The organism is Streptomyces sp. NPDC020731 (assembly GCF_044334705.1).
GTDB lineage: Bacteria > Actinomycetota > Actinomycetes > Streptomycetales > Streptomycetaceae > Streptomyces.
Genome location: NZ_JBIRTN010000011.1, coordinates 1 through 57,671 on the forward strand (window position 1 = coordinate 1; position 57,671 = coordinate 57,671).

General features: G+C 71.2%; 43 protein-coding genes and 5 pseudogenes (1 of these 48 running past the window's edge). 26 read left to right on the forward strand and 22 right to left on the reverse strand.

Features of this window, described 5'->3' with window-relative positions; translation table 11 throughout:
- Positions 1 to 187: 187 nt before the first annotated feature.
- Positions 188 to 1,024, reverse strand: coding sequence for a serine hydrolase domain-containing protein (locus ACH4VX_RS18370; protein WP_398368438.1), 837 nt, complete (start codon positions 1,022 to 1,024; stop codon positions 188 to 190).
- Between the two features lie 83 nt (positions 1,025 to 1,107).
- Positions 1,108 to 1,398 (reverse strand): annotated as a pseudogene (locus ACH4VX_RS18375) (hypothetical protein); the annotation flags it as partial.
- A 436-nt stretch (positions 1,399 to 1,834) separates the two neighbouring features.
- On the opposite strand from ACH4VX_RS18375, the gene ACH4VX_RS18380 reads away from it, so the two are divergent.
- The 8 genes from ACH4VX_RS18380 to ACH4VX_RS18415 all read left to right on the forward strand — a co-directional run bounded on the left by ACH4VX_RS18380 (position 1,835) and on the right by ACH4VX_RS18415 (position 7,570).
- On the forward strand, positions 1,835 to 1,978 hold the full coding sequence (locus tag ACH4VX_RS18380; protein ID WP_398368439.1) for a hypothetical protein: 144 nt from the start codon (positions 1,835 to 1,837) through the stop codon (positions 1,976 to 1,978).
- A 68-nt stretch (positions 1,979 to 2,046) separates the two neighbouring features.
- The gene (locus tag ACH4VX_RS18385; protein WP_398368440.1) at positions 2,047 to 2,280 is read left to right on the forward strand and encodes an antitoxin MazE7; all 234 of its coding nucleotides are present in this window, start codon (positions 2,047 to 2,049) and stop codon (positions 2,278 to 2,280) included.
- 3 nt (positions 2,281 to 2,283) lie between these two features.
- Positions 2,284 to 2,667 (forward strand): toxin Doc, encoded by a 384-nt coding sequence (locus ACH4VX_RS18390; RefSeq protein WP_398368441.1) that lies wholly within the window; start codon positions 2,284 to 2,286, stop codon positions 2,665 to 2,667.
- Positions 2,668 to 3,070: 403 nt separating this feature from the next.
- Positions 3,071 to 3,811, forward strand: coding sequence for a DUF6193 family natural product biosynthesis protein (locus tag ACH4VX_RS18395; RefSeq protein ID WP_398368442.1), 741 nt, complete (start codon positions 3,071 to 3,073; stop codon positions 3,809 to 3,811).
- 263 nt (positions 3,812 to 4,074) lie between these two features.
- A complete protein-coding gene (locus ACH4VX_RS18400; protein ID WP_398368443.1) occupies positions 4,075 to 5,271 on the forward strand; it encodes a helix-turn-helix domain-containing protein in 1,197 nt (398 codons plus the stop codon).
- 240 nt (positions 5,272 to 5,511) lie between these two features.
- Positions 5,512 to 5,988 carry an ATP-binding protein gene (locus ACH4VX_RS18405; protein ID WP_398368444.1) on the forward strand — a complete coding sequence of 159 codons (477 nt, stop codon included), beginning with the start codon at positions 5,512 to 5,514 and terminating at the stop codon, positions 5,986 to 5,988.
- Complete coding sequence (locus ACH4VX_RS18410; protein ID WP_398368445.1) at positions 5,985 to 6,719, forward strand: hypothetical protein; 735 nt, start codon at positions 5,985 to 5,987, stop codon at positions 6,717 to 6,719. Before ACH4VX_RS18405 ends, ACH4VX_RS18410 begins: the two co-directional genes overlap by 4 nt.
- Before the next feature lie 359 nt (positions 6,720 to 7,078).
- Positions 7,079 to 7,570, forward strand: a complete 492-nt coding sequence (locus ACH4VX_RS18415) for a hypothetical protein (protein ID WP_398368446.1) — start codon at positions 7,079 to 7,081, stop codon at positions 7,568 to 7,570.
- A 209-nt stretch (positions 7,571 to 7,779) separates the two neighbouring features.
- Here ACH4VX_RS18415 and ACH4VX_RS18420 read toward each other — a convergent pair whose 3' ends face one another.
- A complete protein-coding gene (locus tag ACH4VX_RS18420; RefSeq protein WP_398368447.1) occupies positions 7,780 to 9,255 on the reverse strand; it encodes a hypothetical protein in 1,476 nt (491 codons plus the stop codon).
- Between ACH4VX_RS18420 and ACH4VX_RS18425 the strand changes: the two genes are divergently transcribed.
- Positions 9,254 to 10,726: an asparagine synthase-related protein gene (locus ACH4VX_RS18425; RefSeq protein WP_398368448.1), complete on the forward strand. Its 1,473-nt coding sequence runs from the start codon at positions 9,254 to 9,256 to the stop codon at positions 10,724 to 10,726. The two genes, ACH4VX_RS18420 and ACH4VX_RS18425, sit on opposite strands and share 2 nt — an antisense overlap.
- Before the next feature lie 26 nt (positions 10,727 to 10,752).
- Entirely contained in the window at positions 10,753 to 11,469 is a 717-nt protein-coding gene (locus ACH4VX_RS18430; RefSeq protein ID WP_398368449.1) for a class I SAM-dependent methyltransferase, read from the forward strand.
- Positions 11,470 to 11,587: 118 nt separating this feature from the next.
- On the opposite strand, the pseudogene ACH4VX_RS18435 reads toward ACH4VX_RS18430, so the two are convergent.
- The 5 genes and pseudogenes from ACH4VX_RS18435 to ACH4VX_RS18455 all read right to left on the reverse strand — a co-directional run bounded on the left by ACH4VX_RS18435 (position 11,588) and on the right by ACH4VX_RS18455 (position 14,502).
- A pseudogene (locus tag ACH4VX_RS18435) lies at positions 11,588 to 12,117 on the reverse strand (transposase).
- A complete protein-coding gene (locus tag ACH4VX_RS18440; RefSeq protein ID WP_398368450.1) occupies positions 12,114 to 12,653 on the reverse strand; it encodes a winged helix-turn-helix domain-containing protein in 540 nt (179 codons plus the stop codon). The pseudogene ACH4VX_RS18435 and the gene ACH4VX_RS18440 overlap by 4 nt, the downstream one beginning before the upstream one ends.
- Before the next feature lie 186 nt (positions 12,654 to 12,839).
- A pseudogene (locus ACH4VX_RS18445) lies at positions 12,840 to 13,070 on the reverse strand (tyrosine-type recombinase/integrase); the annotation flags it as partial.
- A gap of 251 nt (positions 13,071 to 13,321) precedes the next feature.
- The gene (locus ACH4VX_RS18450; protein WP_398368451.1) at positions 13,322 to 13,891 is read right to left on the reverse strand and encodes a hypothetical protein; all 570 of its coding nucleotides are present in this window, start codon (positions 13,889 to 13,891) and stop codon (positions 13,322 to 13,324) included.
- A gap of 254 nt (positions 13,892 to 14,145) precedes the next feature.
- Positions 14,146 to 14,502 carry a transposase gene (locus ACH4VX_RS18455; protein WP_398368452.1) on the reverse strand — a complete coding sequence of 119 codons (357 nt, stop codon included), beginning with the start codon at positions 14,500 to 14,502 and terminating at the stop codon, positions 14,146 to 14,148.
- 96 nt (positions 14,503 to 14,598) lie between these two features.
- On the opposite strand from ACH4VX_RS18455, the pseudogene ACH4VX_RS18460 reads away from it, so the two are divergent.
- A pseudogene (locus ACH4VX_RS18460) lies at positions 14,599 to 14,916 on the forward strand (hypothetical protein); the annotation flags it as partial.
- Between the two features lie 89 nt (positions 14,917 to 15,005).
- On the opposite strand, the gene ACH4VX_RS18465 reads toward ACH4VX_RS18460, so the two are convergent.
- Positions 15,006 to 15,392 carry a hypothetical protein gene (locus ACH4VX_RS18465; protein WP_398368453.1) on the reverse strand — a complete coding sequence of 129 codons (387 nt, stop codon included), beginning with the start codon at positions 15,390 to 15,392 and terminating at the stop codon, positions 15,006 to 15,008.
- A gap of 337 nt (positions 15,393 to 15,729) precedes the next feature.
- Between ACH4VX_RS18465 and ACH4VX_RS18470 the strand changes: the two genes are divergently transcribed.
- From ACH4VX_RS18470 to ACH4VX_RS18480, 3 genes are all read left to right on the forward strand, one after another.
- Positions 15,730 to 17,040, forward strand: coding sequence for a DUF692 domain-containing protein (locus ACH4VX_RS18470; RefSeq protein ID WP_398368454.1), 1,311 nt, complete (start codon positions 15,730 to 15,732; stop codon positions 17,038 to 17,040).
- Positions 17,041 to 17,147: 107 nt separating this feature from the next.
- Positions 17,148 to 17,927, forward strand: a complete 780-nt coding sequence (locus tag ACH4VX_RS18475) for a TIGR04222 domain-containing membrane protein (RefSeq protein WP_398368455.1) — start codon at positions 17,148 to 17,150, stop codon at positions 17,925 to 17,927.
- 89 nt (positions 17,928 to 18,016) lie between these two features.
- The gene (locus tag ACH4VX_RS18480; RefSeq protein ID WP_398368456.1) at positions 18,017 to 19,621 is read left to right on the forward strand and encodes an alpha/beta hydrolase; all 1,605 of its coding nucleotides are present in this window, start codon (positions 18,017 to 18,019) and stop codon (positions 19,619 to 19,621) included.
- On the opposite strand, the gene hemQ is transcribed toward ACH4VX_RS18480, so the two are convergent.
- Both hemQ and hemG read right to left on the reverse strand, forming a co-directional pair.
- Positions 19,622 to 20,353 (reverse strand): hydrogen peroxide-dependent heme synthase, encoded by a 732-nt coding sequence (hemQ, locus tag ACH4VX_RS18485; protein WP_398368457.1) that lies wholly within the window; start codon positions 20,351 to 20,353, stop codon positions 19,622 to 19,624. It lies immediately after the preceding gene.
- A 5-nt stretch (positions 20,354 to 20,358) separates the two neighbouring features.
- The gene (gene hemG / locus ACH4VX_RS18490) at positions 20,359 to 21,816 is read right to left on the reverse strand and encodes a protoporphyrinogen oxidase (protein WP_398368458.1); all 1,458 of its coding nucleotides are present in this window, start codon (positions 21,814 to 21,816) and stop codon (positions 20,359 to 20,361) included.
- 155 nt (positions 21,817 to 21,971) lie between these two features.
- Between hemG and ACH4VX_RS18495 the strand changes: the two genes are divergently transcribed.
- Positions 21,972 to 22,979 (forward strand): DUF4349 domain-containing protein, encoded by a 1,008-nt coding sequence (locus tag ACH4VX_RS18495; protein WP_398368459.1) that lies wholly within the window; start codon positions 21,972 to 21,974, stop codon positions 22,977 to 22,979.
- A gap of 48 nt (positions 22,980 to 23,027) precedes the next feature.
- Positions 23,028 to 24,425 (forward strand): FAD-dependent oxidoreductase, encoded by a 1,398-nt coding sequence (locus ACH4VX_RS18500; RefSeq protein WP_398368460.1) that lies wholly within the window; start codon positions 23,028 to 23,030, stop codon positions 24,423 to 24,425.
- Positions 24,426 to 24,560: 135 nt separating this feature from the next.
- On the opposite strand, the gene ACH4VX_RS18505 is transcribed toward ACH4VX_RS18500, so the two are convergent.
- Positions 24,561 to 24,890: a hypothetical protein gene (locus tag ACH4VX_RS18505; protein ID WP_398368461.1), complete on the reverse strand. Its 330-nt coding sequence runs from the start codon at positions 24,888 to 24,890 to the stop codon at positions 24,561 to 24,563.
- A gap of 312 nt (positions 24,891 to 25,202) precedes the next feature.
- Positions 25,203 to 26,297, reverse strand: coding sequence for a uroporphyrinogen decarboxylase (gene hemE, locus ACH4VX_RS18510; RefSeq protein ID WP_398368462.1), 1,095 nt, complete (start codon positions 26,295 to 26,297; stop codon positions 25,203 to 25,205).
- A gap of 129 nt (positions 26,298 to 26,426) precedes the next feature.
- On the opposite strand from hemE, the gene ACH4VX_RS18515 reads away from it, so the two are divergent.
- The 3 genes from ACH4VX_RS18515 to ACH4VX_RS18525 all read left to right on the forward strand — a co-directional run bounded on the left by ACH4VX_RS18515 (position 26,427) and on the right by ACH4VX_RS18525 (position 29,480).
- Entirely contained in the window at positions 26,427 to 27,110 is a 684-nt protein-coding gene (locus tag ACH4VX_RS18515; protein WP_398368463.1) for a DUF3000 domain-containing protein, read from the forward strand.
- Positions 27,111 to 27,379: 269 nt separating this feature from the next.
- Complete coding sequence (locus ACH4VX_RS18520; RefSeq protein WP_398368464.1) at positions 27,380 to 28,042, forward strand: LuxR C-terminal-related transcriptional regulator; 663 nt, start codon at positions 27,380 to 27,382, stop codon at positions 28,040 to 28,042.
- A gap of 148 nt (positions 28,043 to 28,190) precedes the next feature.
- Positions 28,191 to 29,480, forward strand: a complete 1,290-nt coding sequence (locus tag ACH4VX_RS18525; RefSeq protein ID WP_398368465.1) for a ribonuclease D — start codon at positions 28,191 to 28,193, stop codon at positions 29,478 to 29,480.
- A 151-nt stretch (positions 29,481 to 29,631) separates the two neighbouring features.
- Here the strand turns inward: ACH4VX_RS18525 and ACH4VX_RS18530 are convergent, their stop codons facing one another.
- From ACH4VX_RS18530 to ACH4VX_RS18540, 3 genes are read right to left on the reverse strand one after another with little or no spacing between them, the layout of a single operon-like run.
- The gene (locus ACH4VX_RS18530) at positions 29,632 to 30,462 is read right to left on the reverse strand and encodes a carbohydrate ABC transporter permease (RefSeq protein WP_398368466.1); all 831 of its coding nucleotides are present in this window, start codon (positions 30,460 to 30,462) and stop codon (positions 29,632 to 29,634) included.
- Positions 30,459 to 31,412, reverse strand: coding sequence for a carbohydrate ABC transporter permease (locus ACH4VX_RS18535; protein WP_398368467.1), 954 nt, complete (start codon positions 31,410 to 31,412; stop codon positions 30,459 to 30,461). The genes ACH4VX_RS18530 and ACH4VX_RS18535 overlap by 4 nt, the downstream gene beginning before the upstream one ends.
- Positions 31,412 to 32,728 (reverse strand): ABC transporter substrate-binding protein, encoded by a 1,317-nt coding sequence (locus tag ACH4VX_RS18540; protein WP_398368468.1) that lies wholly within the window; start codon positions 32,726 to 32,728, stop codon positions 31,412 to 31,414. The genes ACH4VX_RS18535 and ACH4VX_RS18540 overlap by 1 nt, the downstream gene beginning before the upstream one ends.
- Before the next feature lie 151 nt (positions 32,729 to 32,879).
- Between ACH4VX_RS18540 and ACH4VX_RS18545 the strand changes: the two genes are divergently transcribed.
- The 5 genes from ACH4VX_RS18545 (at position 32,880) to ACH4VX_RS18565 (ending at position 40,373) form a co-directional block, all read left to right on the forward strand.
- Complete coding sequence (locus tag ACH4VX_RS18545) at positions 32,880 to 35,285, forward strand: glycoside hydrolase family 2 protein (protein ID WP_398368469.1); 2,406 nt, start codon at positions 32,880 to 32,882, stop codon at positions 35,283 to 35,285.
- Positions 35,282 to 36,316 carry a LacI family DNA-binding transcriptional regulator gene (locus ACH4VX_RS18550; RefSeq protein ID WP_398368470.1) on the forward strand — a complete coding sequence of 345 codons (1,035 nt, stop codon included), beginning with the start codon at positions 35,282 to 35,284 and terminating at the stop codon, positions 36,314 to 36,316. The genes ACH4VX_RS18545 and ACH4VX_RS18550 overlap by 4 nt, the downstream gene beginning before the upstream one ends.
- A 227-nt stretch (positions 36,317 to 36,543) precedes the next feature.
- Positions 36,544 to 37,761 carry a thiolase family protein gene (locus ACH4VX_RS18555; protein ID WP_398368471.1) on the forward strand — a complete coding sequence of 406 codons (1,218 nt, stop codon included), beginning with the start codon at positions 36,544 to 36,546 and terminating at the stop codon, positions 37,759 to 37,761.
- Positions 37,758 to 39,887, forward strand: coding sequence for a 3-hydroxyacyl-CoA dehydrogenase NAD-binding domain-containing protein (locus ACH4VX_RS18560; RefSeq protein ID WP_398368472.1), 2,130 nt, complete (start codon positions 37,758 to 37,760; stop codon positions 39,885 to 39,887). Before ACH4VX_RS18555 ends, ACH4VX_RS18560 begins: the two co-directional genes overlap by 4 nt.
- A gap of 138 nt (positions 39,888 to 40,025) precedes the next feature.
- Entirely contained in the window at positions 40,026 to 40,373 is a 348-nt protein-coding gene (locus tag ACH4VX_RS18565) for an NTP pyrophosphohydrolase (protein WP_398368473.1), read from the forward strand.
- 115 nt (positions 40,374 to 40,488) lie between these two features.
- On the opposite strand, the gene ACH4VX_RS18570 is transcribed toward ACH4VX_RS18565, so the two are convergent.
- From ACH4VX_RS18570 to ACH4VX_RS18590, 5 genes are all read right to left on the reverse strand, one after another.
- The gene (locus tag ACH4VX_RS18570) at positions 40,489 to 43,230 is read right to left on the reverse strand and encodes a CDP-glycerol glycerophosphotransferase family protein (protein ID WP_398368474.1); all 2,742 of its coding nucleotides are present in this window, start codon (positions 43,228 to 43,230) and stop codon (positions 40,489 to 40,491) included.
- A 50-nt stretch (positions 43,231 to 43,280) separates the two neighbouring features.
- On the reverse strand, positions 43,281 to 44,756 hold the full coding sequence (locus ACH4VX_RS18575; RefSeq protein ID WP_398368475.1) for a glycosyltransferase family 2 protein: 1,476 nt from the start codon (positions 44,754 to 44,756) through the stop codon (positions 43,281 to 43,283).
- A 21-nt stretch (positions 44,757 to 44,777) separates the two neighbouring features.
- On the reverse strand, positions 44,778 to 47,531 hold the full coding sequence (locus ACH4VX_RS18580; protein ID WP_398368476.1) for a glycosyltransferase: 2,754 nt from the start codon (positions 47,529 to 47,531) through the stop codon (positions 44,778 to 44,780).
- Positions 47,528 to 49,336 carry a stealth family protein gene (locus ACH4VX_RS18585; protein ID WP_398368477.1) on the reverse strand — a complete coding sequence of 603 codons (1,809 nt, stop codon included), beginning with the start codon at positions 49,334 to 49,336 and terminating at the stop codon, positions 47,528 to 47,530. Before ACH4VX_RS18585 ends, ACH4VX_RS18580 begins: the two co-directional genes overlap by 4 nt.
- A 317-nt stretch (positions 49,337 to 49,653) precedes the next feature.
- The gene (locus ACH4VX_RS18590) at positions 49,654 to 50,784 is read right to left on the reverse strand and encodes a hypothetical protein (protein ID WP_398368478.1); all 1,131 of its coding nucleotides are present in this window, start codon (positions 50,782 to 50,784) and stop codon (positions 49,654 to 49,656) included.
- 342 nt (positions 50,785 to 51,126) lie between these two features.
- On the opposite strand from ACH4VX_RS18590, the gene ACH4VX_RS18595 reads away from it, so the two are divergent.
- A complete protein-coding gene (locus ACH4VX_RS18595; RefSeq protein ID WP_398368479.1) occupies positions 51,127 to 52,233 on the forward strand; it encodes an LCP family protein in 1,107 nt (368 codons plus the stop codon).
- Between the two features lie 71 nt (positions 52,234 to 52,304).
- A pseudogene (locus ACH4VX_RS18600) lies at positions 52,305 to 52,673 on the forward strand (hypothetical protein); the annotation flags it as partial.
- A 135-nt stretch (positions 52,674 to 52,808) separates the two neighbouring features.
- Here ACH4VX_RS18600 and ACH4VX_RS18605 read toward each other — a convergent pair.
- On the reverse strand, positions 52,809 to 57,671 hold the 3' portion of the coding sequence (locus ACH4VX_RS18605; protein WP_398368480.1) for an SDR family NAD(P)-dependent oxidoreductase. It continues 2,511 nt past the right edge of the window; the window shows 4,863 of its 7,374 coding nt (coding positions 2,512–7,374); its start codon lies off the right edge, out of view; the stop codon is at positions 52,809 to 52,811.

The following is a 57,671-nucleotide window of genomic DNA, read 5'->3' on the forward strand; positions in this document are numbered from 1 at the left end:
GAGCGTCATTCGCTGCCTATGGGATGAAGGCCCTCAAAGCGGGTCAGGGGCGAGAGCCGCATATAGGTCTTGACCTGCATAAACGCCCTCTCAGATGGGACGCCCTCGTGATCCAGCAGCATGCGCTCACCAATTACGTTCGAGGCTCGTTCGACGGTGGACTGCAAACGGCAATCTGAGTGCATATTCACGTGGTGCGGCACAGGGCGTGGTCCATGAGGTTGCGCAGTGCGTCTTCTTGGCGGTTCGCGGTCTGTGGGTCCGCCGGGCGGCTGTGCGCAGAGGCAGTGACGGTGCGTCGGCCGTCCGTAGTGGTCGCCGCTTGGACGAGGTATCCGAAGCCGCTTCCTCCGTGTCCCAGGTAACCGCCGCCGCAGGACAGGGGTGTGAGGAACAGGTCCAGGCCGTCTTGGGTGCCTGCGGGGTGGCCGCTGCCCTGCGGCACCGGGACCGTGGTCCGCAGGGCGGCGAGCTCGGCGGGCTTCAGCAGCTGTCCGTTGACCAGGGCGGTGAGGAAGCGGTTGAGGTCACGGGCCGTTCCGGTCATCGAGCCGTCGGCCCCGCTGTCGAAGGGGCGGTAGGGGAGGGTGGTGCCGACCATCGGTCCGTCCACGGTGAACTGCTGGTGGTTGGCCATGTGCGGATGCGGCAGGAAGGGCCGGGTGCCGGGGGTGTCGGTGTGCTCCAGGCCGAGCGGGCGCAGGATGCGGTGGCGGACTTGCTGTTCCCAGGTGCGGCCCGTGATCCTTTCGATGATCATTCCGGCGAGTATGTAGTTCGTGTTGGAGTACGCCCAGTGGGTGCCTGCTGGGAAGGCGGGCTCGTGGCACATGGCCAGGGCGACCAGCTCTTCGGGTTGGTAGGCGCGCCACCGGTTGGCGAAGTAGGTCTGGGCACTGGGATCGGGGAAGACGTCGTGGATGTAGTCGGACAGGCCGCTGGTGTGCTGCAGCAGGTCGCGGACGGTGATGGTCCGTCCGTCGTTTCCGGCTCCTGACGCGACCCCGGGCAGCAGTTGTTCCACCGTCTGGTCGAGGGAGAGCCGCTTTCACCCACCAGTTGCAGTACGACGGTGGCGACGAACATCTTGGTGGTACTGCCCAGTCGCAGGTAGCCGTCCTTCGGAACCGGGCGGCGAGTGACCAGGTCCCCCACTCCGGAGCGTGCGATGACTGTCCCGTGCGCAGTCTCCAGGCGGACCGCTGCTCCGGTGACGCCGGCATCCCGCAGCGCGTCGACGTCACGCTGCACGGACCAACCCGTGCCCGGAGGCTGCGGCGTGGCCAACGCCGCAGGGGATGACAGAGACGACACGGCCAGCGTCAGCGCTACGACTGACAACTGTGAGCGGCGAAAGATCATGACCCGAGGCCAGGAACCGCAAGGGCTACCAGCCATCCGACTGGCACCCCTTTTCGGACGGGTGCCAGTCGGATGGACGATCGGGCTGTCCTCCCGGACGGAAGCCGCAGGCCTCACGCAGCCGTATCCGGGTTGCCGCCTGCCCCCTCGGGCGCACGGCGCAGCATTCGCCGACCGGACCGCCGTACACCCTCCGGCGCCCGCTGCTCACTCGCGGGAGCCTCCCCGGCTCCTTGAGGATTGAACAACCGCTCCACGGGCAGCAGCCTCTCCCTTGTCGCCTCTGCGGCCGACTCGCTCGCGGTCGGTCCCATGCCCAGCGCTCTACGTGTCACGGGACGATCTTGCCTCTCCCCCTGCAGCGGCGGACCGGCGGCCCACCCCTACATGCGAGGGCCGGGTGCGCCACGCCGGGACGGCAGCGGCCCGGAGCTGCAGAGGACATTCCCGTATCCCTCCCGTGCGGCCTCGCATGGCCGGCGTTCCGAGGTGTCCGCTCCCCCTGCCCGACACCGACTACGACCGGCCCGACGACACCGTCGACGTCATGGAGAAGGACCCGATGGACGCCGTTCCGCTCTTCGACCGGTTCAAGGAACAGAGGAAAGTGCCATAAAACCGCAGGTCGGTGCCACTTTTCGAAGGGGGTGGCCCGGGCGGAGGCCGGCGCGGCATACTCGTCCCATGGCCGACATCGAGATCGACGACAACACCAGGGCCGCCCTCCAGGCCCTGGCGGACGACGCCGGACTGTCCCTGGAGGCCTACCTGGCCCGGGTGGCCGAGGAGAAGCAGCGCGAGCGCGCGCTGACGGCCGGCGCCGAGGCTTTCCGCCGGGTGACCGGTGATCCGGCGACCGTCGCCGCGTTCGACGCCGCGTTCGGCGGTCCGGTCCGGCACGCTCCGCGGGCGGCCTGACCTGTGCCCGGTGAGTACTACGTCGACTACCGGTGGTTCCTGGAGCGACAGGAAGAGCTCCTGCCGGAAGACCTGACCGTCAACGACTTCTCCGTGCTCGTCGGCATGGCCGCCCGCCACAAGGTCGATCCGCCCCGCCACGACCAGCACCAACCCGACCCCTTCTGGCGCGCGGCCGTCTTCCTGGAGGAGTGCGTGGTGCTGCGCCCGCTCCCGGCCCGCAACGAGCTGTTCGGCTACGGCCTGGCCGTCGCGTACCTGGAGATGCACGGGGAGCGGGTGGACACCAAGTTCGAGGTCTGGCGCGAGCTGATCACCGAGGTCCGCGCCCTGGAGCTCGACTCGTACGGCATCGCCGAGCGGCTTCGGTCCCTGCGGCTTCCCTGACGGCTCCGGCTCAGACAGCCGTGAGCGGCTACAGCGGCTCGGCAGAAGGGCGGAATGGCGGGCTCCTCGTCAGCGATGACGGGTCGTCTGCTGCGTCAAGGTGAAGGGCCGCACGGTCGAGGTGGTCGACCGCGCCGGTGAGTGGCTGTCCTGGACGCGCTGTTCCGCAAGGAGACGCACGGGGAGCGGTGAGGCAGTCCGGCACGCGCCCTCCAAGGAACTCGGCACGGAGCCGGAGGGTGCCCTGAACTCCGCGGACGTCCTCGGCTTCCTCCCGAGCGCGTCCGCACGCAACGACCCGCACCGCGTCCGGGGCAGCCTGGGTTCGCTCCGTGACGTCGTACGCGGCGGTGGCGCCCGTCGTCGGCCCCAGGTAATGGCGGTTCGGGCACAATCGGGAACCGTGCCCACAGCTCCCGATCCCGCCGTCCTGTATCCCGACGTCGCCGCCCACGGCAGTCTCGCCGTCGCGCTCCGGTCCGAAGGAGCAGGCTGCCTCGAGACCGTCTCCGTCACGTCCTCGGACTCCACTCCGCTGCTCCACGCGACCGTCGGGAGTACGGTGCCGCACCGTGGGCAGCTGGAGATCAGCGCCTGGCGGCACGAACGACGGTGGTCGGTCTGGGGCACGGAGTCGTTCCAGGACATGCCCCTCGTCGACGACCGTACGGACGACTTGGCGGAGGTCGCCAGGGCCGCCCGCGCGTGGCACGACGGGGCCGCGCTGGAGGACATCCGCCGGACGGCACCCTTCGTACACCTGACCGGCCGGTTCGAGGTGCCCGACCACGATCCCGTACGCCTGACGGAGTCGGAGTGGCAGGGCATGCGTCAGGAAGCAAGCGAACTGGAGTATCCCTGGCAGAAGACGTATCAGGCCCTGATCGAGTCGGCTTACGCCCAGCCGGCGCTGCGCGCCCTCTACCCGTTCACGAGCCACCGGGTGCTGCGCTTCTCGACCACGACCCGTCCGCGCCTCACCGTCGTCGGCCCCTGTCTGAGCGCGAACGGTGAGGGTACGTACGGCGTGGGCAGGGGCATCATCGACGCGGACCTCGGCCGGTTCGCCACGGCGCACGAGGCCGTGGCGCTGGCCGTGCGGCACCTGCCGGCCGGCCTCGACCCGATCGCCCTCGGCGGATGACCCCGGGCACCGGGGCCGCGTGAGGGACGATCGTGGGGTGGACGGCTCGGCTCGGGGACCGAGCGCCTCGGTCGGCGGTGGGTTCTCGGCTTCGCCCGTGAACTGTACGACCGGTTCGACGAGCGCCCGTCCAAGTGGCGGATCGGAAAGCCGCGTTGTCCAGCGGAGACCAAGTCCTACCACCCGGTGAGCGGGGGCTTTTCATACACCCGGAGAGCGGGCCACGGGTACCGTTCTGGTGTCGAAGCAGAACAGGAGCCCGTATGCATGCTCTGCCCGAAGACCACACCGGCGTGCGGATCGCGCGCCTGCGCCGGGAACGGCACCTCACTCAAAGAGCCCTCTCGGACCTTGCGGGGGTCCCCTACAGCACGCTGACGAAGACGGAGCAGGGAGTCCTCCCCGCAACCCCGCACGTCATCGCGGCGTGTGCGCGGGCCATGCGTGTGGAGGTCGCCACGGTCGTGGGCCAGCCGTACGCGAGTGAGCTGCGTGCCGACGAACTCGACGTCCTCATAAGGCCCATCCGGGAGGCCCTGGACGTCTACGACCTCGGACCCGACCCCGACATCCGTTCCCGCCGTCCCGAGGAGCTGCGGGACGAGGCGGAGGCTCTGTGCGCGGCCGTCCGCGCCGGCGAGATCAAGCAGGCCGCCGGCGAGGTGGCCGGCCTCATCGAGGAGGCGACGACCTCGGCCCATGTGAACGGGACGAGCGCGGGATGGCTGACGCTCGCCTCCCTCTACCGCACGGCGTACGACGTCACCACGAAGCTCGGTTTCGCCGACCTGGCCCAGCTGGCCCTGGCCCGCGTGGACTGGGCCGCACAGCGCGGGTCCGATGCCGTCCTCGGCGGCATGTACCAGTACTTGCGGGCCCTCACGTACCTCCGTGAGGGCAAGTACCGTACCGGTCAGCGGCTCGTCGCCCTGGGGCTGTCGACGCTCGCCCAGGCCGACGCCTCCCGGGAGCAGAGGGTCGTCACGGGACAGCTGCACCTCGGCGCGGCGGTCATGGCCGGCCGCGCGCACGACGGGACCCAGGCACGCGAGCACCTGGGCGAGGCGGAGCGGATCGCCGAGGCGACAGGCGAGTCGGTCAAGGTGCACTGGCTCGCCTTCGGTCCCACGAACGTGAAGGTGCACCGCGTGTCCGTCCTGGCCGAGCTGGACCAGTACGGCGAGGCCGTCGAAGCGACGGACGGACTGGCGATCCCGCAGGACTGGCCCAAGTCGCGGACCAGCCACTACTTCGCCGAAGTCGCCCGGGCGCAGATGTGGACGGGAAAGCTCGAGGCGTCGTTCCAGAGCCTGCTCAAGGCCAGGAAAGCGGCCCCGCAGCAGGCCAAGTACCACCCGATGGTGCGAGAGACCTACGCCGGACTGGAAGCCGCCCACCGCCGGCTCCCGGAGAACTTCCTGTCGTACGGCTCCTGGCTCGGCTCTGCCGCGTCGCACTGAGCAACAGCTACACGCACAGTCAGTCCATGGCCCCAACTATCCTCAACTTGTGATAGTTGGGGCCTAATTGCGCCAGCACCATGTCGTCACCGGCCACTTCGACACGGAGCCGACCATGACGACGACGTACTCCGCCGCCCGGCGGCACACCTGCCAGCACGCCCCTGACACCGCGTCCGCGCCCTTACGGCCCGGCCCGGACGCTGTCCGGTCGGCCCCACGCTCCCCCAAGAGGGCGCGATGACGACGACAGTCTCAACACCCCACACGGTCCTCCCCCGTCGCGGGGGCATGATGACCGTGTCCTTCGCGGTCACCCCCCGCCCCCGCGGCGCCCGTCCGCCCGCCGGGGACGCGGCCCGGGTCGGAGCCATGCGCCGCATCATCGCCGCACGGCTCAGGTACTGGGGGCTCGAGGCGATGAACAGCGACGTGACGCTGATCGTCTCCGAGCTGCTCACCAACGCCCTGCTGCACAGCGGCACCACGGAGATCAGCCTGACCGTCACCATGGAGGACGGGTTCCTCCTCATCGCGGTCCGCGACGGCATGCCGGGCAGCGCCGCGCCGAAGACGCCGGACGACAAGGACGAGTGCGGACGCGGCCTGCAGCTCGTCCAGGCCCTGGTGGAGGAGAGCGGCGGGGCCTGGGGCACCGGCGACAACGGCGCCGAGACCTGGTGCAGTCTCGCCGTCCCGGCGGGAGCAGTGCCGTGACCGCTCTCCCCCCGCCGCCCCGTTCGTCGGGAGAGAAGAACGTACACATCCCGTCCGAGCCGGCCCTCGTTCCCTTCATCACACAGCGGAAGGGTGAGGACGCCGCGCCGGACAACCTCTTCATCCACCGGCACTCCTCCGGGCCCCGGCTGTACTACGCCGACGAGGATTCCAGAGACCGGCCGATGCGGGGCGTCCTGTGGGCGCGGTGCGGGTTCAACCCGGCGGACAGCCGCAACATGCCGACGGGCGAGCCGCAGTGGAGGCTCATGCACCCGTACCGGCAGATGGCGACGATGCTGAAACTGCACTGCCAGGTGTGCGCGGGTCCTGCGCGGACCTCCTTGGGCTTCGTCTTCCTCGCCGGACCGAAGGATCACGACCCGATGGCGCCCACGATCCTCACCAACCAGCCTCCGGTGTGCGTGAAGCACGCTCGCGCCGCCGCCGCGCTCTGCCCTCATCTCGAGAAGAAGCCCCTGGTCTTCCTTGCCCGGAGCGCCCCTCTGCACGGAGTGCACGGCACGATCTACGGCCTCGACGCGTGGGGCGGAGTGCACGTCGTCGCGCGGCCTGACCACCCGCTGCCTTTCGGTCACCCGAACATCCCCACGCTCTTGGCGTCGCAGCTTGTCCGCCGGCTCAGCTCGTTCCGCGTCGTCGGCGTGAACGAGCTGTTGCGGGCCCTGGCCGCGCCCGTCGCACAGGCCCCTGCCCGGTGGTCCGGATGACGTGCGATCGCGGCCGTCGGGAGACAATGCCTCGGCGCGGGACGACTTCCCGACGCGTGTCCCCTCATGGGGAGGGCCATCTGTCCGTCCACGATGTCCGCATCACTGTCGATGCCAACGGCACGACCCTCCTGAGCCGCGGGGCGCAGCGGGGCCTCCACCGGTTCCGGAACGCTTCAGGCGGCGCTTTCGGCGGTGTCGTACAAGTCTCCGGGGATGAGGGGCCGGCGTCAGCAAGAACCTCACGGCTGGGTCACGACCGGCATATGTGTAGATTCCATGGATGCCTTGCGGTTAATCTGTGCCGCCGACTCTCCGTGCGCGATCAGGCTGCCGGTCGGGATTTTGAGGAGCCAGCGGTGGAGAACACGTCGCCCCTTCCCCCGAACGTCCCCCAGCGTCCGTCCAGCGCTCCCACAGTGCACACAACGGCCACCCCGACGAACGCGTCGGCCGGTTGGCGGGATGAGTTCGAGGACCACCCGGAGTACCAGCGCATCCTGACAGCGGTGGAGAAGCCGTGGTGGAAGCAACCGGCAGCCCTGTGGGGCGGCGTCGTCGCCGTCGCCGTGGGTTCCTTCTTCCTGGGCGGTGCGGTCCTGGGCTCTGATGGCAGTTCAGCCCCTTCTTCCCCCAGTCCCTGGGTGCAGGATCAGATGGATGACCAGTCGCAGAACAACCAGCAGCAGAACAACCAGCCTGCCGGGGTGTCCGCTGCGCAGAAGAGTCAGATCCTGAGCAAGTACTGCAATCAACAGGCCGGCGGTCCGTACAACGTGTCCGAGGCCGCGTATCTGGATTGCTTGCAGAGCTACGAGGTGACGGACCAGGGCATGGTCATGCCGAGGTAACCGGCTCCAAGGCCAAGCAGTGGGAACCGGCACGCGCTTGACCTTGGCCCGCGTCGCCTTCAGTCAGGTCAGGGCGGCACGGTGGACACCGTCCTGGAGGCACGCTCGGCGGCGTACCAGTGCGTGTCGTGTGGCCGGGCGGCACGGCAGAGCTGAGCCCGGGGACGCGAGAACCGTCGCCCTCAGGAATGGAGCGTACGGACTTCGGCTCATACGCGGGCGCCTTTCCCGAGCGTGGCCGGCGGGGGCATGGCGGGCCCCCGCCTGGTGTGGCCCGGGGCTGGAACCGGGGCCCAGGTCCGGTCGGTGATGTGCCGGTGGGCCGCCGCGTCGAGGGCGGCACGGCTGGTGTCCATGCCGATTGCGAGAGCGGTGGCCAGCAGGCTCTGCGCTGCGGCCTGCTGAGCGGCGCCGACCTGCTGAAAAGGGGTGCGGAGGCGCTCGAGCTGATGGTCGTGGAGCTGGTAGAAGCGGTACGGGTGGCCGGCCGGGCAGTGTTCGGGGACGTCGGTGAGCAGGCGGTGCTCGATGGCGGTCACGGCGCGGGGCGCGGCCACCGCGATCCGCCAGTCGGCGACGGTGAGGCGGTACGCGGTCTGGGCCAGTTCGGCGACGCCTCCCGAGTCGGCCACGATGTCCGGTGCCGGCCTTGTCCAGGGCGGACCGCTCCCGGAGTCGGGGTCCCAGTCACCGCCGAACAGCAGCCGTCCCGCGCGAAGGGCTGATGCACGTGCGATTTCCACGGCCGGGTGCGGGACCGTCCCCCGCGGCATGCGGGAGATCTGGCCCCGGCTCACCATCTCGTGGCTCGGCCGAGGGAGCCGAGGACGGATCCGGGGATCGTCCACGTCGACGACGCGCTCCCAGCGTTCCTGGACGTCCCTCCACACGCGGGCGGCGCTTCGGAAACGGTCCGCGCAACTTCTGAGTGCGGTGCCCGCCTCGTCCGGCGCTTCGGTGGCGGCCTGTACCAGGAGCCGCCCGGCGAGCATGGTGCCCAGGGACCGCCACCGGATGATCAGCTGCAGGTCGGATCCGCTGAGCGGCTGGGCGGAACGACCGTGGAGGGTCTCGTAGGCAGCGCGGGAAAGCTGCTCGCAGTCGTCCCGGATCCGGTCGGCGGCCTGGGTGAGCGGATCAGTGGGGAGTGCGGGGACCGGGGTGAGCGGCAGGGCCTGCGGAAAAGCCGCCAGCGTCGTATCCGCGTCGGCACTGGTGTGCCGTGCCTGGACGGACGCGTAGTGCAGGGAGGCATGAGCGGTCTGGAGCCTGACCGAAGCGTTCCAGTTGCCGAGCGTCTGGCTCACGGCGTGCACGATCCGGCTTGCGGAGTGGAGAATCCCGGAGGCGTGGCGCAGGTGGTACGCCCGTGCGGAGCGGGTGGTGAAAGCGAGCGCGTACGGGGTGACCGGAGCGCCGGTGCCGTCGCGGTGACCGCGGATCAGGTCGATGACCGCCCCGCTGGCCTCCACCGCGGAGCCGAGAGGGCCGTCGTGCGCCGCGCTGTCCGGGGTGACCGGCGGCAGCCAGCGGGCGGCGCCGCCGAGCGCCCGCCGGGCGTGGTGGAGGTGGCGGGAGGTGTCGTCGGCAGCGGCGTCGATGCGCTCCCCCGGCCGGCTGACACCAGGCGGGGCGGGGCCGTTCGCGGCCCCGCCCCGCCGCACGACATCGGAGAGGGACGACATGCTGTCGATGCGATTGCGCCTGACCGATCTCCAGGAGCCCAAGTGGAGATCGCAGGGCGGCCGTTGGATCAACGGCGAGAGTTGGATCGAGTTCCCCAACGTATCCACGCTGGTCATGGAGGTCAACGACGACCAGGCACCGCTCGTACGGGTCCGAGTGAAGGAGTGTAAGCGGGGTGAGGCCGACTTCGTCGAACTCACCATGGAGCCCGGACAAGCCCGCCTGACGGCAGGCGTCTTCGGCACAGCTCCGCTCTACCTGACAGAGAAGGCCGGCGCACTGCACGCTTCATGGGACCTGACGATGCTGCGACCGCATCTACAGGCTGACCGCCTGGTGTCACGCGTCGTCGCCCGAACACTGACGAGGCAACACCGCTACACGTCCGAGACGCTGTTCGAAGGCGTCTACCGCCTCACCGAACGGGCATCGGCCACGTTCACCACCTCGGGACTCGGCATCCACTATCCGAATCCTGCCGAACACGTCCTTGAGCCGCGTACGCTGCGGCCCGGCGTTGATCCACTCGCGGCTCTGGACGAGTTGCTGACCGACGTGATCCGCCAGGCGCCGACAGCAACCGGGTGCGTGGGCGTCGAGCTGTCCGGCGGCGCGGACTCCGGAAATGTCGCCCTGGCTGTGAAGGCCGCCCGCTTCCCCGAGGTGCACAGCTTCGGCCTGCTGGTGGGAGGAAGCACCGGCAGGCAACAGAGCGAGCGCCATCGGGCCCTTGTGGAGCACTGCGGCTTCCGAGACACGGCCACCCCCGCCATGCAGCACCCACCCTTCTGCCCCGGAGGCGTACGCGCTCTGCGCAAGCCACACGACCTGGCGGGAGCCTTCTACCAGGAGGCCTTCGACGTCGTTCGCGAGCAGGCAGCCGCCCGGCGGTGCGAGATCATGTTCACGGGCAGCGGCGGGGACGAGATCAACGCCCACCACTCCAGGACGCGGGCCGAACTGCCGATGCCCGAACCCGTGCCGTGGCTCGGCAACAAGGCCGTCCGAGCACTCACCGAGGTGAACGAGCACCTGGCCCCTATTCCGGTGCTGCCCGTACCGACCCTGATGGCGTTCGGGATGCACAACCCCGGATTCCTCCGGACCGGAGTCTGGCCAGTGAGCCCGCTCGTGCACCCGCGGATCGTGCGGTTCATGGAGCAGCTACCGCACGAGCACAAGCGCGGCAAAGCGCTTTTCCGCGAGCGGATCCGGCGGGCCGGGCTGCCCGAGTGGGTGGCCGAGCCGGCCGAACCGGAAAACTTCCTGGCCGTCCTGGAGAAAGGGCTGCGGTCCTACGGTTTGCCCGTACTGGACGACATGCTGAAGGAGTCCATCCTGGTGGACCTCGGCTGCGTTGACGGGAAGGCGCTCGCCGAGGCACGGAGGGACGCCAACGCTGCCCCGGTCGTTCCCGATCTGTTGTGCGACGTGCTCGCCCTGGAGGTCGGACTGCGAAGCCTCATGTGACCAGCCCTGACACGGAAGCCGAGCACGTGGAAGCCACAAACCTCCTGTACCGCGATCCGGCGCTCTACGACCTGGTCCAGCCCGACAGCACGAGCGCCGGGATGTGCCAGACTTTGATCGAGCTGCACCGGCCGGACGCCCGGACCCTGGCAGACTTCGGATGCGGCACCGGCCGGGACCTGGAGATCCTGGCCAAGCGCTTCGACTGCATCGGCGTGGACCTCCAGCCCGGCATGGTCGACCACGCCCACCAGGCCCGGCCGGAGCTGGACATCCGCACCGGCGACATGCGCACCGTACGACTCGGCAAGCGCATGGACGTAGTGACCTGCATGGGCAACAGCCTCGCCTACGTGCACGACAACGAGGAGATCAGCCAGGTCTTCGCCACCTTTGCGGCCCACGCCCGGCCGGGCGCACTGCTCGTGCTGTGCTCCCCAATCGCCCCGATCACCCGGACCGATCCGACCACCGCCGCGGTGGACACACCAAGCGGACCCGCGGCCGTCACCATCCGACATGAGTGGGACCTGCGGACCCAGATCAACACCATGCACCGACATTGGGTGCTCCCCTCGGGCGACGAGGCCCAGGACGAGATCCGCAGGCGCGTCCTGTTCCCCCGCGAACTGGAGCGTTACGCGGCGGGTGCCGGCTTTGAGGTCCTGGACATTCTCGACGGCACAGGGGCACGGCTCACCGCCCCGACCGCGTACACGGTGGCCCGATACGCCCAGAGATGAAGGCGAGGCGGAAGACGGCGCCAATTCCCGCCGCCCCCGCCGCTGACGGCAGTAGCGACGGCAACACCCACGGATTTCCGCGCATACTGAGGTTGAACTCGTGATGTCGTGCCGTTGCTCAGGTGGGCGTGATGGTCAGGCCGGTCTCGGCGAGGCAGCCGTCTATGAGGTCGCTGCGGTACTGGATGTGCCGTAGGCCGCGTCGGATGCGCTGAACGAGGTGTTCGGGGGTGTGGAAGGCGACGTTGGAGAGCCAGCCGCGCCGCAGCAGTGACCAGATCCCTTCGACGGGGTTGAGATCGGGTGCGTAGGGCGGCAGGTAGTAGATGGTCAGCCAGTCCCGGGCTTCGGCGAACTTCCGCAGGTCGGCGGCCTTGTGGACGTTGAGGATGCCCAGACGAGCACGATCGGGCCGCCGAGTTGCTGGTGGGCGGCGATCAGCAGGTCCCGGTAGTCACGCCAGGAGAAACTCTTGCGGCCGTCGCGGTTGCCGTCGTCACGGCGGGGCCGGTAGATCAGCCGGGACCGGTGGCCGGGTTTGTAGCAGGTCAGCGCGGCGATCGACACCCGTCTGCGGGAACGGCCCCGCACCCGGACCACCGGGGTCCGGCCGCGCTGGGACCAGGTTCTGGCCTGCGGCGGCGTCATGGAGAATCCGGCCTCGTCCTCGAAGACGAGCCAGGCTCCACGGGCCGCCGCGAGTCTTCCGCGCAGGGCCACACCTCCTTGACCCACCCGGCCACCGCGTCGTCGTCCCGCTCGATCGCCCGTCGGGCCGGGACCTGGCAGGACCAGCCGTTGCGCACCAGCAGTTTCCGCACGCCCTGGATGGTGTAGGCCAGATGGAAGCGCCGGCCGATCACCGTCTTGATCCGCGCGAGCGTCCAGCGTTGGTCCTCCCAGCCGTGCGCGGCAGGCCCCTTGGCCAGCTCCGCCTCCAGCTGGGCGAACTGTTTCTGGCTCAGCCTCGGCAGTGACGCCGGCCCCTGTGACCGCAGAGCCCGCGGACCGCCCTCGTCCCATATCCGCCGCCATCGCTGCACGGAGCGGACGCTGACCCGCAGGTCCTTGGCGATCACCGAGCTCGCCTCGCCCTGGGTGAACCTCTCGGCCGCCCTGAGTCGTAACTCCTCGCGGAACTGCTGCCGTTCGGCGGTCAACCCGCCCCCTTGTGGATACCGCATGCCCCGGTGATACCGCACGGGCAACGAGCCGTCAGCCCCTACGACACCACGAGTTCAATCTCAGTAATCGAACTTGCCGACCTCGTCCGATCGGACTGATCGGATTTCTCGCCTTCCAGAAGAGCTGAAAACAGGAGCCCCACCGAGTTGCGCTCGGTGGGGCTCCTGTGCCGTTTGACGGCAACGTCAGCGGACAACCGCCGAGGCGGGCGGGTCGTCAGGGGCCTCGTTCGTCCAGTTGAGGGCGCCGTTCAGGGTGTCGATGGCTTGGCGTTGGAGGCGGAGTCGGACGTGGGCGTAGACGCCGGCGGTGACGCCGATGTGGGCGTGGCCGAGGAGCTCCTTGATGACGACGAGGTCGCCACCCTGTTCCAGGAGCAGGGTGGCGGTCGAGTGCCTGAGGTCGTACTCGCGCATCCACGTTATGCAGACCTGCCATCCGCGAGCTGTCCGGCATTGCGCCGGACCGGATGGCGGCCGGACCTCTGATCAGCGTCTCCGACGGCACCTCCCAAGCCCGGTGACACCACCCCCCAGGTCATCCGTTCGACAGGGGGACACAGTCATGCCGGGCCCGGAGGCCAACGGCCCTCTTGCAGGACCGCGAAAAACATAACGAGGGGAGCTGTACGCCGGCGGAGGTGGCGCGGCGATCGGCGCTCGTGGTTTCACACGACGACTGCGGCGGGCGTGCGGCGACGGCGGTAGTAGGCGATCGCAAGAGCGATGGTGATGGGTCCCCATGCGGCGATGGGAGTAACGCACACCGTCGCCAGTGTCTGCCAGAACGCGTTGGTGTATTCGACGGTGTCGATGATGCCGTACGGGGCGAGCCTACGGCCGTCGCCGATCGGGACAGCGGTGAACAACAGGGTGAGAACCAAGCCGCCGAGGACGGCGGGGACAACGGCCGCCATCGGCCGGACGCGCTTGCCGCCGATGATCGGGATCCAGGCGGGTGCTACCTCTCCCCAGCCCCGGACCAGCCCGATGGTGAGGATCGCGGTCAGTTCCGATAACACGCTGAGCCCGAGAACGTACGGGATGCTCACCCAGTAGGTCGGCATGCCGATCTCCCCGATCTGCCCCATCTCGAAGTGCAGGGCGAAGGGGAGCCGCCACAGGCACGACGGCAGCAGAAGCAGCGGAAGCGCGTAGGCCAGGCGCATCGCCCATCGGGGGACGGGGCGCTCCGTGTCACTGACGGTCGGGGGCCTGTGGGAGATCTTCAACGTCATGACTCCATCCTCGTGCGCCGGGAACGACGAGCAGTCATCCACGACGACCGACCTTCTACCCCGCGAGGTGGGGACCGCATTGAGCAGCCTCCACCTGGCGAGGTACAGGCCGCAACGGACGGACCCGTACGGTGCGAGCGATCACGAGCACGTGAGGGGGCGGCGTGCGAGCGGAGGTGGCCGACGCGACTGCTCCCGGCCTGTCCTGGAGACTCCTCTCGGCATGCCTTGCGCCTCCTGGCTAAGAGGTTGTCTCACGTGGCAAGTTTCGCGAGCTTCTTGTAGCAGGTCAGGGCAGCTGCCAGGCCGCGGAAGGCGAGGAAGTGCGAGCCCTTTCGCTCGTATCGGACGGTCAGACGGCGGTAGCCGAAGAGCCAAGCGATCAACCGCTCGATCTTCCAGCGATGCCGACCAAGGCGTTCGCCGGACTCAATGCCTGGCCGCGCGATGCGCGCGACGAGCCCACGCTCACGCAGCCAGTTGAGGTGTTCTGCGGAGAAGTACGCCTTGTCCGCACGGAGCTTGGCGGGTCGGCGCCGCCGTGGTCCGCGGCAGGACCGGACGGCAGGGATTCCGAGGGTGAGCGGTTTGAGGGCGAGGCTGTCGTGCATGTTCGCACCCGCCCCGGCGACGTACCGGGCGACGACCAGCGCCGTGACGACGAGCACGGTCATCACGGCCCCGGCCGCCTCGGGCCCGTCGAGGAGCAGTACGAGAAGGACACCGTCGAGGACGACCTGGCCGGCTACAAGGCGCAGGCCAAGGCCGTCGCGGCCGCCCTCGACACACACGTCGAGGGCCTGGACGGCGTCGAGGGCACCGAGGTCGGCAAGCTCCGCGCGACGCTGACAAAGGCGGCCGGGAACTGGAAGAAGGCCGCGAACGCCGCCGACGCCGACGCGTTCTACCTCGCCTACGACCCGGCGTTCACCGACATCGACCCGAACAAGTCGGTCGCCGCCCGCAAGGAACTGGGCCTGGCCACCACCGTCCCGGCCGACGAGGCCGAGGTCTGGGCGGGCTGACGCGCCGTCGGGCCGGATACGCGCACGACGAGGGGCCGGGAGCAGACCTTCACCGGCTCCGCTTCCGGCTCCCCCGACATCGCGCCCGGTCAGGCCGGCCGAGGACCGGGCCGGGCCCGTACGACCCACATGTACCCGGCCAGGCCGAGTGCCCCGCGGACCATGGCGTCGGCCCACACGGGCCCGACGCCCCGGCCCGCGGCCCACAGGAGGAGCGAGCTCAGCACACCGGCCACGGCGACCGCGCTCCCGTACCTGAACAGGGTCGTACGCCGTCTGCCCAGCCGGACCCCCAGAAGCCCGGCCGGGATCTGCACCGCCACGTGAAAGCCCGCACAGATCAGCGGCACGGCGAAGAGAAGGAGAAAAGGAGCGTCCCCGGTGGGATCACCGGCCGGCGACGCGTAGCCGGCGTCCACCATCCAGAACGGCGGCACCAGGAACGTCAGCAGAAGCAGGGCCCCGCTCACATGCATGGCCCCCAGGTGCCGCAACGCGGAAGGCGGACCCCCGGCATCCCACCCCCTGCCGACCGGACCACCAGCACTCCCGCCCATGTTCCCCTCCCTCAGTCGCACGCACCCGTGGGCGAGGGTAACCAGGCGGTCGCCGACGACGACGACCGGGCGTCTTCGTACGGCCGGACGGCCTGACGCGGCCGGGCGGATCCGCACGCTCGCCGGCTTCGCCCGGCCGGTGCGCCCCCAACCTCAAATGTTGCTCTGAAGGTGGCCGGGTGCGGTTCGGGGGTGTGCCGGGGGGCCATATCCCTCTCACCTACGGGGGCCGGACACACCGGTGGAGGAGGGGACGATGGTGCGACTGGGGACGGGGATCGGGTGGCGGCCGGAGATCGCGGAGGCCGTCGAGCACATGCCGGGGATCGACTGGGTCGAGGTCGTGGCCGAGAACGTGTGTCCCGGGCATCTGCCCGAGTCGCTGGAGCGGCTGCGCGAGCGCGGGGTGACCGTCGTGCCGCACGGGGTCTCGCTGGGTCTCGGCGGGGCCGAGCGGCCCGACGAGGGGCGGCTGGCCGCCCTCGCCGAGCGGGCCGAGGCGCTCGGGTCGCCGCTCGTCACCGAGCACATCGCGTTCGTCAGGGCGGGCGGGGCACTGACCGCCTCGTCGCTGATCGAGGCCGGGCATCTGCTGCCCGTGCCGCGCACCCGTGACGCCCTCGACGTGCTGTGCGAGAACGTCCGCATCGCGCAGGACGCGCTGCCCGTGCCGCTCGCCGTGGAGAACATCGCCGCGCTGATCTCGTGGCCCGGCGAGGAGATGACCGAGGGGCAGTTCCTGTACGAGCTGGCCGACCGGACCGGCGTACGGCTCCTCATCGACGTCGCCAACCTGCACACCAACCACGTCAACCGGGGCGAGGACCCGGCGAAGGCGCTCGCCGAACTGCCCCTGGAGGCCATCGCGTACGTCCATGTCGCGGGCGGGTTCGAGCGGGACGGCGTGTGGCACGACAGCCACGCCCACCCCGTTCCGCGGCCCGTGCTCGACGTCCTCACCGACCTCGCCTCCCGGGTCTCCCCTCCCGGCGTACTGCTGGAGCGGGACGAGAACTTCCCGGAAGCGGCGGAGATGGAGCGGGAGTTGGGCACGATCCGGCAGGCGGTCGAGGAGGGGACGCGGCGCCGGCACGCGGGCGCGGCGCCGGTGACGGTGGCGGGTGTCCGCCCCGAGCCGCTGCAGGGCTCCCTCGATGCCGCCCGGCAGCGGCTCGCGCTCGCGCAGACCGCGGTGCTGTCCGCGCTGGTGGCCGGGACGCCCGTACCGGAGGGGTTCGACCGGGTGCGGATGGGCGTGCAGGCGCGGGCGCTCGCCGCCAAGCGGGCCGATGTCGTCGCCGAGGTCGCGCCCGAGCTGCCGGTGATCCTCGGGGACGGGTACCGGGCCGCCTTCCTCGCGTACGCGCAGACGTGGCCGATGACCGGCGGCTACCGGCGGGACGCGCTGGACTTCGCCGAGCACGTGCTGGCCGGGCGGCCGGGGGACGCGTCGGTGCGGCGCGAGTTGCGGGAGTGGTGGCTGGAGCGATCGGGGTCGAGGCCGCGTTCGGGCAGGCCGGCGGTGCGGCTGGCGCGGGCCACCCGGCGGGTGTTGCTGCGGCGCTGACCGCCGACGCCCGACAATCCGAGCGGAACGTCGGATACCGACAACACTCCGTCCCGGATCGTGAACAAGGCATGGTGCTGTCGCGACCGTGCGCTTACAAACGATTCATGTTCTGGGTCCCTCTCCTGCTCCTGGCCTGGGCCGTCGCCGGTGCGGCGTGCCTGCGGCTGTGTCTGGCCGCCGTGCGCGGCGCCGCCGTGGCCGACTCCGACGCGGGGGCGGGACGCGATCTGACGCTGTACGAGGCCGCGTTCCTGTCCGGCGGCCCCGGGCGGGTCGCCGATGTCACGCTCGTCGCGATGGCCCGTCAGCGGCGGCTGCTGCTTGCGCACACCGGCTGGGCGACGGTCGTCGATCCGTGCGGGCGGGACGAGATGGAGCGGTCGGTGATAGGGGCGATAGGGCCTCAGGGGCAGGCGCCCCTCGCACCGGTGCGGGCCGCCGCGGCGACCGCGGACGCCGTGCGCGGGCTCGCCGAACGGCTGGTCGGCGCCGGGCTGGCGGTGCCCGACGGGGCCGGAACGACCGTCGCGGAGGCGGTACGGCGGGTGCGGCTCGCCGTGCCGGCCGTGGCCGGTCTGGGGGCGGCCGCCCTGATCGTGCCCGTCCCGTCGGACATGCCGCGCCTTCTCGTCGCGCTGTGGTTCGCGCTGCCACTGATCCTCACGCTGGGCTCTCTGGCCGTCGCGCGGTTCGAGGTCCACCCGTACTCGTCCTGGGCCTCACCGGCCGGTCAGCGTCTGCTGGACGCGCTGCCCCGCGGCGCGGGCGGCACCGGTGACGACCGTACGTATCTCACCTCCGTCGCGGTACGCGGCATCCGCGCGGTGGGCGAACCGGAACTGCGCGCGGCCTTCGCGCACCGGGGGCCCCACGAAGGGCATTGACGCCGACACCCCGGCGCACGGTGCTTGCTTCGGACCGCCGACGTACGAAACATCCCTTTTGTCGCCGTCGTGCACCGAAGGGATCGTCGATGAGAACCGCCGCCGTCCATGTGACCGCCGGGTCCTTGCTGCTCACCGCCCTGGCCGCCGCCCCGGCCGGCGCGGGACCCGCCGACGCCGAACTGCGCGGCACCGCGACGGCCGCCGCGCGGGCCGCGGCCGAGGGCATCGACTTCGGCGCCTGCCCCGCCGAACAGGAGCTCCCCGGCACCGTCCAGTGCGGCACGGTCCGCGTCCCGCTCGACTACACCCACCCGGACGGGAAACAAATCGAGCTCACCGTCAGCCGCGTCCGGGCCACCGGGAAGGACCCCGACAACAGCAAGCGCGAGGTGCGCAGGCAGGGCTCCCTGGTCCACAACCCGGGCGGGCCGGGCGCCACCGGCATGTACTTCCCCATGATGGGCGTGCTGCCCGAGTGGAAGCGCGTCGCGGCGGCGTACGACCTCGTCGGCTACGCCCCGCGCGGGGTGGGCCGTTCGGCGCCGCTGTCCTGCACGGACCCGGGGACGTTCTTCAAGGGCCCCTCGAAGGCGCCCGTCCACCCCTCGGCGGCGTACAAGCGGGAGCGCGTCGCGCGGGCCAAGGCGTACGCGCGGGGGTGCGCCGAGCGGAACGGCGACTCCCTGCGGCACTACAACTCGCTCAACAACGCCCGTGACCTGGACGTCCTGCGCGCCGCGCTCGGCGAGAACCGGCTGACGTTCCTGGGATCGTCGTACGGCACGTACTTCGGGGCGCTGTACGCCACGCTGTTCCCCTCGCACGTACGGCGGATGGTGTTCGACTCGGCGGTGAACCCGGCCCCGGAACGGATCTGGTACCGCAACAACCTCGACCAGTCGGCGGCGTTCGAGGACCGCTGGGCGGACTTCCGGGCCTGGGCCGCCCGGCACGACGACGTGTACGGGCTGGGGAGCACGGCGCGCGAGGTGCAGGCCGGTTACGACAGGGCCCGTGCGCGTCTGGCGAAGGAACCGGCGGGCGGGAAGGTCGGGCCGGAGCAGTTGCAGGCGGCGTTCCTGAAGGCCGGGTACTACGACGACCACTGGCCGCATCGCGCGCACGCGCTGTCGGCGTATCTGAAGGGCGATCCCGCGCCGCTGGTCGAGCAGGCCCAGGAACATCCGGAGGCGGCGGCGGAGGCGGAGAACGCGCGGGCGGTGTATCTCGCCGTGGAGTGCAACGACGCGCCCTGGCCGGCGGACTGGGCGGTGTGGGACCGGGACAACACCCGGCTCGCCCGCCGGGCGCCCTTCGAGACCTGGAGCAATGTGTGGACCAACCTGCCGTGCGCCTACTGGCGGGCACCCCGGCAGCGGCCGCTGGACGTGCGCGCGGGCAGCGGCGAGCTGCCGCCGACGCTGATCCTGGCGGCGGAGCGGGACGCGGCCACCCCGTACGACGGTGCCCTGGAGCTGCACCGGCGGCTGGCGGGGTCGGCGCTGGTGACCGAGCGGGACGCCGGCAGCCACGGTCTCGCGGGCGGGTCCAACGCCTGCGTGCACAACCACCTGGAGGCGTATCTGCTGGACGGCCGGGTCCCGGGGCGGCGCGCCGCCTGCGCACCGCACCCGGAGCCCGGGCCGAAGCCGACGGGCGATCGGGCCGGAGAGGACCGGCCCGCCGTCTGATCAGGCCAGGCCCGCGACCAGTTCCGCGACGTCCTTGCGGCGGCCCGTGAAGAACGGGACCTCCTCGCGGACGTGCATCCGGGCCTCCGAGCCGCGCAGGTGGCGCATGAGGTCGACGATCCGGTCCAGCTCGTCGGCCTCGAAGGCGAGGATCCACTCGTAGTCGCCGAGGGAGAACGAGGCGACCGTGTTGGCGCGCACGTCGGGGTAGCCGCGGGCCATCTTGCCGTGGTCGGCGAGCATGCGCCGGCGGTCCTCGTCGGGCAGCAGGTACCAGTCGTAGGAGCGCACGAAGGGGTAGACGCTCACATAGTTGCGGGGCGTCTCGTCGGCGAGGAACGCCGGGATGTGCGACCGGTTGAACTCGGCGGGCCGGTGCAGCGCCATGTTCGACCAGACCGGCTCCAGGGCGCGGCCCAGCTTGGTGCGGCGGAAGAGGTTGTAGGCCTCCTGGAGCTGGTCGGCGGTCTCGGCGTGCCACCAGATCATGAGGTCGGCGTCCGCGCGCAGACCCGACAGGTCGTAGGTGCCGCGGATCGTGACGTCCTTGGCGGCGAGCTGGTCGAACAGCTCCTGGACCTCGTCGGCGTACCCGGCACGGTCCTCCGGCAGGACGTCCTTCAGCTTGAAGACGGACCAGAGGGTGTAGCGGATGACCTCGTTGAGGTCCTTGGCCAGCTTGCCCTTGTTCGGGATCCGGTCGGGGGCGGGGGTGGTGGCGTCGTCACTCATGTCCCTCATTCTCCTGCTCCGCCGTGGAGGCTCTGCACCGGGTGGGCGGTGAGTTCCTGCACACCGTGCAGGTCACCGTGGATCTGGTCGGCGGCGGCGTACGCGCTCGCGATGCACGCGGGGATGCCGACGCCGTCGTAGGCCGCGCCGCACACGGCGAGACCGGCGAGACCGGCGAGGTGCTCGCGGACGCGGGCCACGCGCGCGTGGTGGCCGACGGGGTACTGGGGCAGGCCGTCCGACCAGCGGGTGACGCGGGTGGCGACCGGGGTGGCGTCCAGGCCGACGGCGGCCTTCAGATCGTGCCGGGAGACCTCCACGAGGCCGGCGTCGTCGCGGCGGAGGATCTCCGTCTCGCCGTGGCGGCCCACGGAGGCGCGCAGGACGACCAGGTCCGGGTTCTCGTCGCCGATCCAGCCCCATTTGGCGGAGGCGAAGGTGGACGCCTTGATGGTGTGCCCGTCGACGGGCGGCACCAGGAATCCGCTGCCCTCGGGCAGATCGGTCTCCGCGCGGCGGTAGGCGAGGGTGATCAGCGCCATGGAGGCGTACTCGACGCCGGCGAGTTCGGCGGCGGCACCGGGCGCCTCGGCGCGCAGCAGGGCCGCGGCGGCCGGGGCGGGGACGGCGACGACGACCGCGTCGGCGTGCAGGACGCGGTCCCCGGCGACGACCCGCCAGCCGTCCCGCGGTTCACGGCGCAGCTCCGTGACCGGTGTACCGGTGAGGATCTCCGCGCCGCGGGCCCGCAGCGTGTCGGCGACCGCGAGCGGGAGGGTGCCCACTCCGCCCGCGATGCCCATGAAGACGGGGCCCGGCTGCGGCGCGGCGGCGGGTCCGGCCTGGATCCCGCGGACCGCCTCGGTGAGGGAGGTGTGGGTCCGGGCGGCCTCGAAGAGCTGCGGGACCGCCGAGCGCATCGAGATGCGGTACGCGTCGCCCGCGTAGACCCCGCCGAGCAGGGGCTCCACCAGACGGTCGACGACCTCGCGGCCGACGCGCGCCGCCACGTACTCACCGACGGCCACGTCGTCGCCGATCTCGGTGCGGGGCAGGTCGGCGTCGCGCTCGATCCGGGCCAGCCCCTCGTCGGACAGGACGCCGGCGAGGGCTTCGGCGGTACCGGGTACGCCCATGACGTGGCCCTTGGGCATGGGGTGCAGGGCGCCCCGGGTCCACAGCGAGGCGGTGGCGGTGGCCGGCGGCCGGAGCCGGTCGGCGAGGCCCACCTCACGGGCGAGGCCCACCGCCTCGGGGCGGCGGGCCAGCAACGACTCGGCGCCGAGGTCGACGCGCGCGCCCGCGATCTCTCCCGGCAGCAGCTTGCCGCCGACCCGGTCCGAGGCCTCCAGCACGGTGACCCGCGCCCCGCGCTCCCGCAGTCGGTGGGCGGCGGCCAGCCCGGCGATTCCGGCTCCGACGACGACGACGTGTTGTCCGGAGCCCGTGTGTGATCCGCTCATGGCTCCACCCTCTCAAACGCCACCGGCAGTCCCGCCAGGGCCATGTGGCCCTGCCGAGTCCCTACCGTGACCGCATCGGGACCCTCCGGCGCCAACGTTCCGCGCCCCTGCCGCGTCGAAGGAACGTCAGTCATCACCACGCGGGGGGAACCCACATGCGCACACGACGACCGGTACGACCCGCCCACGCCCTGGCCGGGGTCCTGCTGGCGGCGGCCCTCGCCGTCAGCGGGTGCAGCGGCGCGGCGAACGACTCCGCCGGGTCGTCGTCCGCCGACAAGGCCGCCGCGCCGGCGGGAGGGCAGGCCGTGCAGGAGGACGCGAAGCAGGGTGCCCCCGGCGGCGCGGCGGACGGCGCGCGGGCGACCGCGCCACCGAAGGTCACCGCGGACCGCATCATCCGCACCGCCTCGCTCACCGTGCGGGTCAAGGATGTTCCCGAGGCGCTGGACGAGGCCCGCACGACGACCGAGACCGCGGGCGGCTACATCGGCGACGAGACCACCGACCGGGACGAGGAGGGCCACGAGCACACGCGTGTGGTGCTGCGCGTGCCCGTCGAGAAGTACGACGAGGTCCTCGCCGATCTGGAGGGCACGGGCAAGCTCCTCGAACGCAGCGCCAAGGCGCAGGACGTCACCGACCAGGTGGTCGACGTGGAGAGCCGGATCACGACCCAGCGGGCCAGCGTGGCCCGCATCCGCGAGCTGATGGACCGGGCCACCAAGCTCAGTGACGTGGTCACCCTGGAGGGCGAGCTGAGCAGCCGCCAGGCCGATCTGGAGGCCCTGCTCGCCCAGCAGGCGTCCCTGGAGGACCGTACGAGCCTGGCCACCATCTCCCTGTCCCTGTCCGAGACGCCGGTGGATAAGGCCGCGAAGGACGACGATCCCGGTTTCGTGGACGCCCTCGCGGGCGGCTGGGACGCGTTCGTGACGATGCTGCGCTGGCTGGCGGTGGCGATCGGCGCGGTGCTGCCGTTCGCGGCGGTGGCGGCCCTGCTCGTCCTGCTGTGGCGGAAGGTCGTACGCCCCCGGCTGCCGCGGCGCCCGGAGCCGGCGCCCGTGACGAGCGCCCTCGGCCCGCTGCCGGCGGCCCCGCCGGTGCCGTCGTCGGAGCCCCGCCGGGCACCGGACGGCACGGACGGGGAGGGGAAGGACTGACGGGCCCTCGGGCGGGCTTGAAATCCCGGGCCCCCGTAGCGTGTTCGCATGAACATGAGCGATGCGCGCGGTGCGAGGGAACGCCTGGTGGTGATCGGCGGTGACGCCGCGGGGATGTCCGCGGCGTCAGGGGCCCGCCGGCTGAAGGGTCCGGACGAGCTGGAGATCGTGGCGTTCGAACGCGGCCGCTTCACCTCCTTCTCGGCGTGCGGCATCCCCTACTGGGTGGGCGGTGACGTCCCCGACCGGGACCGGCTGATCGCGCGCACCGCCGAGGAGCACCGCGCGCGGGACATCGATCTGCGGCTGCGCACCGAGGTCACGGAACTCGACCTCGACCGGGGGCGGGTACGCGCGCGGGACGTCGATTCCGGCGCCGAGTCCTGGACGTCGTACGACAAACTGGTGATCGCGACCGGTGCGCGGCCGATCCGCCCGGAGCTGCCCGGCATGGACGCTCCCGGGGTGCACGGCGTGCAGACCCTCGACGACGGACAGGCCCTCCTCGACACGCTGTCCCGCACGCGCGGGCGCCGCGCGGTGGTCGTCGGGGCGGGTTACATCGGCGTGGAGATGGCCGAGGCGATGATCAACCGCGGCTACGAGGTGACGGTCGTCAACCGCGGCGAGGAGCCGATGGCGACCCTCGACCCCGACATGGGGCGCCTGGTGCGCGAGGCCATGGAGGGCATGGGCATCACCATGGTGAACGACGCCGAGGTCACCAAGCTGCTCACGGGGGACGACGGCAGGGTACGGGCGGTCGCCACGGAGGACGCCGAGTACCCGGCGGACGTCGTCGTGCTCGGCATCGGGGTGCGCCCGGAGACGGCCCTGGCACGGGCCGCCGGACTCCCGGTCGGGGAGCACGGCGGACTGCTCACCGACCGGTCGATGCGGGTGCGCGGGCACGAGAACATCTGGGCCGGCGGTGACTGCGTGGAGGTCCTCGACCTGGTCTCCGGGCAGCAGCGGCACATCCCGCTCGGCACGCACGCCAACAAGCACGGCCAGATCATCGGCGCCAACGCCGGCGGCGACTACGCCACCTTCCCGGGCGTGGTCGGTACGGCGGTCAGCAAGGTGTGCGACCTGGAGATCGCGCGCACCGGGCTGCGGGAGAAGGACGCCCACCGCGTGGGCCTGCGGTTCGAGACGGTCACCATCGAGTCGACCAGCCGCGCGGGCTACTACCCGAACGCCTCCCCCATGACGGTGAAGATGCTCGCCGAACTGCGCACCGGCCGACTCCTCGGCGTCCAGATCGTCGGCCGCGAGGGCGCGGGCAAACGCGTCGACATCGCGGCGGTCGCCCTCACGGCCGGCATGACGGTCGACCGGATGACCGCCCTGGACCTGGGCTACGCACCACCCTTCTCCCCCGTCTGGGACCCGATCCTGGTGGCGGCCCGCAAGGCGGTGACAAAAATCAGGTCCACCTTGTGACGAGGGCCGGCACAGCGCCCCCGCAAGAGGCGCGGGGCCGAGTCGACATGCGGCTCCGCCGCATGGGCGCGATCAGCAACAGCGGACCGGTACTCCGCACTCGACCCCACCCCTGCGGCACGGACCGAACAGCCCTCAAGCCGTCCCGTTGATCCTCTCGATCGCCTGCCGCGCCTGCTCCGCCGGAGGCCGCGACGGCAACGAGGCCACTGACGCGCCCGCGGCGCCGGCGGCCGGCGCGGGGGCCGACTCCCCCGCCGGCTTCGCATGCGCGGCGGCCCGCGCGGAACGCAGCCGATGGCTCACCGCCTCGTCCAGCGTCACCGGCCGCTGCATCTGCGAGGCGAGCCGCCCCGCCTCCTGGCCGAGCCGGGCGACGTCCTCCCACGGGAGGCGCACCACGAGCGTGAGCTCGGCCTCGCCGTCGGGCAGCGCGTGCATCGCGGTGGGCATTCGGTCGTTCATCGCCTGTTCCTCCACGTCGGCCCCGCGGCCCCTTCCCCGGGCCGTGGACGGTCGACGAGTCATACGCACGACCGGACGGCGGTGTTCAGCGGCGCCGCGGATTCACCGACCACGGACTCTGGCACAAGTGGGTGGTCATTCCCGTCCATGACGTCACCTTCCCGGCCGTGCACAGCCGAACTCGTGCACTCGGCTTCATGACTCCGGCCCGGGCAGCCGCATCGCACATGCGGACGGACCTCGCACGAACTCACCGAGTGCCCAGTCGCCCACTCCCCGGTTCCGACGCGCGTCCCGCGCGTACGCGGTGGCTCAGCGCGCGGTCTGCGTGTGGACGTACTCCACGAGACGGGTCAGGGCGTCCGGGTCGGTGGACGGCATGACGCCGTGGCCGAGGTTGAAGATGTGGCCCTCCAGGCCGGTGGCCGCGTCCAGGACCTCGCGCGCCTTCGTCTCGACGGCCTCCCGGCCGGCGAACAGCACGGTCGGGTCCAGGTTGCCCTGGAGCGCCTTGCCGGGGCCGACACGGCGGGCCGCCTCGTTCAGCGGGACGCGCCAGTCGACACCCACGATGTCCGCGCCGGCCTCGCCCATGGGCTTCAGCAGCTCACCGGTGCCGACGCCGAAGTGGATGCGGGGGACGCCGTGGCCGGCCACCGTGTCGAACACCTTCGCCGAGGCGGGCAGCACCGAGCGCCGGTAGTCGGCCGGGGAGAGGGCGCCGGCCCAGGAGTCGAACAGCTGGACGGCGGAGGCGCCGGCCGCGATCTGGACCTTCAGGAACGCGGCGGTGATCTCCGCGAGGCGGTCGAGCAGGTCGGCCCACAGCTCCGGGTCGCCGTACATCATCGCCTTGGCGTTCTCGTACGTGCGGGACGGGCCGCCTTCGACGAGGTAGCTCGCGAGGGTGAACGGGGCGCCGGCGAAACCGATCAGCGGGGTGGACCCGAGCTCGCGGGTCAGCATGCCGATCGCCTCGGTGACGTAGGAGACGTCCTCGGGGGTGAGGTCGCGCAGCCGGGCGAGGTCGGCGCGGGTGCGCACCGGCTGCTCGACGACCGGGCCGATGCCGGGCTTGATGTCGAGGTCGATGCCGATGGCCTTGAGCGGGACGACGATGTCGCTGAAGTAGATCGCCGCGTCGACGTGGTGACGGCGCACCGGCTGGAGCGTGATCTCGGTGACCAGGTCGGGGCGCATGCAGGAGTCGAGCATGCCGATGCCCTCGCGGACCTTGCGGTACTCCGGCAGTGAGCGCCCGGCCTGCCGCATGAACCACACCGGCGTGTGCGGCACGGGCTCGCGCCGGCACGCCTTGAGGAAGGCCGATTCCTGGACTGCGTCGTTCCTGACGGGATCGGGGGTCGCTGTCGGCGTCTGGCCCGTCGGGCTTGCGTTGGCACTCACACCGGCAAGTCTCGCACGACCCTCCGACGCGCCCGGACGTCAGGGCCCGCGGGGCGGGATCCGGACACCCCCGGGCGGCGCGGGTGTCCCTCCCTGCGCCGGGGGCCCGTTCCGCTTAATCTTCCCCGCATGGCTGCGGCTCAGGGACGACTGTCGGACGGCGCTGGCGGAATGGACGAACGGAAGGAGCCCGGAGGGGACTCCGGGCAGGGGGGTGCGGGGGGCGCGCCCCCGCCGCCCTTCCGGGCCGCTGTCGAGGCGCTGCGCGGCGCGCGGCTGCGGACGCAGATCGAGGTGGATCCCACGCCCGCTCCGAAGCGGCTCGCCCCGTACGCGTACGCGCTGGAGGCGGCGGTCGTCGACGGTGAGCAGGATCTGGCCGACGGCCGGCTGGTGCTGCTGCACGACCCTGCCGGACACGACGCCTGGCGGGGCACCTTCCGGCTGGTGACGCTGGTGCGTGCGGAGCTGGAACCGGAGATGGCGGCGGATCCGCTGCTGCCGGACGTGTGCTGGTCCTGGCTGACCGGTGCGCTGGCGGCGCGCGGACTGGCGTACGGCGAGCCGAGCGGCACGGTGACGCGCGCGAGTTCCCATTACTTCGGCGGGCTGTCCGCGCGGCCTGCCGCCTCGCAGATCGAGATCCGGGCCTCCTGGACGCCCCGGGAGGGTCTGGGCGGGGTTCCGGACACGGCCGCCCACCTGGTCGCGTGGTCCGATCTGCTGGCGCAGGTCGCGGGGCTGCCGCCGGCCGCTCCGGGGGACGCGTCCGTGGTGACGCTGCCGCAGCGGAGGGGGCCGCAGTCGCGCTGAGCCTCCCGCTGGAGGCTCCCGGCCGTCACCGATGCCCATCTCTTTGTCGACACGACCACTTTCGGAAGCGTTGCGACGCAGACCGAAACCGTTCGATCTTCGAATGATCGCTCGCGCGTCCGAATTGCTCGGATTGTTACTCATCACTTCGTGATCATTCGTTAAAGGACACCAGGTTTATTGCCGAAGACGACTGTGACCTTGAAAGCATGGTTCGTCCCGGCTCCACCCCCCACGAACCGGCCCCGTCCCGCACCCCAGGAGGCCTGGTGTCCGTTCTCCTCGAGCAGCCCGCAAGCCTGGTCGCCTACCGCCCGAACAAGCCGACCGCCATGGTGGTCGTGGCCGACCCGCGCGTCCGTTCCACCGTCACCCGCCATCTGTGGGCGCTCGGTGTACGCGATGTCATCGAGGCCTCGTCCGTCGCGGAGGCTCGTCCCCGCATCGGCAACCCCCGCGACATCTGCGTCGCCGAAGTCCATCTGCCGGATGGTTCCGGCCTCACCCTCCTCTCCGAGACCCGCGCGGCGGGCTGGCCCAACGGCCTCGCCCTCTCCGCCGCCGACGACATCGGCGCCGTACGCAACGCCCTCGCCGGCGGAGTGAAGGGTTACGTCGTCACCGGCACCCGCACCAACCTCGGGCTCCCCACCCGACCCGGTGCCGCCCCCATCGGCTCCGCCGCCGCCCGCCTGCACCGCCGCCCCCCGGGTACTCCGAGCCACCCGGGCGGCTACCGGGAACTGTCCGGCCGCGAGGTCGAGGTGCTGCGGCTGGTGGCGGAGGGCCAGTCGAACAAGGCGATCGGCGTCTCGATGGGCCTGTCCGCACTGACCGTCAAGAGCCACCTCGCCCGCATCGCCCGCAAGCTCGGCACGGGCGACCGCGCCGGCATGGTGGCGGTGGCCCTGCGCACCGGCATCATCCACTGACCGCCCCCACCCCACCCGTCCCGTTCCGCCCTTCCCACCGGCTCACGAACACGATCCTTCACCCTCCTGACCGGAATACGACCCACCGGCGCCCGTCACGGAACACGACCGTCGACGGGCGCCTTCACGGCACGGATACTCTTGACAGGTGACCGACGCCCACGACACCGCAGCAGACCGTTCACTGCGCACCACCGGAGGCGCCCCTCCGGACGACGGCGGATCTTCTGCTACGGAGGCGCCGACCCTCTTGCTCGAACCGCGCGAGGGCATTCCGCCCGTGATCACGGACGAGGCCGCCCTCGCCGAGGCGGTCGCCGCCTTCGCCGCGGGCAGCGGCCCCCTCGCCGTCGACGCCGAGCGCGCCTCCGGCTACCGCTACGGCCAGCGCGCCTACCTCGTCCAGCTGCGCCGCGAGGGCGCGGGGAGCGCGCTGATCGACCCCGTCGCCTGCCCCGACCTGTCCGGTCTGGGCGAGGCGCTGTCCGGCGTCGAGTGGGTGCTGCACGCCGCCACCCAGGACCTGCCCTGTCTGCGCGAGATAGGCATGGTGCCCACCCGTCTCTTCGACACCGAGCTGGCCGGACGCCTCGCCGGGTTCCCCCGGGTCGGGCTCGGCGCGATGGTCGAGAACGTACTCGGCTTCGTCCTGGAGAAGGGCCACTCCGCCGTCGACTGGTCCACCCGCCCGCTGCCCGAGCCCTGGCTGCGCTACGCCGCCCTCGACGTCGAGCTCCTGGTCGACCTGCGCGACGCGCTGGAGAAGGAGCTGGACCGGCAGGGCAAGCTGGACTGGGCCCGGCAGGAGTTCGACGCGATCGCCTCGGCACCGCCGCCCGAGCCCCGCAAGGACCCCTGGCGGCGCACCTCCGGCATGCACAAGGTGCGCCGGCGCCGGCAGATGGCCGTCGTACGGGAGCTGTGGCAGACCCGCGACCGGATCGCCCGGCGCCGGGACGTCTCCCCCGGCAAGGTGCTCTCGGACGCGGCGATCGTGGAGGCCGCACTCGCCCTCCCGGCCAATCTCCACGCCCTGGCCGCGCTCAACGGGTTCGGGCAGCGCGTGGGGCGGCGCCAGCTGGAGCAGTGGCAGGCGGCCGTCGACCGGGCGAAGGCGCTGAGCGAGGCTCAGCTGCCCCAGCCCGGCCAGCCGGTGACCGGACCCCCGCCGCCGCGCGCGTGGGCCGACAAGGACCCGGCGGCCGCGGCGCGGCTGTCCGCGGCCCGGGCGGGGGTCAGCGCGCTCGCCGAGCGGCTGAACATGCCGCCGGAGAACCTCATCACGCCGGACACGGTGCGGCGGGTCTGCTGGGAGCCGCCGAAGGGCGTCAGCGCGGAGGCGGTCGCCTCGGCGCTGACGGGATACGGGGCTCGGGCCTGGCAGGTTGAACAGGTCACGCCTGTGTTGGTTGCCGCGTTGGCTTCGGCGGGTGCCTAGTCGCCGTACGGCGGGTTTCGTCGTACGGCGGGTGCGGGCCGTACGCGGCTGGTCGCGCCCACGCGGCGGAGCCGCACATCGATGCGGCCCCGCGCCCCTTTGGGACGCCCGTGTGGGCGCCTCCTTCCAGGCACTCCGCTTCGGCGGCCCCTCATTTCGTCGCCCCCCTCATGAAGCCGTTGTAGATGAAGCGCTGGAGGAGGAGGAAGACGAGCAGGGTGGGGAGGATGACCAGGACCGCGCCCGCCGAGATGGTCTCCCAGTGCGCGCCGAAGGGGCCCTTGAAGCGGAACAGGGACGTCGAGATCACGCCAAGATCCTCGGAGGGCATGTAGAGGAAGGGGATGTAGAAGTCGTTGTAGACGTTGATCCCCTTCACGATCACGACCGTCGCGATCGCCGGTTTGAGCAGCGGGAAGATCACCTTGCGGTAGACCGCGAAGGCGCCTGCCCCGTCCAGGCGGGCCGCCTCGTCCAGGGAGATGGGGATGGAGCGGATGAACTGCAGGAAGATGTAGATCGACACGATGTCCGTGCCCATGTAGAGCGCGATCGGCGCCCACAGGCTGTCGAACATGCCGAAGCTGTTGACGATCTGGAAGGTCGCCACCTGGGTGGTCACCCCGGGGACCAGCGCGGCGAGCAGGAACAGGGCGACGACCAGCTTCCTGAAGCGGAAGTGGAAGCGGTCGATCGCGTACGCGGTCATCGAGCCGATGAGGATCGTGCCGCCGACCGCGACGACCAGGATGATCGCCGTGTTGCCGAACGCGGACAGCATCTGGCCGTCCCGGAACGCCGTCACGTAGTTGTCGAAGTTCAGCGGGTCGTCGGGCAGGGCCAGCGCTCCGCTGCCGTTCGCCATCTCCTCGGACGACTTCAGCGAGGTCAGGAAGACCACGGTGAGCGGCAGCAGGACGACGAGCGTGGCGAGGACCAGGGACACGTACACAAGGGTGCGGGCCACGGTGCGGCGGGTCATACGAGGTCCACCCTCTCGTCGGGGACGACGCGCCGCTGCACCCAGGTGACCGCCAGGACGATCAGCAGCAGAACGACGGCGGCGGCCGAGGCGAGTCCCGTCTTGTTGAACTGGAAGGCCAGCTTCACGGTCTGGATCACGAAGGTCTCGGTGCCGGTGGCGCCGCCGGTCATGATGTACGGGATCTCGAAGACGGACAGCGAGCCGGAGACGGAGAGGATCACGCTCAGGCCGAGGATCGGCTTGATGCCGGGCGCGATGATGTACCGGAACTGGTGCCAGCGGCTCGCCCCGTCGATCTCGGCCGCCTCGTACAGCTCGCCCGGGATGGACTGGATCGCGCCGAGGAAGAGAACGAAGTTCAGGCCGATGTAGCGCCAGACGGAGACGCCGGCGAGTGAGGTGTTCGCGGAGAACGGCGTGCCCAGCCAGGCGTGGTCGGTCTCGACGCCGAGCAGGCGCAGTACGGAGTCGAGGGTGCCGCCGTCCTGGAAGAAGTAGAGGAAGACGAAGCCGATCGCCACCCCGTTGATCAGGTACGGGAAGAACAGCACACCCTTGAAGAAGTTCCGGAAGCGGACGTCGAAGCTGAGGATCGTGGCGAAGTAGAGGGCGAGGACGATCTGCACCACGGACGCGACGAGGTAGTAGCCGCTGACGAAGAAGACCTCGAACAGCTCGGAGCGGGTGAGGAGTTCGGTGTAGTTCTCGGTGCCGGTCCAGTTCAGCTCCGGGCTGACGCCGTCCCAGTCGGTGAAGCTGTACGCGACCATGTTGGCGATCGGCGCGTAGGTGAAGGTCAGGAGCAGGGCCAGCGGGGCGATCAGGAAGAGCCACGGGGTGAGGCGGCGGGTCAGCCGGGCGCGGCGCGGGGCGGGTGCCGCCCGCTGTGGCCCGGCGGGCGCGGCCGGGTCGGCCGGCCGCGCCGCCTTGCGGGTGGTGTCCGTCATCAGGACCCCAGCGAGTTCCGTGCCTCGGCCCACCGCTCGCCGAGGTCGCCGAGGTAGTCGTCGAGGCTGCCCTTGCGGGCGCCGCGGGCGAGGTCGACGAGTTCCTGGCGGTAGTCGGGCTTGTAGATGCCGACCTCGGACTGGTTGTCGATGGACTTCACCTCCGCGCCCCTGGTGTCGTCGAGGTCGATCAGCTTGACGCCCTTCTCCTCGTAGGGCTTGAGGATGTCGGGCAGCGGGGCGTCCTTCAGCGGGGACAGGGCGAGGTTGGCCGCGGCGTAGCCGGACTTGTCGGTGAACCAGTCGATCCAGGCGCGGGCGGCTTCCTTGTTGTCGGAGTTGACGTTGACGGCCTGCTGGTAGTCCGGGGAGGTCACCGCGCAGAAGGCACCGTCCTTCTGCGCGGGGAAGGGCATGAAGCCGATGTCGGCGGGGTCGGCGCCGGCCTGCTTCGCGGCGTCCCGCATCTGGACGACGGCCCAGGAGCCGAGCCACATGGTGGCGATCTCGCCCTTGGCCAGCTTCGGCTTGGAGCCCTCCCAGTTGGTGGTGGTCGGGTCCTTCTCCACCAGTCCGCCGCTGACGATGTCGTGGAGCAGGGTGTCGCCCACGCGCAGGTCGGCGCCTTCCGCCCACGGGTCGCCCTCGGCGAGCTCGGTGGTGGCCCCGGTGTCGCAGCCGACGGAGCCGTTGACGTTGGTCCACTGGGTCAGCGGCCACATGTCCTTGAAGTTGGTGTAGTACGGCACCGCGTCGGTCTTCGACCGGATCGCCTTCAGGTCGTCGAGGAACTCGGCCGGGGTGGTGGGCCAGTCGGTGACACCGGCCCGGCTCCACACCTTCTTGTTGTAGATGAAGCCGGGGACGACACCGATCGGGCTCTGCCCGTAGACCTTGCCGTCGACGGTGGAGTAGTCGGTGAAGCGGTACTTGGCGTCGCGTTCCGCCTTGGTGCCGAGGGAGGCGAAGAACTTCGGGTAGTCCTTCTTCTCGATGACCGCCGGGATCATGAGGACGTCGCCGTAGTTCTCCGTGTTCATACGGATCTTGACCTCACCCTCGTAGTCGGTGAGGCCGTCGAACTCGACCTTCACACCGGGGTAGGTCCTGTTGAACTCGGCGGCGTACTTCTTCATCGTCCCGTCCTGCACCAGGTCGGTCCGGTGGGTGAGGACCGTGAGGGAGCCCTTGACCTCCGACGGGTTGTCGGGGGCCTTGGCGTCCGCGCCCTCCGAGGAGCCTCCCGAGCCCGTGCAGGCGGATGCCAGCAGGGCGAGGACGGCGATCGATCCGGCTAGTACCTTGCGGCGGTTCATGTGCACCAGCTCCGTTCACGGGGCGGACGAGCACGAGTGGGTTGGCTGGTTCGGCACTCTGGCAGCCACTTACTGAACCGGTAAAGTCTCTATTGCGCCAACGATGCGAAAACGTTGCCCAGCCACGGCTCAACCGGTTTAGGGAGTGTGCATGCGTCAGGTCACACCGCTCACCGAGGGATGGATCCTGCGACACCCGGACGGCACGGGGGACGCGCTCCCCGCCTCGGTGCCCGGGTGCGTGCACACCGATCTGCTGGCGGCCGGGCTGATCCCCGACCCGTTCCTCGGGCGGAACGAGGCCGAGGTGGCGTGGGTGGGCCGGCGGGACTGGACGTACGAGAGGGAACTGACCGCCGGAGCGGGTGCGCACGAGCAGACGGATCTGGTCTTCGACGGTCTCGACACCGTCGCCGAGGTCCTGCTCGACGGCCGGACGCTGGGCCGGACGCGGAACATGCACCGCTCGTACCGTTTCGACGTGACGGGGCTGGGCGGGCGGCTCACCGTGCGGTTCGCGTCCGCCTACGCCGAGGCGGAGGCGGTGCGCGGCGCGGTGGGCGAGCGGCCGGGAGCGTACGCCGAGCCGTACCAGTACGTGCGCAAGATGGCCTGCTCGTTCGGCTGGGACTGGGGGCCGACGCTGGTGACGGCCGGGATCTGGCGACCGGTGCGGCTGGAGCGCTGGTCGACGGCCCGGATCGCCCGGGTGCGCCCGCTGGTGACCGTCGAGGACGGTGTGGGGCAGGTCGAACTGGCGGTCGACGTGGAGCGCTCCCGGGTCGAGGCGCCGCTCACCGTGGAGGCGAGCGTCGGCGGTGTACACGCCCGCGCGCAGATCGACGGCACGCGGGGGACCGTACGGCTGCGGGTGCCGGACGCACGGCTGTGGTGGCCCCGGGGATACGGTGAACAGCCGCTGTACGAGGTCGAGTTGACGTTGCTGCACGGCGAGGACGCGCTGGACTCGTGGCGGCGCCGGATCGGGTTCCGGACGGTGGAGCTGGACACCTCGGCCGACGCCCACGGCACCGGGTTCACCCTGGTCGTCAACGGGGAGCGGCTGTTCGCGCGGGGCGTCAACTGGATCCCGGACGACGTCTTCCCGTCCCGGATGACCCGTGAGCGCTACCGGCGGCGGCTGGAGCAGGCGGCCGGGGCGGGCGTGGACCTGGTCCGCGTCTGGGGTGGCGGGATCTACGAGAGCGAGGACTTCTACGACGCCTGCGACGAGTGGGGGCTGCTGGTCTGGCAGGACTTCCCGTTCGCGTGCGCGGCCTACCCCGAGGAGCAGCCGCTGCGCGGGGAGGTGGAGGCGGAGGCCCGGGAGAACGTCGTACGGCTGATGCCGCACCCCTCGCTGGTGCTGTGGAACGGCAACAACGAGAACCTGTGGGGGTTCAGGGACTGGGACTGGGAACCGGGGCTGGCCGGGGACTCCTGGGGCGAGGGCTACTACCTCGGCGTACTGCCGCGCGTGGTGGCCGAGTCGGACCCGACGCGGCCGTACACGGCGGGCAGTCCCTGGTCCGGGTCCTGGCTGCACCATCCCAACGACCCGGCGCACGGCACGCACCACTCCTGGGAGGTGTGGAACCGCACCGACTACGCCGACTACCGCCGCCATGTGCCGCGTTTCGTCGCCGAGTTCGGCTGGCAGGCGCCGCCCGCGTACGCCACGCTGCGGCGGGCGCTGCCCGGGGAGGAGCTCGCGCCGGACTCCCCCGGCATGCTGCACCACCAGAAGGCGGACGACGGCAACGGCAAGCTGGAGCGCGGGCTGGCCCGCCATTTCGCCGTGCCGGAGGGGGACTTCGACCGCTGGCACTATCTGACGCAGGTCAACCAGGCACGCGCGATCGCCGCCGGGATCGAGCACTGGCGCTCGCACTGGCCGGTGTGCGCGGGCACGGTGGTGTGGCAGCTGAACGACTGCTGGCCGGTGACCTCGTGGGCCGCGATCGACGGGGACGGGCGGGAGAAGCCGCTCTACCACGAGCTGCGGCGGCTGTACGCGGACCGGCTGCTGAGCGTACGGGCGGACGGGGACGGGGACGGTAACGGTGGCGGGGGCGGTCTGGTGGTGGCGGCGGTCAACCAGTCCGCCGAGGCCTGGCACGGCACGCTGCGGCTGCGCCGGATGTCCGTGGACGGCACGGTGATCGGCGAGGCGGGCCCGGTGCTGGCCGCCGAGGGGCGGACCGTGGCCGGGACCGAGGTCCCGGCCGGTCTGGTTCCGGCCGGCCCGAAGGAGTTCCTGGTCGCCGACGCGGGTGACCTGCGGGCGCTGCACTTCCCCGTACCGGACCGGGAGATCCCGTACCCGCACCCGGAGTTCGAGGTCGCGCTCGCGCCGGGCGGGATCACGGTCACGGCCCGCACCCTCGTACGGGACCTGCTGCTCCAGGCCGACCGGCTGGACCCGGAGGCGGTGGCCGACCGGGGGCTGGTGACGCTGCTGCCCGGGGAGCGGGTGACCATCGGGGTGCGGGGCTGGAAGACTCCGGACCCGGACACCGCCCGTTCCGCCCTGTACTGCGTGGAGCCCACTCGATGACGGCAACGCCGACCCCCCGCATCACCATCAAGGACGTCGCCGCGCGCGCCGGTGTGTCCAAGGGGGCCGTGTCCCTCGCGTTCAACCAGAAGCCCGGTCTGTCCGAGGCGACCCGGGACCGGATCTTCGCGGCGGCGCGCGAGCTGGGCTGGTCGCCGAGCCCGACCGCGCGCACACTGGCCGGGTCGCGGGTGGACGTGGTGGGCCTCGCGGTGTGCCGGCCCGCCCGGCTGCTCGGCCTGGAGCCGTTCTACATGGAGTTCGTCTCCGGGGTGGAGAGCGTCCTGGTCGAGCGGTCCTGCTCGCTGCTGCTGCGGCTGGTGCGCAGCCCCGACGAGGAGGTCGGGCTGATGGAGTCGTGGTGGAGGGGCCGGCAGATCGGCGGGTCCCTCCTGGTGGACTTCCGGGCCGACGACCCCCGCCCGGCGGTGGCCGAGCGGCTGGGGCTGCCGGTGGTGGCCGTCGGGCACCCGTCACTGACGGGCGGGCTGACCTCCGTATGGACGGACGACGCCACGGCCGTGACCGAGGCGGTGCGGTACCTGGCGGCGCTCGGGCACCGGCGGATCGCCCGGGTGGGCGGGGCGGCGGCGCTCGGGCACACCTCGATCCGCACGACCGCGTTCGACGAGGCGGTCGGGGCGCTGGAGCCGGCCGCGCGGGCGTGGCAGGTGGCGACGGACTTCTCGGGGGACGCGGGGGCGCGGGCGACCCGCTCGCTGCTGACCGCCGCGCCGGGCGACCGGCCGACGGCGATCGTGTACGACAACGACATCATGGCGGTGGCGGGGCTGTCGGTGGCGGCGGAGATGGGGCTGCGGGTGCCGGACGACGTGTCGCTGCTGGCGTGGGACGACTCGCAGCTGTGCCGGCTGACGCATCCGACCCTGTCGGCGATGAGCCATGACGTGCACGGCTTCGGGGCGGAGGTGGCGCGGACGCTGTTCGGGGTGATCACCGGGGAGGGCCCGGGATCGCATCCGGTACCGACCCCGGTCCTGACACCTCGGGGTTCCACGGCCCCGCCTTGATCGCCCCCGCCGATTTCAGCCCCTCCGGCGCTTGAGGAGCGGGGGTCCGGGGGCGGCACCCCCGGGAGGGGACGGGTAAGGGCGGCGGGGGCGAGAACCCCTCACCGGGCACGGCCGGACGTGTGATGTTCACCGCTCCGGCCGGTGGGACTGTGCAGCCACGTTACCCACAAGTAGCATGGCCCGTAAGCAAGCGCTCAGCATCCCGCACCTGGAGGAGAGCCATCGTGCCTCGTACCGTCAGGGACGTCGTCTTCGTCGACGGCGTCCGTACCCCGTTCGGCAAGGCGGGCCCGAAGGGCATCTACCACGAGACCCGCGCCGACGACCTCGTCGTGAAGGCGATCCGGGAGCTGCTGCGCCGCAACCCCGGTCTCGACCCGAAGAAGATCGACGAGGTCGCCGTCGCCGCGACCACGCAGATCGGCGACCAGGGCCTGACCATCGGCCGCACGGCCGGCATCCTCGCGGGCCTGCCCACCTCGGTCCCGGGCTACTCCATCGACCGCATGTGCGCCGGCGCCCTGACCGCCGTCACCACGGTGGCCGGCTCCGTCGCCTTCGGCGCGTACGACGTCGCCATCGCGGGCGGCGTCGAGCACATGGGCCGCCACCCGATGGGCGAGGGCGTGGACCCCAACCCGCGCTTCGTGAGCGAGAAGCTGGTCGACGAGTCCGCCCTGTTCATGGGCATGACCGCGGAGAACCTGCACGACCGCTACCCGACGATCACCAAGCAGCGCGCCGACGAGTACGCGGTCCGCTCCCAGGAGAAGGCCGCCAAGGCGTACGCCAACGGCAAGATCCAGGCCGACCTGGTGCCGGTCTCGGTGCGCCGCACCGACGAGGAGGCCGGGGAGACCGGCTGGGGCCTGGTCACCGCCGACGAGCCGATGCGCCCGGGCACCACCCTGGAGAACCTGGCCGGTCTGAAGACGCCGTTCCGTGTGCACGGCCGGGTCACCGCCGGCAACGCGGCCGGTCTGAACGACGGCGCCACCGCCTCCCTCATCGCGAGCGAGGACTTCGCCCGCGAGAACGGGCTCCCGGTCAAGATGCGCCTGGTCTCCTACTCCTTCGCGGGTGTGGAGCCGGAGGTCATGGGCTACGGCCCGATCCCGGCCACGGAGAAGGCCCTGGCCCAGGCGGGCCTGTCCATCTCCGACATCGGCCTGTTCGAGATCAACGAGGCCTTCGCCGTCCAGGTCCTCGCCTTCCTGGAGCACTACGGCATCGCCGACGACGACGCGCGCGTCAACCAGTACGGCGGCGCCATCGCGTTCGGCCACCCGCTGGCCTCCTCCGGCGTCCGTCTGATGACGCAGCTGGCCCGCCAGTTCGAGGAGCAGCCGCACGTCCGCTACGGCCTGACCACCATGTGCGTCGGCTTCGGCATGGGCGCGACGGTCATCTGGGAGAACCCGCACTTCGAGGGGGACAAGTGAGCACCACCGCAGAGCTTCTGAAGGGTGCGGCCGAGCTGTTCCCCGGCGAGGTCGTCACCAGCGCGCACGTACGCCACTTCGACCTGCCCCTGGGGGCGGGCCGGTTCGCGCTGATCACGCTGGACAACGGTCACGACCACACCAAGCCGACCACCCTCGGCCCGCAGTCGCTGGCGAACATCGACGCCGCCCTCGACCAGGTCGAGAAGGAGGCCGCGGCCGGCGAGATCGTCGGCGTCGGCGTCACCGGCAAGCCGTTCATCTTCGCGGTCGGCGCCGACCTCAAGGGCGTCGAGCTGCTGAAGCGGCACGAGGACGCGCTGGCCATCGGCAAGGGCGGCCACGACGTCTTCAAGCGGCTGTCGAAGCTGGCCGTGCCGACCTTCGCGTACTACAACGGCGCCGCGATGGGCGGTGGCGTCGAGGTCGGTCTGCACTGCGCCTACCGCACGGTGTCGGCGGCCGTCCCGGCGTTCTCGCTCCCCGAGGTCTTCCTCGGCCTGGTCCCGGGCTGGGGCGGCTGCACCCTGCTGCCGAACCTGATCGGCGCCGAGAAGGCCGTCTCGGTCATCATCGAGAACAGCCTCAACCAGAACAAGCAGCTCAAGGGCGCGCAGGTCCACGAACTCGGCATCGCGGACGCGATCTTCGAGGGCGCGGACTTCCTGGAGCAGTCGCTGATCTGGACCGCGGCCGTCCTCAAGGGCGAGATCGTCGTCGAGCGTCCGGTGATCGACCGCGGCGAGGCCTGGGACCAGGCCGTCGCCAAGGGCCGCTTCATCGCCGACTCCAAGGTGCACGGCGCCGCCCCGGCCGCCTACCGCGCGCTGGACATCATCGCCGCCGCCAAGAACGGCGACCTCCAGCAGGGTTACGACGCCGAGGACAAGGCGCTCGCCGACCTGATCATGGGCGGCGAACTGCGCTCCGGCATCTACGCGTTCAACCTGGTGCAGAAGCGCGGCAAGCGCCCGGCCGGGGCCCCGGACAAGAACCTGGCCCGCCCGGTCACCAAGGTGGGCGTGGTCGGCGCCGGCCTGATGGCGTCGCAGCTGGCCCTGCTCTTCCTGCGCCGTCTGGAGGTGCCGGTCGTGCTGACCGACATCGACCAGGAGCGCGTCGACAAGGGTGTGGGCTACGTCCACGCCGAGATCGACAAGCTGCTCGGCAAGGGCCGTGTCAACCAGGACAAGGCCAACCGCCTCAAGGCGCTGGTGAGCGGTGTCCTGGACAAGGCCGAGGGCTTCGCGGACGCCGACTTCGTCATCGAGGCCGTGTTCGAGGAGATGGGCGTCAAGCAGAAGGTCTTCGCGGAGGTCGAGGCGGTCGCCCCGGCGCACGCGATCCTGGCGACGAACACCTCCTCCCTCTCCGTGTCGGAGATGGCGTCGAAGCTGAAGCACCCCGAGCGGGTCGTCGGCTTCCACTTCTTCAACCCGGTCGCGATCCTCCCGCTCCTGGAGATCGTCCGCGGCGAGCAGACCGACGAGGCCTCGCTGGCCACGGCGTTCGGTGTCGCCAAGAAGCTGAAGAAGACCGCGGTGCTGGTCAAGGACGCCCCGGCGTTCGTGGTCAACCGCATCCTGACCCGATTCATGGGCGAGATCCAGAACGTCATCGACGAGGGCACCCCGGTCGAGGTCGCGGAGAAGGCGGTGGAGCCGCTCGGCCTGCCGATGTCCCCGCTGGTCCTGCTCGAGCTGGTCGGCCCGGCGATCGGCCTGCACGTCTCGGAGACCCTCAACCGGGCCTTCCCGGACCGCTTCACGGTCTCCCCGAACCTCGCGGCCGTCGTCAAGGCGGGCAAGCGCGGCTTCTACACGTACGACTCCGGCCGGCCCGAACTGGACCCGGAGGTCGCCGCGCTCCTCGAGCAGGGCGACACCGTCCTGACGGAGGAGCAGGTCCGGGAGCGGGTGCTCGACGCGGTCGCCCAGGAGATCGGCCTGATGCTCGACGAGGGCGTCGTCGCCGAGGCCCAGGACATCGACCTCTGCCTGATCACCGGCGCCGGCTGGCCCTTCCACCTGGGCGGCATCACGCCGTACCTGGACCGCGAGGGCGTCTCCGAGCGGGTGAACGGGAAGCGGTTCCTGGAGGCGGGGGCGGCGAGCGTGCCCGCGTAGGCGCTCTGCCCAGAATGCCTGAGAGGCGTGGGGCGACCGCGGATCGGCTGTGGCCGGTCACGTGGTCCCCCGCGCCTCTTCTGGTCGGACCGCTGCGACCGCCGTCGCCGTCGCGCATCGCATGCGACCCTGGTCCGTATGAAGGAACTGCTGGTGGTCGACGGGGCCAACGTCGTCGGATCCGTGCCGGACGGCTGGTGGCGGGACCGGCGGGGTGCGGCCGAACGGCTGCGCGACCTGCTGGTGGACCATGCCGAACGCACCGGTGCCGATGTGGTCCTGGTGGTCGAGGGGGCGGCTCGGGGCGTGGTGTCCGTCCCCGGCGTGCGGGTCGAGCCGGCGGCCGGCAGCGGGGACGATCACATCGTGGCCCTGGTGGAGCGGGCGGAGCAGCCCGTGGTCGTGGTCACCGCCGACCGGGAACTCCGCCGCAGGGTCGGCGCGTTGGGGGCGACCTGCGTGGGACCGCGGACGGTACGCCCGTGAATCCGGCCTCGGAGCCGACGAAACCGTGACCGGAGCCGGGATCCGGCGGGGCGGCGTGAAGCGTCGCGTGCTGCCGCGTGCACCGCTTGCCGCCCGGCCGGAGTCGAGGCGGGCCCTACACCTCCGATGCCGCGAGTTCCGCGATCGCGGTCGTCGCGCGGGCGCAGTTGTCGCGGTCCTCGAAGGCGAAGAACGCGCGCGCCCGGTAGTCGTACTCCGGCTCGCGCCTGCACCCGTTGCCGAGGTAGCGGATCACCTCGGTCACCACTTCCTCGACATTGCCGCACACCGGTCCGAACCCGTCGTGCGCCGCCTCGAAGTACCCCTTCCTGGCGTGCTTCGCCCAGTACTCGTCCGGGTCGAAGCGGGCGTAGACGAGCGGCGTGCCGAGGTAGGCCATGTCGAAGTGGACCGAGGACCAGTCCGTGATGAACAGGTCGCACTGGCGCAGGGCCGTCTGAACGCTGACCTTGGTCTGGTCCAGGCGCTGCACTCGGGGGTGGTCCGGTACGACCCCGTCGACCATGTTCCGCATCTCGTAGTGCGGAAGGAAGTCGAGCACGTAGTCGTAGTACTCCAGCGCCTCCATCAGCTTCGGGTGACTCAGCAGCTGCACCATGAACTCCCGGTACGTCGACTCCCGGAAGATCTCGTCGACCGCCTCCTGGTCGGCACCGTCCCCCTGGAGGTACGAGGGGATCGTCAGGTACTTGCGCCAGGTGGGCATCAGCAGGACACGCCGTCGGCCGCGGTCCGGCTGCAGCGCGTCGAAGCGCGGGAAGCCCAGCGCCTTGGCCTGGTCCCCGTAGTGCATGTGCTCGGAGAAGTACTGGGCCTCCCGGTCGCTGGTCGCGAACACCAGGTCCACACCGGTCCGGTTGCGGTGCAGGGCCTTGCTGCCGTCCTCGTCGGTGACCCCGTGCTGGAGGAAGACCCGCCGGGCCCCGATGCGCCAGTTGAGGTGCTTGAGGTACTTGGTGCGGTCCCAGCCGTCGGGGAGCATGTACGAGTCGATGTCGTAGGCGTTGATGAGCAGCGACGCGTGCAGCATGAGCAGCTTGTGCTTCCAGGAGCTGTGCGCCACCACGTTCCCCAGGCGCTTCAGCTTGGCCCGGTCCGCGCTGCCCTTCTCGATGATGTAGTAGGCCTTGCGGCGGCGCTCGTGCTTACGCAGATACGTGAACAGGTGCAGGCTGTTGTCCTGCGCGGTGTCCTTGCGCTCGCCGATCAGCCAGATCTCCTTGCGGCGGAAGAACCTGAGCGTGGCCCGCCGGATGGCGCGGGCCCGCCAGAACGGCGCCTTGCGCTTCTTCTGCTCCTGGTCCAGGCCCTCGAGGAACTCCTCCCAGGCCTTGTCGCCGCCCTTGCCCTGCGCCTCCCGGACGACCAGTACGGCGTTGTCCTTGCCCTTCGACAGCGGAAGGACCCAATGGTCCGCGACTTTCATGGGACGGGCGCTGCGCAGCATCGCGGTGGTCGTCATGCACGGGCGCGAGACATCACGGCCGGAGGTGCAGAACACCAGCTTCAGCGGGAACTCGCCGTCCTTGACGGTGCCGACGGGGACGACCGCCTCGAATCCGCCCCAGGCGAGATCGTCGCGCGTCGCCAGCAGGTCACTGCGCCACACCTGCCGTGCGGGCACCATCTGACCGCTCTTCTCCACCCACAGCTGCAGGCTGTTGCGCATGGGCCGGCTCATCGGGAGTCCGTTGAGCACGAACCGGCCGGCCACGACGACCCCTCCGGACTCGGCGTCCGCCTGGATCCGTTCCACGTGCACGCTGGTGGAGGAGACCTTCGTCAGCGGGAGCAGCGCGCTCGGCACCGCGACATCGAGGTAGAGGTCTCCGCCTCGCCCGTACACACCACTGACCGCCTGCTCCGGGCGCGCGAAGAGCTCGTACCAGTTCATGTACATCGCCAGGAACGGCACCCGGTGGCGGGTGTCGTGGGTGGAGGCCAGGACCGCGTCGGGCGTCATCTGCGTGTAGACGGCGCGGGCCCGCTCGAAGAGCCGGAACAGTTCGTCCTCGGGCAGGACCTGCGGCGCGCGCAGGGCGAAACCCTGGTAGCTGCGCACCAGGAACCGGTTGAGGACCTCCTGCCGGTGGCCGGAGAGGCGGGGGCGGAGCGTCATCAGGTACTCCTCCAGCAGGAGGTGGTCCCAGTAGTTCGCCGTGCGCTCCCACAGCTTGTCCATCGTGGAGTCCTCGGCGGCGCGCTTGCGGTACCGGTAGACCGTGCTCGGCACCATCGCGATGCGGTCCGCGAGCAGCATGGCGGGGACCGAGAAGAACGCGTCCTCGAAGTGCACGCCTTCGCGGAACCGGATGTTGTTGGCGCGGATGAACTCGACGTCGAAGAGCTTGTGGCAGGCGCTTCCGCCGTGGATCATCTCCGGAATGTTCTCGATTCCGGGATGCACCTGGACCTGTGTCCCGAAGTAGCGGAGCCAGGGCCAGCTGGTCTCCTCCGGGAACGTCTCCATCCGTCCGATGGTGAGCGGCACGCGCTCCTTGACCGCGGTCCGCCACATGGTCTCCAGGGCATCTTCGGGCAGGACGTCGTCGGAGTCGCAGAACGTGATGTAGCGGGCGCTGACCAGGTCCATTCCCGCGTTCCTGGCCCCGCCGGCCTTTCCCTCGGGATGCACGAACGCCCATACGTTCTGATGCCGTGCGGCGAATTCCGCGGCGATCGCGGGTGAGCTGTCGCTGCTGCCGTTGTCGACCAGGATCACCTGGCAGCGCTCGAATATCGTCTGGCGGGCCAGCGAGTCCAGACATTCCTGGAGATATCTCTCCACGTTGAAGATGGGGACGACGACGGCGACGTCATAGAGGGGGTCGAACACGTATGACTCCTGTTTTCTGGCGAATACCCCATTTCTGGAGCGGACCCTGATCAGTGCTGGGCGGACTCGATGACGAGTTGGGCGTTCCCGCCGTCGGCGGTGATGCGCGCGAAACCGTGGAGCCCGCTTACGGGCGGCTGCTGGGACAGGGCCGGGGAGACGGCGCAGGGGCGCGAGACGTCCCTGCCCCGGGTGCACAGCACCAGACGCACGGGGAAGGAGCCGGCCGGGAACTCCCGGGGGTCGACGGTGACGCTGAAGACGCCTCCCTCCTGGCCCGGCCCGTCGTGGGCCTGCCCGTGGTTCACCGCCGGAAGGGTCTTGCCGCTCCGTTCGAACCAGACCTGCAGTTCGAGCTTGGCCAGCAGTTCGTCGGGGAACCCGTTGACCGAGAAGCGGCCGTGGAGCACCGTCGTCCCGCCCTCGCCCGTGGAGACTCCCTCGATCCGGGCCGGAACGGACGTGACCTTCGTGAGCGGCAGCCCCCAGGACGTCCCCGGATAGTCGACGTAGAGGTCCCCCTCCCGGCCGAAGACCGAGCCGAGGACGGAGGCCGGACGGTAGAAGAGGTCGAAGTCCGCGAAGTGCAGCGCGAGATAGGGGAGCCGGTGCCTGGTGTCGTTCGTGCTGCGGGCGAACTGTTCCGAGGTGATTCCCCAGTAGAGCGTGCGGCAGCGCTCGAAGAGCTTCCGGCAGTCGGATTCGCCGAAGACCCGCGGCGCCCTCAGCAGGAAGCCCTGCATGCTGCGGATGAGGAACCGCTCCAGCGTCTCCTGCTGGTACGGCGTGAGTCCCTGACGCATGCCCGCCAGGTACTCCAGCATCATCAGCTGGTCGGCATAGTTCTGCGGGAGGTCCCAGATGGTGTCCATGACGGAGGTGCCGTCACCGCGCCTGCGGTACTCGTAGACGGGAGCGTCGACCAGCGCGATGCGCTCGGACAGCAGCAGCGCGGGGAGCGAGACGTAGGCGTCCTCGAACGCCGTGCCGGTTCCGAACCGGATGCCCTGGGAGCGCAGCAGGTCGAGGTCGAAGATCTTGTTCCAGCAGGACGCCGAGTGGATCAGGTCGGGGATGTCGGCGACGCTGCCCACCGTCTTGACGTTCTTGCCGAAGTATTTGTGCCACGGCGCCTTGACCGGCTTCGGGACATGCTTCTCACGGCCCACGACAACCGTCGCCCTGGTTTTGACGATGGTGTTCCGGAGCACTTCCAGGGACCGCTCGGGCACGATGTCGTCGGCGTCCCAGAAGACGATGTACGGCGTCGTGGCCATGTCCATGCCCATGTTGCGCGCGTCGCCGGCCCGGCCCTGGGGCTGTGAGACCAGGTCGACGTTGGGGTGCAGGCCGGCGAACTCACCGGCGATCATCACCGATTGGTCACTGCTGCCGTTGTCGACGAGGATCACATGGGCACGCGCGAAAGCCGTCTGCGCGGCCACCGAGTCCAGGAACTCCGCGAAGAAACTCTGGACATCGCGGAACGGAACGACGACCGTCACGTCACGGTTGGCTTGGGACATACTTCCTCCTGGCACACCACATCAATGATTCGACCCCCGAACGAGACGATCGATCGCTTCGGACGCCCTCACGTTGTTCTGCTGGTCCCGGTATTCGAAGAACCTCTCCACCCGTCGCAGATACTCGGGCTCCCTCTCACACCCTCCCCTCAGGTAGCGGACGACTTCGCCCACGACTTCCCCGACGGTTTCACCGACCGGTCCGAATCCGTCCCGGCGGGCATCGAAATAGCCCTTCTGGTAATGCCCGTCCCAGTACTCCTCGGCATCGAACTGCGCGTAGACCAAGGGGGTTCCGAGGTAAGCGACGTCGAAGGCGGTGGACGACCAGTCCGTCACGAAGAGATCGCAGCGCCGCATGGCCTCCTGCACACTGACCTCGTTCTGGTCGATGATCCGGATCCGGTCGCGGTCCGGCACCATCTCCCCGGCCATCGCGCGCATTTCGTAGTGCGGCAGGAACTGCAGTGTGTAGTCGTACCGGTCCAGGGCGGCCAGCAGCTCCGGGTCGTTCAGGAAGCGGACCATGAAATCCCGGTAGCTGGAGGCGAGGAACCGGTCGCGCATGGCCTCGCGCGCCTCGCGCCCGCCGCCGTCGCGGCTGTACGAGGCGACGGTCAGATAGGCGCGCCACGTCGGCATGAAAAGGATGGTGCGCCCGCCGCGCCCGGGGACCAGCGCGTCGAAGCGGGGGAAGCCGACGACCCCCACCTGCCCCTCGTAGCCGAGTTCCTCCGACAGGAACCGCCCCTCGTGCCGGCTCACCGCGAGGATGAGGTCGACGCCCGTGCGGTTGCGGTGCAGGCCCTTGCTGACGTCCTTGTCCGTCACACCGTGCTGCAGGAAGACCCGGCGGGCGCCCACGCGCCAGTTCAGGTGCTTGAGATAGCGGGTCCGGTCCCAGCCGTCGGGCAGCATGTAGGTGTCGATGTCGTAGGCGTTGACCAGCGCGGAGGCGTGCAGCATCAGCAGCTTGTGCTTCCAGGAGCTGTGCGCGACGACATGCCCGAGCCCCGCCAGGTGGGCCCGGTCGGGGCTGCCGGCCCGGATGACGTAGTACGCCCCGCGCCGCTTCCCGGCGGTGCGCGCGTGCCGGAACAGGTGCCAGCCGTTGTCCTGCGCGGTGTCGCCCCGCTCTCCGAACAGCCAGATGTCCCGGCCGAGGAACAGGGGCTTCAGCGGCTTCGTGAACAGGCGTATCAGGCGCTGCTTCCAGAACGGCCGACGGCGCAGCACATGCTTGGCGTCCTTGGCGAGGAGACTGCTCAGGACGCCGCGGCCGCCGAGCCGGCGCGCCGTGCCGGAGACCATCAGGATCGCCCGGTTCTTCCCCTTCCAGTGCGGCACCACCCGTGTCCCGCCGTGCTCGACGACGCGCGCCCCGCGCAGGTAGCCCGCGGCGACCAGGCACGGGGTGGCCGCCTGGCCGCCCTCGGAGTCGATGACGAATTCGAGGTCGTGGACACCCTTCCGCAGGGCGTCGAGGGGCAGCTCGGCCGTGAAGCCGCCCCACTCCGTGTCGGACCGCGTGTTCTTCAGGTCCCGCCGGCGGACCTGCGTGGCGGGGACGCTGAGGCGGCTCCCCCGGACGCGCAGGCCGAGGTGGGCCGCCAGGGGCCGGACCATGGGCATGCCGCTGACCTCGAACCGTCCGGAGAGCCGCAACGTCCCGGTTCCCGGCACCCGGCGGACGTGCTCCAGATGGGCGGTGAAGGGCGTGGCCTGCGCCAACAGGGCGAGCTGGTCCGGCAGTTCGCCGGTGAGGTACGGGCGGCCGTCGCGCACGGAGAGCTTGTGCAGCCTGGCCGCCCGGTCCGCGAACAGGCCGAAGTCCCCGGTGAGGAAGGCGAGATAGGCCACGCGATGGCGGGCGTCGGCGGTGGCCCTGACGATCACGTCGGGCGAGACGTCCCAGTAGACCGCGCGGCACCGCGAGTAGATGTCCTCCAGCTCCGCCCCCTGGAAGAGGTCGGGTGCCCGGAGCGCGAAGCCCTGGTAGCTCCGTACCAGGAAGAGGTCGAGCACCGCCTTCGAGTCCTCCGGGAGGCCCGCGCCCAGCCGGTGCAGGTACTCCACGAGCTGGAGGTGGTCCCAGTAGTTCTGCCGCCGCGTCCAGATCGCGTCCATGGTCGAGTTCCCCGCGGCGCGCTTGCGGTACCGGTAGACACACGCGTCGACCAGGGCGAGCCGGGTGGCGAGAACGAGCGCGGAGACGCCGACGTAGGCGTCCTCGAAGTGGACGCCTTCCGCGAAGCGGATGCCGTGGGAGCGCAGGTAGGAAAGGTCGAAGAGCTTGTTGCAGGCGCTCGCGCTGTGCACCAGTTCGGGCATCTCGGCGAGGCTGCCGAACGTCCGGTCGCCCTTTCCGAAGTGGTCCTTCCAGGCCCAGTTGGTCGGCTTGGGGAACGTCTCCATCGCTCCCACCACGACCTGGGCACCCGTGGCCAGGGAGGCGTCCAGCATGCGTTCGAGCGCGGTGGGCGGAAGCACGTCGTCGGAGTCGCAGAACGTGATGCGCGGACCGGTCGCCCGGTCCATGCCGAGGTTGCGGGCCGCTCCGGCGCCGCCGCCGTGGCGCACCAGCACCGTGGCGTTGGCGTGCCGGCGGGCGAACTCCGCGCAGAGGCGGTAGGAGCCGTCCGTACTGCCGTTGTCGACGAGCACGACCTCGCAGCGCTCGAACACCGTCTGCGCCTCGATGGAGTCCAGGCACTCCTGGAGGTACTGCTCCACGTTGTAGACCGGCACGACCAGCGTGATGTCATAGGAATTCATGTGCGCCGGAACTCACTCGCAGGCTCGAGGGCATTCTCGTATTCTGCGACTTCATAAGGACTGGGCACCGGGAAATACGTCTCAAGGAAACGTTTCAGCATATCCCGCTGCGCTTCCGGGTCAGCCGACTCCACCGTGTCGTTGAGGCAGAAGGTGTCCATGTTCCGGTTGGCGAGGAGCGTGTTCAGGCGCCGCTCGGCCAGATCGGCCGAGAGGTCGATGTACCGGTACTGGATGTCCCCCACCGTGGCCCGGGCGGAGTGGTATGCGAAGTAGTGGTGCAGCGACGAGACGATCGGCACGTCCCCGGGAGAACGGAAACGTGAATGCTGGGTGGTGGCGTGCTGCTCCGCGAAGGTCTCCTCGATTTCCTGCAGCACACTCCTGCGGAGCGCATGCGGCGTGTGCTTCATCTTCTGGGATATGGCGGTACCGAATTTCTGCGCGATGAGCCATCGGCTGTTCTTGCCCGCGGCGTTGACCGGAAGATCGGTCGAGGAGACGACGCCGCCCGGTATCAGCGCGGGCGAGGTGAAGAACTTGGTGATGCCGTTCGGGTGGAAGAAATGCGCGGGCGTCACCGGCCGGCCGAAGAACACGTCGTCGTTCAGGTAGAGGAAGCATTCCGAGAGTCCCGGAATGTGGTGCAGCTGGCTCTCGATGGCATGCGAGTTGAACGTCGGCAGGGCGGAGGCGTCGGAGAAGATCTCCCGGTGGTCCACCACCCGGAGGTTCGCGTGCTGCGCCTGCAGCCAGGAGGGGACCTGACCGGCCGTCACGAGGTAGATGTTGCGCACCCAGGGGGCGTTCTGGTGGAGCGACCGCAGCGAGTAACGCAGTTCGTCACGGCTGGTGTACCGCGAGTCGTTCGCCGCCTGCTCGTGCAGTCCGTCCGCGGAGAACCCCTGGCGCACACGGTCGCGCGACGCACGCCAGACCGGGTCGGAGTCGTCGACCCAGGTGTAGACGACGTCGATGGGGAACTGGTGGTCCTCGGGGAGAGGCACGGCGAACTCGGCCAGGGTCCTGGCGCTCCCCGTGTGGTAAGCGGGAGGTATGGGGCTGAAGAGGCTCTGCGGCGCCGACTTGCGCGGAGCGCTCGCCGACACCGCGTCGATGACCCGGTTGGGGCGCGGAGCCCGCAGCTCCCCGTCCCGCTCCGTCCACATCTCGAGGTCACATCCGGTGGCCGCGCCGAAGACCAGCTGCTGGGTGGGGTCGCACACGTACCACGCGACCCGCAGCACCTTGTGCTTGCGCAGCTGCCGCCACGACCGCTCGTCGTCGCCGGGCTCCATGCGGGCCTCGCCGCCGCCGGTGGGTCCCACATAGCCCGGGGCCTGCTCGAAGGCCAGCTGGAGCAGTTCCTCGACCAGCGGGCGGGACGCGGCGGGGACGGCGACCGCGGGCAGCCCGCTGTTCGTGCCCCGCACGCAGAAGTAGTCGACGCCCGCCGCCTCCAGAACGGAGACCACGATGTTCAGGTTGCGGGCGCGGGCCGCCCAGTCCGTCGCCCCCTCGACCAGCAGCGCACGCATGTGGCGGCGGCCGACGCGGACGACCCGCTGGCCGTAGGCGCTGCTGTGCCGGGGCGTCTTTCGCTTGCCCCCCATCGCCCAGACCACCGCGGCGGAGCGCACGGAGTCGGCGGCGGTCAGCGAGGACTTCACGACCTTTCGGACCGGGGTCGGCACCCCGCGGACGATGCGCTGCCTCGCGCCGGTCGGGACCGCGGACCGGTACGCCGAGACCAGCGCTCCGGCTTCAGGGTTGTCCGAGCCACCCACGAGGCATCCACCATCCATACCCAGCAGCTCTGCCCTCCAAGGACGTCGCACACCCCGCTGTGTGGACCTTGGCGTGGAAAAAGCTCGCATCACCAGACGCGGGACCCGTCGCCCCGATTCAACTGTGATCACCGCATAACGGCGAACCACCAAACTTTCACATGATGGTTTCCTAAAAGTCCAGGTCGAGACAACCTATGAACACCTTGTGACGCGTGACAATCATCACTGATGAGCCGTACAACCATTTGAAGCTCTAGATTTTCAGCATGATCTGGTGTATTGACGCGCCGTAAGTTGTCTGGCCTCGTCGGCCCGGGACGGAGCGGGCCGGCTCAGTCGTTCGGCAGGCGGTCCCAGTCGGACAGGGTGAGCCCGGGTTCCGGACGCTGCCGGTTCACCAGGACGGTGCCGTCCGCGGCGACCGCCGCCACGACGACCCGGCCCCGTCCGTCCAGCGCCAGCGCCGGAGTGCCGACACAGGTCACCCCCGTGTCGGACCACCACAGTCCACCGGACTCCCCGCCGGTGCCGCAGACGCCGATCACGGCTGTTCCCGTACGCCCCTGGTGGGCCAGGACCGTGCAGTCGTAGCCGTCGACGGTGGCGCGGAGCGTGGCGTGGGGTCCCTCGCCCGGGGCCCCGCCGACGGGGAAGGCCCACTCGCCGGGCCGCTGCGCGTAGACGCCCGTCCCGCTCTGCTCGGACCAGTACGCGGTGAACACGCCGGGGGCGGTCTCGAGGAGCGCGGCCGAGCCGGGTACCGGAGCGGGCGAGAGGTCCTGCACCCGGCGCAGGTCGGCTCCGGGCTCCGTCTGCACCCAGTGCATGACCGACCGGTTGCCCGGCGCGAGGAGTTCGACCAGTCCGGCGGAGTTCGCGGCGGCGGCCGGCCCGCCGGCGACGGCACCGCCGCGCAGGTCCTTCCAGGCCTCCCACGCCCCGCTCTTGGATTCGCGCCGCAGCATGACCCCGCCGGGGCCGCCGGAGACGAAGACGTGGACCGTGCCCTGTCCGTCGACGGCGGCGGTCGGCACGCCGAGCGTCGCGGCGTCCCTGGGGTCGCGGTACGGGTTGCCCAGGGAACGCCAGTCCCCCAGCGTCCGGCCCGACTGGTACTGCACGGCGTAGAGCAGGTCGACCTTCGGCGCGTCCCCGCCCGTCCGCTTCTCCCTGCGCCCGAGGAAGTGCGCGTAGCGATTGGCCCCTTGGGCGACGGCGAGACCGGTCAGCCCCTCAGCGGGGAAGAAGTCCGGCCCGCTCCAGCGCCCGCTGCCGGCCGCGGTCTCCGTCCAGCGGTGCACACCGCCTTCGACGAGCGCGTACACGGCGAGGCGGTCGTCGTTCCCGCGCAGCAGCCACGACCCCGTGGCCACCGCCGTCACGGACGCCCGCTGGGGCCGCGCCTCGGCCTCGGCACCGGACCGGGATCCCCGGTCCACCGCCTGCGCACCTCTGCCGCGCATGTGTGCCGTCCCTTCCCACGCCAGGCCCCGGTGCCCACGGATGACTCCAGAATTCGCCACATCATAAGCACGTCCGAACAGGCGTCCCGTTGCCCCGTCCGCGTCGCACGAGCCTCGGGTCACGGCCACCGGAGCGGCTCCGGGAGCGGCCGGAGCCACCTGGGACGGGGCGGTCCGGCGTACTCGCCGGGGCGCACAACCGGGCACATCGCTCAAATGAGTTTTCGACCACCTGTCTATAGTTCAATGCCAACCAAGCGTCAGCCGAGCAGCACCGACCCGGCCCCTCACGGGAGCGGCCTGCTGCCCTTGCCCTTTGGGCACGAGTTGCGAGGACCCGCCGTGAGCCACGACCTGAGCACCCCTGTGCCGCCCGCCAGCCAAGCCCCGCCCGGCAAACGGGGCAGCCGCAGAGCGCAGAAGAAGAAGCGCCGTACCGGCCGGATCGTGCTCTTCTCCCTGCTCGCGCTCGTCCTCGCGCTCGGCGGCACCGCCTACTGGCTCTACTCGTCCCTGGACTCCAAGCTCAAGGACAATGCCGTCGACCTCGACAAGGCCCTCGGCGACGACTCCGCCCGCCCCGCGAAGAAGGCCGCGGCGGGCGACGCGCTGAACCTGCTGGTGCTCGGCTCCGACTCGCGGGCCGGTGACAACGGCGACCTGGCCGGCGGGGACGTGAGCGGGCAGCGGTCGGACACCACGTTGCTGGTGCACATAGCCAAGGGCCACACCGAGGCGGTCGCGGTGAGCATCCCGCGCGACACCCTGGTGACCCGGCCCGAGTGCACCACGAAGAGCGGCAAGGTGCTGCCGGAGGCGAAGCGTGTGATGTTCAACGCGGTCTACTCCCTCGGTGGGCCGGCCTGCACCGCGAAGACCGTCGAGTCGATGAGCGACGTCCGCATCGACCACCTGGTGGAGCTGGACTTCTCCGGTTTCAAGCAGATCGTGGACGAGGTCGGTGGCGTCACCGTGACGCTGGACAAGCCGATCGACAACGACCAGTTGCGGCTGGGGACGGGCACGCACCGCCTGGACGGGGACCAGTCCCTGCAGTTCGTCCGCACCCGGCACGGTTACGGCGACGGCAGCGACCTGGGCCGTATCGAACTCCAGCAGAAGTTCCTCAAGGCGCTGATCGGCGAGGTGCAGAAGCAAAACCTGCTGACCAGCCCCGCCAAGGCCTACTCCATCGCCCGGTCCGCGACCGGCGCGCTCACCACCGACAAGGAACTCGCGTCGCTGACCGCCCTCGCCGACTTCGCCCAGAGCGTCAAGGGCATCGACGCCGAGGGCATGCAGACGATCATGCTGCCGGTCACGTACGACAAGGCCGACCCGAACCGGGTGGTCGCCGTCGAGTCGAAGGCGGACAAGCTGTGGACGGCGGTCCGCGACGACACCGAGATCCCGGCGGAACTGCTCAAGGACGCCAAGAAGACCGGCTGACGCCTGAGGAACAGCCGGCCCCCGTGCCGCGTCGGGGCGGGACGTACGGGGCCGGTCCGGCAGGCCGGTCGATCACCTCTCCCGGCTACGGACCTCCCCGGCGCGGCCCCGGGCCGGGCGTCGACGCCGCGCATGCCGTCGGGTCGGTGCCCGACGGCTGGTGGCGGGACCACCGGGGCGCCGCGGAGCGCCTGCGCGACCGGCCGGCCGCGGACGGCCTGCCCGGCCGGCCCGGTCCGGTGGAGGCCGTCCTGGTGGTCGAGGGTGCGGCACGCGGCGTGGAGCCGGTGCCCGGGGTCCGCGTGGAGTCCGCCCCGGGCAGGGGCGACGACCGCATGGTCGCGCTGGTGGCCGGGGCGGGAGGCCGGCCGGACCTGGTCGTCACGGCCGGCCGGGAACCGCGCCGCAGGGTGAGCGCCCCGGGCGCGGGGGGGGGGGGGGGGGGGGGCGGGGGGGCGCGGGGGCGGGGGGCGGCCGCCCCCCCCCCCCGGGCGGGGGGGCGGGGGGCGCGGGGGGGGGGGGGGCGGCGGGGGGGGGGGGGGGGCCCCGGGGCCCCGGGCCCCGCCCGACGCCCGCTACGTGTCGGCGTTCAGGTCCAGGCGCTGGTGGATCAGGCGGGCGAAGTGGGCCAGGGTGCGTCCGGTGGCCAGGTCGGCCGGTCCGAGGCGGATGTCGAACAGATCCCGCGCCTGCACCAGGAACTGCATCCCCAGCAGCGAGTCCAGGCCGAAGTCGGTGACGTTGAACGTGGGGTCGAGGTCGGCCGGATCGGTCTGCAGGACACCGGCGAGGAGCCGGGTGACCGTGTCGGTGATCTTGCGCACCGCCTCGTCCGCCGGGAGGTCCGCCAGCGTGCTCAGGAGCTCGTTGCGGGCGTCCGGGGAGGCCGCGGAGGACGCCGGGGCCAGTGGGGCGAACCGGGGGGTGGCCAGGGCGGGCAGCAGATGGCGCGCGGTCCCCCAGCGGTAGCGGCCCGCTCCGGCGACATCGGTGCCGGCGGCCAGGAGACGGTCGGCGGTGGTCAGGACCTCGGCGGGGGTGAGCAGTTCGAGGCCGCGTCCGGCCATGGCGGCCTCCATGCCGTTGCGGGCGACATAGCCGGTTTCACCGATCGGCCCCCAGGCCAGTGCCGTAGCCGTCCGGCCGGCGCCGCGCCGGGCCCGGGTGAGGGCTTCCAGATAGGCGTTGGCCGCCGCGTAGGCGGACTGTCCCGGGTTTCCGATACCGGCGGAGACGGACGAGTAGGTGAGGAACAGGTCCAGGTCGCGGTCGGCGGTGAGGCGGTCGAGCAGGGCCGCGCCCGCCGCCTTGGGCGCCAGTACGGCGGCGAACCGGTCGTCGGTGAGGTCGGCCAGTACCGCGTCGTCCATGTGCATCGCCGCGTGCACGATGCCGCGCAGGGGGTGTCCGGTGGCGTCCACGGCGTCGAGGACCCGGCGCAGCGCGGCCTCCTCGGTGACGTCGGCGGCGTGGGCGGTGGCCCGCACACCGCGGTCGGTGAGTTCCCGGAGCAGGGCGGGCGCCCCGGGGGCGTCGGGCCCGCCGCGGGAGAGCAGGGCCAGGTGCCGGGCCCCGCGGTCGGCGAGCAGGCGGGCGGTGGCGGCGCCGAGCCCGCTCAGTCCGCCGGTGATCAGGTAGGTGCCCTCGCCGTCGAGGCGGAGGGTGCCGGGTGCGGGTTCGACGGGGACGGGTTCGTCCAGGGGGTCGAAGGTGACGACGACCTTGCCGGTGTGCCGGGAGTGCTGCAGGAGGTGGAAGGCCTCGTCGACGCGGGCGGCGGGGTAGGCCGTGTGGGGCAGGGGCCGGTAGGTGCCGGACGCGGCCTCCGCCTCGAAGTCCGCGAGGAGGCGGGAGCCCAGTTCCGGGGAGTCGATGACGGCGTCGAGGTTGAAGCCGATGAACGTGAGACTGCGGTGGAAGGGGCGCAGGGTGATCGGATTGTTGAGGAAGATGTCCCTCTTCCCGAGCTCGACGAAGCGGCCGTTGGGGCGCAGCAGGTCGAGGCCCTGGGCGATGGCCTCGCCGCTGAGGCTGTTCACCACGACGTCCACCCCCCGGCCGCCGGTCAGCTCCCGCACCCGGGGGACGAAGTCCAGACTGCGGGAGTCGAGTACGTGCTCGACTCCGAGGGTGCGCAGCAGGTCCCGTTTGGTCTCCGTGCCGGCGGTGGCGATGACGCGGGCGCCCTGCCGGCGGGCGCACTGCAGGACGGCCAGGCCCACCGCTCCGGCTCCGCCGTGTACCAGCACGGTCTCCCCGGCGTCGAGGCGGGCCTGGTTGACCAGGGTCTGGTGGACGGTCAGGAAGGCGACGGGGAAGGTCGCCGCCTCCGCGAAGCCCATCCCGTCGGGGATGCGGAGGACGGCGGTGGCGGGGGTCGTCGCGTGGGAGGCGAGGGCGGCGGGCACGAGGCCGCAGACCCGGTCGCCCGGCTCCAGGCCCCGCACCCCCTCCCCCACGGCGCGTACGATGCCCGCGCCGTCGGTGCCCAGTCCGCGGCCGATCGGGCTGTTCTCCACCGCCTCGGGCGGCAGCAGGCCGTTGGCCCGCATGGGGTCGCGGTAGTTGAGGGCCACGGCCCGCATCTCCAGGGCCACCTCGCCCGGTCCGGGGGCGGGGAGGTCGGTCTGCCGCCAGATCAGCCGTCGGCGCAGGCCGGGTTCGCGGGCTTCCAGGACGTACGGCGTGCCGGCGGGGACGGAGGGTGGTTCGTCCGCCGGGTGCTGGACCTGCCGGGGGACGAACCGGCCCCGGGCGGTCAGGACGATCTCGTCCTCCTGTGCGGCCGGGTCGTCGGCGACGGGGGCGAGGAGTTCGCCGGCCAGGCGGCGGGCGTCGGTGCCGGCGTCACCGGTGCGGTGGCAGGACAGGCGTCGCAGGGACAGGTCGGGACGCTCGTTGGCGAGGGTGCGGCAGGCCGCCCAGACGGCGGCGTCGACCGGGTGGGACGGCTGCTCCGGGGCGGGGAAGAGGCCGGTCGGGCGCGTGACGAGCCATACCCGGGGGCCGGTGCGGCCGCTGAGGCCCTCACAGGCGGCGGCCAGGGAGCGCAGGAGGGCCGCACGGCGGGTGGTCCGCGTGACGACGGTGTCGTGCGGGCCGGGCTCGGCGAGCAGCAGGACGACGTGCGGACCGGAGTCCGTGGGCAGGACCGCGCTCCAGGCGGCGGCCCCGTCCGGTGCGGTGAGGACGGTGGCCTTCCCGAGGCGGTCGGCCAGGGCCCGCGCGGTCGGCGTCTCGGTGTCGTCCTCGACGGCGATCACCCAGGAGGCTCCGGGGACCGCTCGCGGCGCTTCGGTGTCCGGCGCGGGGTTCGGGCCCGCCGCGGCGAGGAGGACGGAACGGTCCTCGGGCCCGGTCTGCGTCACGTCGGAGAAGCCGCACTGTCGCAGCAGCGGTGCCCACTGGTCGCGGGGGAGGATGCGGGACACCGGGCGCAGGGTGTGGTCGCCGCGTTCCCAGAAGTCGTTCAGCGTGCCGGACAGCAGGGCCTGGAGCGGGGCGTGGTGCGGTTCGGTGGCCACCAGGTGTCCGTCGGGGGCCAGTACGGTGTGCAGTCGGCGCAGGGTCGCGGCGAGGTCGGTGGTGGCGTGCAGGGCGTCGCCCGCGAGGACGAGGTCGAAGCCGCCCGGGGGCAGGCCCTGGGCGATCAGGTCGGTGTCCGGGTCCAGGACGCGGCGGTCGACGAAGTCGTGGGCGGGGAAACGGTGTTCGACGCGGGTGAGCACACTGCCGGTGGCGGCCGTGCAGGTGTAGCGGGTCCGGTCGGCCGGCAGTACGGGGAGGACCGCGGCCGTCAGGGCGGTGGTGGTCGCGCCGAATTCCAGGACGCGCAGCGGACGGTCGGCGGGCCGGCGGGCGACGAGGTCGGTGAGCAGTGCCTGCACGGCACGGTGGGTGAAGCGGTGGGCCGGGTCCGTCTCGTGGAGCTGCTCGTGGGCGCTGTCCCCGGCCGGCAGGAGCTCCGTCGCGTCGGCGCGTCCCCGCACCACGTCGGGCAGCCGGCGCAGGTGCCGGTTGAGGAGCAGCGTCCGGGCGCCGTAAGCGGGATGGTCCTCGACCAGGCCGCGCAGCAGCGCCTCGGCCCGGATCTCCGCGCCGGTCAGCCGCCAGGTCTCCCCTGCCGGCCGGGCGAGGCCGTGCTCGGCCAGCAGGGGCAGCATCAGCCGCGCGAGCCGCCGGTGCCGGGGCTGCAGACCTCCGGCCACCAGGTCGCCCATCGAGAACGGGGCCGCGGGGTCGGTGAGGAGACCGCGCAGCGTCTCCGCCCAGCGGTGGGCGCCCGCCTGTTCGGCGGCGGCGGTGAACCGGTGGTGGCCGCTGTCGTCCAGGGCGGCGCGGGCGGCGGCGATGCGCGGCTCGGCGGCGCGCGCCACGTCGGTGGGTGCGGGAGGCGGGGAGGGCGCGGCAGTGGTCCCCCGGTGGGGGGCGGCCCTCAGGACGGTGCGCTGGACGGTCAGCGGAGTGCGCTCGATCATGTGGCCGCGGCGGGTGCGGCAGCCGTCGATCTCGACGGTGACCATGCCGTCCGGGTCGGCGTAGGTGATGTCCCAGCACATCTCGTTGGCACTGCGGCTGCGGCGGCGCAGGTGCACGACGCCGGTGGACGCGGGGGTGCGCCACACGCGTACGGCTCCGAACACGGTCGGCAGGAACGCGGCGGACTCCGCCTCCGCCCCGGCGAGGGCCACGGTCGCCTGCAACGGCGCGTCGATCAGGACCGGGTGGGCGGTGTAGGCGTCGGCGGTGTGCTCCAGCCGGTAGCCGACCAGCACCTCTGCGTCGCCGGCGTCGATGCGGTCGATGAGCTGGAAGTCCGGCCCGCAGTTCAGCCCGATGCCGTGGCAGGTGCGGTAGAAGTCCGGGCCGTCGACGCCGCGGTCGCAGCGTGCCCGCAGCGCGTCGACGTCGAGCGGGGCCGGTGCCGTGCCGAGCAGGGTGCGGACCTGGGCGCGCACGACGGGCAGGCACTCCCCGCCGTGCTCCTCGCGGACGCTGATGGTCAGGGCGCCGTCGTCGGGGGTGACCGCGGTCTGCAGGGCGACCGGCGTCGGGTCCGGCCACGGCACGGACAGCGGACGGCCGATCTCCAGGTGCCGTACCTCGACCGGACGGTCCAGGGCCCGCCGGCCGGCGCTCAGGGCCATCTCCACATAGGCGGCGGCCGGCATGAGGACGTCGTCCCCGATCCTGTGGTCGCCCAGCCAGGGCACCAGTTGCGGCTCGACGGTGCCGTGCCACACGGGGTGCGGGGCGGGCATCCGCTCCCCCACCAGCGGATGGTCCAGCAGACCGCTGCCACTGGTGTGGGCGACCAGGTCCCGCGCGGTGCCGTGCCAGTACCGTTCGTGCTGCCACGCGTAGGCGGGCAGGTCCACCACCCGGCCGGGGCGGGGGAAGTGGTGCCGCCAGTCGGTGGCGGTGTCGGCGGCGAGTAC

Coding starts and splice junctions, on each gene's coding strand:
- ACH4VX_RS18465 (WP_398368453.1), bottom strand. CDS start 15,392: ATGCATGTGAGCGGGGCCCTGCTTCTGCTGACGTTCCTGGTGCCGCCG.
- ACH4VX_RS18475 (WP_398368455.1), top strand. CDS start 17,148: ATGTTCTGGGTCCCTCTCCTGCTCCTGGCCTGGGCCGTCGCCGGTGCG.
- ACH4VX_RS18535 (WP_398368467.1), bottom strand. CDS start 31,412: ATGACGGACACCACCCGCAAGGCGGCGCGGCCGGCCGACCCGGCCGCG.
- ACH4VX_RS18380 (WP_398368439.1), top strand. CDS start 1,835: ATGGCCGGCGTTCCGAGGTGTCCGCTCCCCCTGCCCGACACCGACTAC.
- ACH4VX_RS18440 (WP_398368450.1), bottom strand. CDS start 12,653: ATGCGGTATCCACAAGGGGGCGGGTTGACCGCCGAACGGCAGCAGTTC.
- ACH4VX_RS18530 (WP_398368466.1), bottom strand. CDS start 30,462: ATGACCCGCCGCACCGTGGCCCGCACCCTTGTGTACGTGTCCCTGGTC.
- ACH4VX_RS18565 (WP_398368473.1), top strand. CDS start 40,026: ATGAAGGAACTGCTGGTGGTCGACGGGGCCAACGTCGTCGGATCCGTG.
- ACH4VX_RS18470 (WP_398368454.1), top strand. CDS start 15,730: ATGGTGCGACTGGGGACGGGGATCGGGTGGCGGCCGGAGATCGCGGAG.
- ACH4VX_RS18455 (WP_398368452.1), bottom strand. CDS start 14,502: ATGCACGACAGCCTCGCCCTCAAACCGCTCACCCTCGGAATCCCTGCC.
- hemQ (WP_398368457.1), bottom strand. CDS start 20,353: ATGAGTGACGACGCCACCACCCCCGCCCCCGACCGGATCCCGAACAAG.
- ACH4VX_RS18540 (WP_398368468.1), bottom strand. CDS start 32,728: ATGAACCGCCGCAAGGTACTAGCCGGATCGATCGCCGTCCTCGCCCTG.
- ACH4VX_RS18500 (WP_398368460.1), top strand. CDS start 23,028: ATGAACATGAGCGATGCGCGCGGTGCGAGGGAACGCCTGGTGGTGATC.
- ACH4VX_RS18400 (WP_398368443.1), top strand. CDS start 4,075: ATGCATGCTCTGCCCGAAGACCACACCGGCGTGCGGATCGCGCGCCTG.
- ACH4VX_RS18425 (WP_398368448.1), top strand. CDS start 9,254: ATGCTGTCGATGCGATTGCGCCTGACCGATCTCCAGGAGCCCAAGTGG.
- ACH4VX_RS18585 (WP_398368477.1), bottom strand. CDS start 49,336: ATGGATGGTGGATGCCTCGTGGGTGGCTCGGACAACCCTGAAGCCGGA.
- ACH4VX_RS18580 (WP_398368476.1), bottom strand. CDS start 47,531: ATGAATTCCTATGACATCACGCTGGTCGTGCCGGTCTACAACGTGGAG.
- ACH4VX_RS18450 (WP_398368451.1), bottom strand. CDS start 13,891: ATGACGTTGAAGATCTCCCACAGGCCCCCGACCGTCAGTGACACGGAG.
- ACH4VX_RS18420 (WP_398368447.1), bottom strand. CDS start 9,255: ATGTCGTCCCTCTCCGATGTCGTGCGGCGGGGCGGGGCCGCGAACGGC.
- ACH4VX_RS18505 (WP_398368461.1), bottom strand. CDS start 24,890: ATGAACGACCGAATGCCCACCGCGATGCACGCGCTGCCCGACGGCGAG.
- ACH4VX_RS18495 (WP_398368459.1), top strand. CDS start 21,972: ATGCGCACACGACGACCGGTACGACCCGCCCACGCCCTGGCCGGGGTC.
- ACH4VX_RS18590 (WP_398368478.1), bottom strand. CDS start 50,784: ATGCGCGGCAGAGGTGCGCAGGCGGTGGACCGGGGATCCCGGTCCGGT.
- ACH4VX_RS18575 (WP_398368475.1), bottom strand. CDS start 44,756: ATGTCCCAAGCCAACCGTGACGTGACGGTCGTCGTTCCGTTCCGCGAT.
- ACH4VX_RS18545 (WP_398368469.1), top strand. CDS start 32,880: ATGCGTCAGGTCACACCGCTCACCGAGGGATGGATCCTGCGACACCCG.
- ACH4VX_RS18385 (WP_398368440.1), top strand. CDS start 2,047: ATGGCCGACATCGAGATCGACGACAACACCAGGGCCGCCCTCCAGGCC.
- ACH4VX_RS18405 (WP_398368444.1), top strand. CDS start 5,512: ATGACGACGACAGTCTCAACACCCCACACGGTCCTCCCCCGTCGCGGG.
- ACH4VX_RS18550 (WP_398368470.1), top strand. CDS start 35,282: ATGACGGCAACGCCGACCCCCCGCATCACCATCAAGGACGTCGCCGCG.
- ACH4VX_RS18515 (WP_398368463.1), top strand. CDS start 26,427: ATGGCTGCGGCTCAGGGACGACTGTCGGACGGCGCTGGCGGAATGGAC.
- hemG (WP_398368458.1), bottom strand. CDS start 21,816: ATGAGCGGATCACACACGGGCTCCGGACAACACGTCGTCGTCGTCGGA.
- ACH4VX_RS18480 (WP_398368456.1), top strand. CDS start 18,017: ATGAGAACCGCCGCCGTCCATGTGACCGCCGGGTCCTTGCTGCTCACC.